The sequence below is a fragment of the Nonomuraea sp. NPDC052265 genome, from assembly GCF_044547985.1.
Lineage (GTDB): Bacteria > Actinomycetota > Actinomycetes > Streptosporangiales > Streptosporangiaceae > Nonomuraea.
The window spans coordinates 395122-451579 of record NZ_JBIUBJ010000002.1 but is presented as its reverse complement, the minus strand read 5'-3'; the positions used below and the strand labels follow the sequence as shown (position 1 = coordinate 451579).

Below are 56458 nucleotides of genomic sequence, written 5' to 3'. Positions count from 1 at the left end.
TGCCGTCGGCCAGCGTGACCGGGACCGGCTTGTGCGGCCGGCCGCCGTCGGCGCGGGCGTTGGAGGCGGGCGCGTCGGAGGCCGGGAAGGACTCCTCGCCCTCCTCGTCGATGCTGTCGGCCACGTAGTTCTGGACGTCGCGGCGCCAGGCGTCCTTGGCCGCCGACAGCTCGATGCGGTCCTGGGGGCGCTTCGGGCCGGCGATGGACGGGACGACCGTGCTGAGGTCGAGCTCGATGTACTCGGAGAAGACCGGCTCGGGGCCCTGCGGGTCGAGCCAGAGGCCCTGGGCCTTGGCGTACGCCTCGACCAGCGCGATCTGCTCCTCGGAGCGGCCGGTCAGGCGCAGGTAGTCGACGGTCTGGCCGTCGATCGGGAAGATGGCGCAGGTGGAGCCGAACTCGGGGCTCATGTTGCCGATCGTGGCCCGGTCGGCCAGCGGCACGGAGGAGACGCCCTCGCCGTAGAACTCGACGAACTTGCCGACCACGCCGTGCTTGCGCAGGATCTCGGTGATCGTCAGGACCAGGTCGGTGGCGGTGGCGCCGGCGGGCAGCTTGCCGCTGAGCTTGAAGCCGACCACGCGCGGGATCAGCATGGAGATCGGCTGGCCGAGCATCGCGGCCTCGGCCTCGATGCCGCCGACGCCCCAGCCGAGAACGCCGATGCCGTTCTCCATCGTGGTGTGGGAGTCGGTGCCGACGCAGGTGTCGGGGTAGGCCTTGCCGTCGCGGATCATGACCACGCGGGCCAGGTGCTCGATGTTGACCTGGTGGACGATGCCGGTGCCGGGCGGCACGACCTTGAACTCGTCGAAGGCCGTCTGGCCCCAGCGCAGGAACTGGTAGCGCTCGCGGTTGCGCTCGTACTCGCGCTCGACGTTGCGCTGGAAGGCGTCGGGGCGGCCGAAGTAGTCGACGATGACGGAGTGGTCGATGACCATCTCGGCGGGCGCGAGCGGGTTGATCCTGGAGGCGTCGCCGCCCAGGTCGCGCACGGCCTCGCGCATGGTGGCCAGGTCGACCACGCAGGGCACGCCGGTGAAGTCCTGCATGATGACGCGGGCCGGGGTGAACTGGATCTCCACGCTGGGCGTCGCGTTCGGGTCCCAGCCGCCGAGCGCCCGGATGTGGTCGGCGGTGATGTTGGCGCCGTCCTCGGTGCGGAGGAGGTTCTCCAGCAAGATCTTCAGGCTGTACGGGAGGCGTGCGGCGCCCTCGACGGCGTCAAGCCGGAAAATCTCGTACGCCGCGTCTCCGACGCGTAGCGTGTCACGGCTGCCGAAGCTGTTCGCGGACACGGTGATTCGCCTCCTCCATCAGACAATTGCTCACTTGAATCCTGCCGCACCCACGGAACGACACGTACGTTAGGTGAACCTAACCTGCGGGGCTCGCGGCGGATGTCTCGACGTCAAGATATTACTACGGTATCTCGACATCAAGTTAAAGCGGGGCCAGCCGCCAGAAGAGCAGGCCGATGATGGCGACGGAGAGGATCGGCGCGAGGATCTTCTGCTCGAACTTCTTGCCGGTCTTGATGCCGATCTTCCACGGCAGCACGAACTTGGCGCCGAGCGGCCAGAGCACCGGGCATCCCCGTTCGGTCATGCAGTCGCCCACCACGTGGATCAGGCAGCCGACGCCCACGGCCAGCCCGAGCCAGGCGTACCCGACCTGCAGCGACAGGAAGACGGCGTAGAGCCCGGCCGTCAGGCCGATGTTGACCATCACCGACCCGGCCTTGTTCCCCGGGATGCCGATGCCGATGGCCCGCAGGGCCAGCCCGACGAGCAGCACCACCACGATGTCGCGGGCGATCGGATAGGTGTTCGCCAGCCAGTGGACGCCGAACCCGAGCGCCGCGGCGAAGGCCAGCGAGTGCGTCATGCCCCGGTGTCCGCCGCTGATCCACGACACGAACTTGCTGAGCATCCAGGTGACCGGCCCGAACGTCTGGGCGATGGTCGCGCTGGGATGGTCGAGGTCGGGCAGCATGGCCGCGCCCGCGCAGACCAGGGCGCCGGCGATCAGCTCGGCCGGGCCGAGGGCGCCGGCCATGATGCCGGTCTCGATGAACCGGGAGCTCTCGTTCAGCAGTGGCAGTGCGGCCAGCGGCGGCGCCAGCGCCAGCCAGGCGATCGCCCCGGTCATCGCGTGCGTGTGCCCCATCATGATCGGGACTGTATTGCAAAGAGCCGCTTTACGCGGCGAGCCCCGCCGCCAGGTTGTCCTGACGGTGGAACGGTCCGGCCCAAACCTCCTGGAAACGCAGACGAGGTCGTCTCCGCGGCGACAGCACCCCCCAGCCCTGCCGACGCGGAACGACCTCGTCTGCTCTGTTCAACGGCGGGCATCCCAATACTGTTCCCCGATTCCGCAACTTTTTCGTGATCTGTCTCACTCTCGGCCGTGCCTTGTCAACGACACAGTAGCGATATATCTTTGACGCATCGAGAACAGATCGCGATACAAGGAGAAAGAACATGAGTTACGCACATGCGGCGGGCGAGCAGTGGTTCGGCCCGCGGGAGAACCTGCGCGCGGCGCGCGAGAAGCTGAGGGCCATGGCCGACGCCTTCGAGCAGATGGGCGGCCATCACCACCATCGCCGGGGCGGCGGCGGTCACGACGAGCACAGGCAGCGGGGCCGGCGCGGCGGTCCCGGCGGACCGTTCCCGTTCGACTTCGGGCGCGGCGGCCCCTTCGGTCCGGGCGGGCCCTGGGGCGGGCACCACGGGTGGGGGGGCGGCCGGGGCCGTAAGGCCAAGCGGGGCGACGTCCGCGCCGCGATCCTGGCCCTGCTGTCGGAGGAGCCGCGCAACGGCTACCAGATCATCCAGGAGATCGCCGAGCGCAGCGAGGGCGGCTGGAAGCCCAGCCCCGGCGCCGTCTACCCGGCGTTGCAGCAGCTCACCGACGAGGGCCTGGTGATCTCGGAGGAGAACGAGGGCCGCAAGACCTTCCGGCTCACCGACGAGGGCCGCGCCTACATCGACGCGCACCCCGACGAGGTCCGCGCCCCCTGGGACGAGATGCGTCCGGACATCGACGACAACACCGCTGATCTCTGGCACATCGCCCGACAGTCGGCATTCGCCATGATGCAGGTTCTTCAGACCGGAAACGACGCACAAATCCGCGAAGCGCGTAAGACTCTGGTTGAGACCCGGCGCAAGCTCTACCAGATCCTGGCCGACGGCGAACCGGGCGAGGAGTAACCAGGTGACCGGCTCCGCAGCGACAGGCCGGTTCGGGGAGAGCGAGGAACCAGACATGGACCACAACGATCTCCGCATCGGCGACGCCGAGCGCGAGCAGACGATGGCGGCCCTGCGCGAGCACTTCGCCCAGGGCCGCCTGACCCACGAGGAGCTCGACGAGCGGCTCGACCGGGCGCTGGCCTCCAAGACGGTCCGCGACCTGTCCCAGGTGACGGCCGACCTGCCCGGTTCGTCCCCCGCCTACGCCCCACCCCAGCAGGTCCCCCAGTTCGACCGGGACGCCTGGCGAGAGGCGATGAGGGCACACCGCCACCAGATGCAGGCCATGCGCCACTCGCAGGCCGGCCGCCCCTGGCACGACCATTCCCGCCGTAACCGGCACGGCCACCGCGGTCCCGGGCCGTTCCTTCCCTTCCTGATCGTCTTCGGGGTGCTGGGGATGGTGTTCGGAATCGGCTTCTTCAAGATCCTGCTGGCGGTCTTCCTGGTGGCCACCGTGGCCAACCTGGTGCACCGCCGCTTTCACTACCGCGGGTGACCTTCACGCCCCTTTGTGATGTTGGGTCTTGACCCGGGTCAAGTGACATTTCATGATCTGGTCGGGTCTCACCGAGCGAAGGGGCGTCGTATGGCAGAGCCGGGTTCCGTGGTGGCCGTCACGAATCCGTTCGCCGCCGTGGGCGGCGCCGACGCACTCGTCCTGGACGCGCCCGGCTACCTGGCGGCCTTCGACCGCGACCACGAGGGCTGCGACGTCCCGTTGTGGAAGCTGGAACGCGCCCAGTGTTTCTACGAGCCGGACGTGGCGAGCTGGCGGGCCATGATGGACGGCGACTGGACCGGCTCCCTCGCCCTGGCCGAACAGATGGCGCCGCTGGTGGCCGGATACTTCCGCCACCGGATGCCGGTCCGGCGGGTGCGCGTGGTGGAGTTCCCGGTCAGCCCGTACCTGCAGTGGGAGATGCACCTGCTGGACATGCGGGCCAGGGCGGGCTCCCCCTGCCGGGTGGTGCCGGCGGCGCGCGTGGCCGCCCTCGAACCGCTGCCCGAGCTGGTGATCTTCTCTCCCGAGCTGATGTACGAGGTCCTCTACGACGAGTACGGCGGCGGACGCGGCGGACGGCGCATCACCGATCCCGGCGTGATCGGCCCCTGCCTGCGGGCGGTCCAGGAGCTGTTCGCCGAGGGCGAGGACGTCCGCGACTTCCACCGGCGGGAGATCGTGCCGCTGCCGCCGCCGTCGATCACCGACGAGACGCGGGCCGCGGTGCCCCCGTACGCCCACCGGACCGAGGAGTTCCGGGTCTGAGCGCGGCGGCGGATGGAACGGGCCACGACGCGTCTCTGGACACTTTGGTTTACTCGGACCTCAGGGAAATTTCGTAAATATCGTGACACGGGGGTTGCGGCCCTACCAGAATGCGGTGCGATCCAGCGTCCATCGCAACTGGAGGAAGCCCCCAATGCGCAGACCCCTAGGGGTACTCGCCGGCCTGGTGAGCCTGGCGGCACTCGGTACGCCGATGAGCACGGCCGAAGCCGCCACGGCCGGCAGCGAGGCCGCCGGCCGCTGCCGGGTCACCGTGGCCACGCCTCGCGTCACCGACACCGCACAGATCGTCTCCTCCGCCGCCCGCCAGGGCTGCCGCACGGACGCGCTGCTGCGCGTCCGGCTCAAGCGCGCCGTCCCGGGCCCCGACCCCGTCGTCAAGAGCGGCTCCACCAGGTCGGACAGCCTCGCGCTCACCCTCCCCTGCGCGCCCGGCGTCTACTACGCGGTCGCCACCGACCACCGGGGCCGCGGCGCGACGTCCAGGGCGGTCAAGCTGTCCTGCGCCCCGGCCGGCACGCCGAGCCCGACCCCGACGGCCCCGGGCACCCCGAAGCCCACTCCGACGACTTCCGCCACCCCGGCGCCGAAGCCGTCCGGCCCCGCCGGCGCGGTGGGCACCGCCGAGGAGAACGAGGTCCTGCGCCTGGTCAACGCCGAGCGCGCCAAGGGCGACTGCAAGCCGCTCAAGCACGACGCGCAACTGCGCGCCGCGGCGTTCGGCCACTCCTCCGACATGGCCGCCAAGGACTACTTCGACCACACCTCGAAGGACGGCCGCAGCTTCATGGACCGCATCAGGGCGGCCGGCTTCACCGGCGGGACCGCCTTCGCCGAGAACATCGCCTACGGCCAGAGCACCCCGGCCTCCGTGATGAACTCCTGGATGAACAGCTCGGGCCACCGGGCCAACATCATGAACTGCCGGTACACGGTGATCGGCGTGGGCGCCGCCAAGAACGCCCAGGGCCGCATCTACTGGACGCAGGACTTCGCGGCCAAGTAGTCCCCACGGGTGCCCCGCCCGGCCGCGCGGGGCACCCGCTGCATCAGACCCGGGTCAGCAGGACGTCGCCGTCGCCGGCCTTCCTGACCCCACGTGCCATCTGCCGGGCGTGGTCATGAAGGCCGTCCGGAGCGGGACGTTGGCGGGCCGGCGCGCCGGATGCCGGTCGGCCGTGTCCTCCACGTGCTGGGTGGGGACGGGCCTATCCGGAGTGCGGCCGGTCCAGCGAGGCCCGCAGGCGGGCCATCTCCCCGGCGATCGTGGCCACGGTCCAGTGGGCGTTGAGTCCGCTCGGGTTCGGCAGCACCCACACGCGGGCCTCGCCGACCCGCTCGGGCTGGGGGCCGATGACCGCCTTGGGCCGTGCGAAGGCCGTCCGGTACGCCGAGACGCCCAGGACGGCCAGCACCTCCGGCCCCAGCTCCGCCACTCTTTCCGCCAGTTCCCGGCCGCCCGCCACCAGCTCGTCCCTGGTCAGCTCCGACGCCTTGGCGCTGGCCCGGGGGACGATGTTCGTGATGCCCAGCCCGTACGAGGGGAGCAGGTGCTGCTCGGCGGGGGCCAGCAGGCGCGGCGTGAAGCCGGACAGGTGCAGCGCGGGCCAGAACCTGTTGCCCGGCCGGGCGAAGTGGTGGCCGGTGGCCTCGGACATGAGGCCGGGGTTGATGCCGCAGAGGAGCACGTTCAGGCGGGGACCGAGCACGTCGACAAGCACGTGCCGGAGGTTAGCCCACTCCGCGGCGTGGTCAGCCCATTTCTTCGAGCTTGCGGCCCTTGGTCTCCTTGACCCATTTGGTGACGAAGAGGAAGGACAGCAGGGCGAACAGGGCGTACATGGTGTAGGTGAGCGGCAGGTTCCACTGCGACAGCGCCGGGAACGAGACCGTGATCAGCCAGTTGGCGATCCACTGCGCGGCGGCGGCGATGCCGAGGGCGGCGGCGCGGATGCGGTTGGGGAACATCTCGCCGAGCAGCACCCAGACCACCACGCCCCACGACAGGGCGAAGAACAGCACGAACACGTTGGCCGCGACGAGCGCGATCGGCCCCTGCGGGGTCGGCAGCGAGACGACGCCGCCCACCTCGCGGGAGGCGCTGAACGCCCAGGCCGCGGTGCCCAGCGCGACCGTCATGCCGGCCGAGCCGATCAGCAGCAGCGGCCTGCGCCCGATGCGGTCGACCAGCGCGATGGCGATGAACGTGCCGATGATGTTGATGATCGAGCTGGAGAAGCTGATCAGCAGCGAGTCGCTCTGGTTGATGCCCACCGACTGCCACAACACGGACGAGTAGTAGAAGATCACGTTGATGCCGACGAGCTGCTGGAACGCCGACAGGATGATGCCGATCCAGACGATCGGCAGCAACCCGAGCGCGCTCCCGCGCAGGTCCTTCAGCCCCGGCACCCGCTCGGTCCGCAGCACGTGCTGGATCTCGGAGATCCGGGCGTCGAGGTCCACGTCGTCGCCCTCGACCTCGGCCAGCACCTCGCGGGCCTTCCTCGACCGCCCCGACATGATCAGGTAGCGGGGCGACTCGGGGATGGTGGAGGCGAACAGCAGGTACAGCAGGGCCGGGACGGCGCAGGCGCCCAGCATCCACTGCCACGCCTGCAGCCCCCACAGGTGGTTGTTGACGTCGCCGCCGGCGAGCTCGGCGATCAGGTAGTTGACGAGCTGCGAGACCGCGATGCCGAGCACGATGGCGAGCTGCTGGAACGAGCCCAGCCGCCCCCGGTAGGCGGGCGGCGCGACCTCGGCGATGTAGGCCGGCCCGAGCACCGAGGCCATGCCGATCGCGAAGCCCGCGATGACGCGCCACAACGCCAGGTCCCAGATCGCGAACGGCAACATCTGCCCGATCGAGCTGACGGTGAACAGCCCCGCGGCCACCTGCATCGACCGGGTACGCCCCCACCGGTCGGCCAGCCCGCCCCCGATCCAGGCCCCGAGTGCGGACCCGAGCAGCGCGATGGCCACGACGAAGCCGATCTGGACCGCGCCCACCTGGAAGTGCCGCTGGATGCCGGTGACCGCGCCGTTGATGACCGAGCTGTCGTATCCGAACAGGAACCCGCCGATGGCCGCCGCCGCGGTGATGAAGACGACGTGGCCCAGATGCTCCTGATGGGTGTACCGAGTTGCCATACAGGTCCCCTCCCCGTGATCGGGGACCTACCCGGAGATCACCTGTGTAGCGCGGCGCTTACCCAACCTTGGAACAAACCGGCCATCAGGAGCGGGTCAGCCAGAAGACGGCGATCACGACGGCCGCCGCCACCAGCGCCAGGACGTACCGCAGCAGCGCGCGGCCGAGCCTGCGCCGGACGTAGCCCGGACGGTGGCGGTCGGCGGTCATCTCGTCTCCTTCACAGGGCCGGGTCCTTCACAGGGCCGGGGTCACAGGGCCGGGGTCACAGGCGCGGGTCCACCGGCTCGGACTCCAGGGCGAGCACCGCGAAGACCGGCTCGTGCACCCGCCAGCCCGCCTCGCCGTCCGCCAGGCGCGACAGCGCCTCCAGGCCGAGGGCGTACTCGCGCAGCGCCAGGGAGCGCTTCTTGCCGAGGAAGCGCCGGCGCAGCACGTCGAGGGACTCGGTGTAGTCGGGCCCGTAGATGATCCGCAGGTACTCCCGGCCGCGCACCTTCACGCCGGGCTGCACCCGGCCGGGCACGTACGCGGCGGGCTTGACGACCATGCCCTCTCCCCCGGCGGCGGTCAGCGACTCCCACCACGCGGTGGCCTCGGCCCTGGACTCCGGCGAATCGAGCGTGACGGTCACGTTCCTGGTCGGGGCGATCAGCGGCGAGTCGAGCAGCGCCAGCGTGGACAGGTGCCAGGCGTGCGGCTCCAGCGCCGTGGCCCGCCCCTCGCAGGCCAGGATCTGGAACGGCGCCAGCCTGATCCCGTCGAGCCCGTCGACCGGCCAGCAGTACCGTGCATAAGCGTCGCGGAACAGGGCAGCGTTGACGGAGCGGCGTCGGGTGCGGGTCAGCAACCCGCCCACATCCAGCCCGCGTCCGGCCGCCGCTTCCAGAGCCGTGACCGCCTCGGGCAGCGCGGCCCGCGCGGCGGCGCCGACGGAGGCGTACTGCGACCTGATCAGCTCGCCCGCCTTGGCCGACCAGGGCAGCAGCTCGCAGTCGAGCACCACCCAGTCGGAGCGCAGTTCCTCCCACAGCGGCTCGCAGGCCGCGCGCAGCGCATCGACCAGCGGCGTCATGTCCCGGAAGAACGGCCGCCCGGTACGCGTGCAGACGACTCCGGCGCTGCCGTCGGCCACGCCGAACCGGGCCGCGGCGACCTCGGGCGTCCTGGCCAGCACGGCGACGGCCCGCGAGCCCATGTGCTTCTCCTCGCACACGACCTCGCTCACCCCCGCCGCGGCGAACTCCTCGAACGCCTCGTGCGGGTGCTCCAGGTAGCCGTCGAGCCTGGACGTCTCCGGCGGCGCCATGGTCGGCGGCAGGTAGACCAGCCAGCTCGGGTCGACGGCGAACCGGCTCATGACCTCCAGCGCGGCGGCCGCGTTCTCCTCCAGCACCTTGACCCGGCCGCCGAAGCGGGTCTCGACGTGCCGGGTGCCGATCACGTCGCCGACGTCGAGCATGCCGGGCTCGCGGGCGGTCCCGGCGAGCGGCTTGACCGGCTCGTACCAGACCTGCTCGGCCGGGACCTGGACGATCTCCCGCTCGGGGTAGCGCAGCGCGGTCAGGTGGCCGCCGAAGACGCAGCCGGTGTCCAGGCAGATCGTGTTGTTGACCCACTCGGGGGTGACCGTGGGCGTGTGGCCGTAGACGACCATGGCCCGGCCGCGGTACTCCTCGGCCCACGGGTAGCGGACCGGGAGGCCGTACTCGTCGGTCTCGCCGGTGGTGTCGCCGTACAGGGCGAAGGCGCGTACGCGCTTGGAGGCGCGGCCGTGGTAGGACTCCTTCAGCCCGGCGTGCGCGACGACGAGCCGGCCGCCGTCCAGGCGGTAGTGGCTGAGCAGGCCGTCCATGAACGTCCTGGCCCGCTCGGCGAAGTCGGGCGGTTCGGCGGCGAGCTGGTCCAGCGACTCGCGCAGGCCGTGGGCGACCGTCACCTTGCGGCCGTTCAGCGCGCGCACGAGCTTCTGCTCGTGGTTGCCGGCCACGCAGATCGCGGTGCCCGCCTCGACCATGTCCATGACCAGGCGCAGCACGCCCGGCGTGTCGGGCCCGCGGTCGACCAGGTCGCCGACGAACACGGCGGTGCGGCCCTCGGGGTGCGCGAGGCCCTGCCAGCCCAGCTTCCGCAGCAGCGTCTCCAGCTCCGAGCGGCAGCCGTGCACGTCGCCGATGACGTCGAACGGGCCGGTCAGCTCGGTCCGGTCCGACCACGCCTTCTCGTATGTGATCTCGGCGTTGTCGATCTCCTCCAGGCCGCGCAGCACGTGCACCCGCCGGAAGCCGTCGGCGGAGATCTTGGACAGCGAGCGGCGCAGCTCCTTGCGCTGGCGGATCACGACGCCGGGGCCGAAGTCGCGGTCGGGGCGCGCGGCGTTGCGCTCGATCGCGACGTCCTCGGGCGTGTCCAGCACGACGGCGTCGGCCAGCACGTCGTGCTTCCTGGCCAGCTCGATGAGGCTCTTGCGGGCCGGGTACTGGACGTTGGTGGCGTCCACGACGGTGAACAGCCCCCTGGACAGGCGGACGCCGACGATGTGGTGCAGCAGGTCGAACGCCGCGGGCGTGGCGGCCTGGTCGTTCTCGTCGTCGGACACCAGGCCGCGGCAGAAGTCGGAGGAGATGACCTGCGTGGGCTTGAAGTGGCGGCGCGCGAAGGTGGACTTGCCGCTGCCGGAGACGCCGACGAGCACCACGAGGGACAGCTCAGGAACGCTGATCACGGGTGAAGACTCCCATCTGGGTGGGCGGGCCGACCTCGGGGTCGTCCTCGCCGACGGGTTCGACGGCGACGTGGTAGCCGTACTGGGCGGCCACCCGGGCGGCCCAGGCGGCGAACTCGGCCCGGGTCCACTCGAAGCGGTGGTCGGGGTGGCGCAGGCCGGTCAGGAACGCGTAACGCACGTTGTGCTCGATGTTGGGGGTGGTGACGAGCACGTGCCCCGGCCGGGCGCGGCCGAACACGACACGTTCGAGCGCGGCCAGGCGCGGCGGGTCGACGTGCTCGACGACCTCCATGAGCACGGCGGCGTCGTAGCCGGCCAGCCGCTTGTCGGCGTAGGTGAGCGCGCCCTGGAACAGCGTGAGCCGGGCCCGCCTGCTGTCGGGCATGCGGTCCAGGCGCAGCTTGCGGGCGGCGATGGTGAGCGCCATGGAGGAGACGTCCATGCCGGCGACGCGCGCGAACCTGGGCCTGGCCAGCAGCGCGGCGACCAGCTCGCCCTGCCCGCAGCCCAGGTCGATCACGCTCGTCGCGCCGAGCTCTTCGAGCCTGCGCAGCACGGCCTCGCGCCGCAGCGTGTTGAGCGGCCGCGCCTTCCGCGCCGCGCCCTCTCCCTCAGGCCCGCCTTCCGGGACGTCGCCCTGGGCGGCGGCTTCCGTGGCGCCTTCGGCGGCTTCGGCGGCGGCTTCGGTGGCGGCTTCGGTGGCGGCTTCGGCGACGGCTTCGGTGGCGGCTTCGGCGACGGCGGCCTCGTCGGCCGCGGTCTCCCCGGCGGGGGCCTCCTCGGCGAGCGCCGGCTCCAGCTCCTCCTCGGTCTCGTCGCCCAGCTCGGCCAGCCTGGCCAGCGCGGTGCGGGCCAGCGTCCAGCGCCGCCCGAAGTAGCGCCGGGTGATCAGGCCGCGCTCCGGATGCGCGCCGAGCCAGCCCGCCCCCGCCTTGACGAGCTTGTCGATCTCGTCGGACGCGATCCAGTAGTGCTTGCCGTCGTCGAGCACGGGCAGCAGCACGTAGAGGTGGTTGAGCGCGTCGGCCAGGAGCACGGTGCCGCGCAGGGTGAGCCGCACGTACCGGGACTCGCCCCACTCGGGGAAACCCTCGTCGAGCGGCAGCGGCTGCGCCTCCACCGTCCATCCCAGCGGCTCGAACAGCCGCCGGGCCAGCTCGGGGCCGCCCCGGCAGGGCAGGGCGGGCACCCGGATCTCCAGCGGCAGCGCGGTGCCCGGCAGCTCGGGGCGGGCCTTGCAGCGGCCCGCCCGCGCGGTGCGGAAGACGTCGGCGAGCGCGACGGCCAGCAGCGACGAGGCCGCGTACGGGCGGTCGTTGACGTACTGCGACAGGCTGAAGTCGGGCGAGTTCCGGCCCCGCGACCGCACCAGCGCGATCGGGTCGACCTCCAGCAGGAGGGCCGCCGTGCAGCGCTGCTCGCCCGCTTCGGGATAGAACACCGTGGCCGTGCCGAACGACTGGCCGAACTCCTGCACGCGCTCAGGATGTTTGTGCAGGAGAAAGCCCAGGTCGGTGGCCGGTTCGGCGGTGGTCGTGATCGTCAACAGCACGTGCCAAGTGTGCCGTAGCCGGACGAAGCACCGCCAACGGAATTACACGTGCGGCAGCACCTCGGCGGCGATGAGCTCCAGGTGTTCGAGGTCGGCCAGATCGAGGACCTGGAGGTAGACCCGCTCGGCCCCGAGCTTGGCGAACGCGCCGAGCTTGGCCACGACCTCGTCGGGGGTGCCGCACAGGCCGCCCTCGCGCAGCAGGCCGGGGTCCTGGCCGATGGCGGCGGCGCGCCGCTCGATCTCGGCCTGGTCGGCGCCGACGACGACGGTCTGCGCCGCCGACAGGATCAGGCCGCGGCCCGCCGCGGCGGCCGCCTCCCGCACCCGCGCGAACGCCTGCCCGGTGTCGGCCAGGGTACGGAACGGCACGTTGTACTCGTCGGCGTACGCGGCGGCCAGCCGGGGCGTGCGCTTGGCGCCGAAGCCGCCGATGATCAGCGGCGGCCGGGGCCGCTGGACCGGCTTGGGCAGCGCCGGCGAGTCGACCAGCCGGTAGTAGCGGCCCTCGAAGGAGTAGGAGTCCTTCGCCGTCCACAGGCCGGTGACGATCTCCAGTTGCTCCTCGAAGCGGCCGAACCGCTCGCCGAGCGGCGGGAACGGGATGCCGTACGCGGAGTGCTCACCGTCGAACCAGCCGGTGCCGAAGCCCAGCTCGACCCGGCCGCCGCTCATCTGGTCGACCTGGGCCACGCTGATCGCCAGCGGGCCGGGCAGCCGGAACGTGGCCGGCGTCACCAGCGTGCCGAGCCTGATCGTGGACGTCTCCCTGGCCAGGGCGCCGAGCGTCACCCAGGCGTCGGTCGAGCCGGCGCCGGGGTCTCCGGGGCCGATGCGCTGGTAGTGGTCGGACCGGAAGAAGGCGTCGAACCCCAGGCGTTCCGCGGCCTGGGCGACGGCGAGCAGGTCGTCATAGGTGGCGCCCTGCTGGGGCTCGGTGAAGATCCGCAGCTTCATGAGGCTCATTATCCGCCCACATCGGACGGCGACCGGAAAAGCCCCCCGCCGTCCGGCGCAGGCTTGCTACCTTCACCATCAACCGCTGAAAGTAGCCGATCAATCACGATGGGTGGCATATGTCGCGGAAGGCAAGAGAGTCCGGCACGCTCCCCCGCCCGCTGGCGGTGCTGGCCGCGCTCGCGCTGGCCGGCGCCACGGGCCTGGCGATCCGGATGCTGCCCGCGGGCGCCGGCCCCGCGCCGCCGTCCGCCGCCGCCCCCGCCCACTTCGCGCCGCCGAGGCCGCCGGTGGCCGCGCAGGAGCCGCGGCGCTCGTTCGTGGGGTTCGTCGACACCGCCCGCGAGCCGGGGTTCGACCTGGCCGCCGAGTCGCGCGGCACAGGCGTCCTGCGGTACGCGCTCGGCCATCTCGTCGCGGGCGGCGACGGTTGTCTGGTCCGGTGGGCCGGGCCGCCGCGGCCCGGCGGCGACCCGGTGGCCGCCGGGCTCGGGCGGCTGAGGGCGGCGGGCGGCGACGCCTTCCCGGTGTTCGGCGGGCCCGACGGGCACGACCCGGCCGTCACGTGCACCAGGCCGGGCGGCCTGGCCACCGCCTACCGCAGGGCGGTCGGCGCGTTCGGGGCCGCCGCGGCGGGCTTCGAGATCCGCGACGCCGCCGACACGGACGCCGTGCTGCGCAGGGCTCGGGCGCTGCGCGCCGTGCAGGGCGAACGGCCGCTGCGGGTGTGCTTCACCCTGCGCCTGAAGCCGGACGGGCTCGGCGCGGCCGACCTGGCGATGCTGCGCGCGACCCGGCGGGAGGGCGCCCGGGTGGACACGATCGAGCTGCTGGCCGAGATGGAGCCGCGCGACGGGCCGGAGGGGCGGCTGCGCAGGCTGGGATCGGCGGTGCGGGCGGCGGCCGGGCAGCTCGCGCGGGCCTACGCGCTGCCGGACGAGGAGCAGGTGTGGGAGCGGCTGGCCCTGACCCCGGTGCTCGCCGGGTCCGGCGATCTGGACGAGCCGGAGGCCCGCAAGTTGTCGGACTACGCCGTCCGGCACGGGCTGGCCTGGTTGTCGCTGCGCGGCACATCTCCCAAGGCGGACGTTTCCCGCATTCTCTGGCGTACCCACTCCTGACATAGGATTTTGCACAAATCCAGGGGGTGAGGGAAACGATGGCGAGCCGGCCGGAGAACGCGCGCAAGATCCTCATCTACTGGATGGACGCCATGGTCACCCTCCTCGGCCTGGTGTTCGTGAGCCTCGTCCTCATCTACACCACGCGCGGCCTGATGAGCGTCCCGCGGGCGCTGCTCGCGATCGCCTTCCTGGCGGGCCAGTTCACGCTGTTCCCCTCCATCCTGCGGGCCGCCTTCGACGACCGGCCGCGGCCCACGGCGAAGCTGCTGCTGTCCGGGGCGTGCGCGGCCGGCTCGGTGCTGCTGCTGCCGCACGACGAGATGGCGAGCACGGCCACCTGGCTGGAGACCGGCGTCCTGTGGGTGTCGGTGGTCGCGTTCTACCTGCCACTGTGGGCCACGGCCTGCCTGGGCGCCGCCGTGGCCTTCCTGGTCAGCGCGTACGTCGTGCTGATCACCGGCCGGTCCTGGGCCGGCACGCTGATCCCCGAGGCGGCCAGTTGCGCGCTCATGGTCGCGGCCATGCTGCTGTGGCGCTGGCTCTGGTGGACGATCAGGGACGCCAACGACGGCCAGGAGGCCAAGGCGCGCCTGGCCATCGCCGAGGAGCGTCTGCGCTTCGCCCGCGACCTGCACGACCTGCTCGGCCGCAGCCTGTCGGTGATCACGCTGAAGAGCGAGCTGGCGGCCAAGTTGTCGGCCAAGGACCAGGCCAGGGCCCTCGCCGAGATGGACGAGGTGCGCCGGCTGGCCCGCAGCTCGCTGGCCGAGGTGCAACTGGCCGTGGACGGCTACCACACGCTCGACCTGGACACCGAGCTGGCCGGCGTACGGGCCGCGCTGGAGGCGGCCGGCGCCCGCTGCCTGATCGAGACCAGGGTCGGCGACCTGTCCCCCGCCGGGCGCGCGCTGTTGGCGTGGGTCGTGCGCGAGGGCGGCACGAACGTGCTCAAGCACAGCTCGGCCACCACCTGCGCGATCACGATCGAGGGCGGCGTGCTGGAGATGCGCAACGACGGCGTCAAAGACCTCTCCGCGGCCCCGGGCAGCGGCCTGCACGGCCTGTCGGAGCGCCTGACCACGGCGGGCGGCTCGCTCTCGGCCGCCCCGACGCCCACCGGCGAGTTCCTGCTGCGCGCGGCGGTGCCCGCGTGAGGCGGCCGACCCGGCTGGACAAGGTCCGCTGGCTGATCGTCTACTCCACCGACATCATCCTGCTGGTGTCCGCGACCGGCTTCTACAACCTGTACGTCCTCGGGCAGAGCGTCGATCTGCCCTGGCAGGTGTTCGTGGCCGCCGGCGTGCTGCTGCTGGTCTTCATGGCGCTGGCCACGCGGCCGTTCCGGATCGCCGTGCGCGGCGGCCCCCGTCCGACGGCGCTGCTGGCCGTCGCCGGGGTGCTCGCGCTGGTCCTCGCGGCCGGCACGATCCTGTACACCGTGCCGGTGTGGCTGGCGATGCTCGCCCCCTTCGTCCGTCGGCGGACGATCGTGTCGTTGTCGGTCGGCTGGATCGCCGTCCTCGTCCTCGTCCTCGCGCTGACCATGGGCCTGCCCGTGGAGATGTTGGCGGCGGTCGTGGTCCTGACCGTGTTCAGCGGGCTCGGCGTGGGCGGCGTGCTGGCGAACCTGTGGTTGTGGCGGGTGGCCAAGGAGGCGCACGAAGGGCAGGAGGCCAGGTCCAGGCTGGCGGTCTCGGAGGAGCGGCTGCGCTTCGCCCGCGACCTCAACGACCTGCTCGGGCAGAGCCTGGCCGACGTCTCGGCCAGGACCGCCCGCGCCGCGGAGTCGCTGCCCGGCGACCCGGCCGCCGCCGAACGGGCCATGTTCGAGGTGCGCGACCTGGCCAGGCGGTCGCTGCGCGAGGTGCGGGCCGTGGTGCAGAACTACCGGGCGCTCGACCTGGACGAGGTGCTGTCCAGCGTCCGGGCGGTGCTGGAGGCCGCCGAGGTCCGCTGCACGGTACGGGCCGACACCACGGCGCTGGCCCCGGAGGCGCGTACCCTGCTCGCCACCGTCGTCCGCGAGGGCGCCACCAACGTGCTCAAGCACAGCAAGGCCGAACGCTGCACGATCACGATCGAGAACGGGGTTCTGGAGATGTCCAACGACGGGGTGAGCTGCCCGGTGGGCGAGCACGCGGCCAACGGGCTGGCGGGCCTGGCCCAGCGGGTCGGCGCGGCGGGCGGCGTGCTGCGGGCCGAGCCGACGGCCGACGGCGGCTACCTGCTGCGCGCGGCGGTGCCGGCATGACCACCCGCGTGCTGCTCGCCGACGACGAGCACCTGATCCGCGGCGCGATCGCCGCCCTGCTCGACCTGGAGGACGGCATCGAGGTCGTGGCGCAGGTGGGCCGGGGCGACGAGGTCGTGGACGCGGTCGCCGAGCACCGCCCCGACGTGGCCGTGCTGGACATCGAGATGCCCGGCATGGACGGCCTGAGCGCCGCCGAGCGGATCAGCGCGCAGTGCAAGATCGTCATCCTGACCAGCCTGGGCCGCCCCGGCTACCTGCGCAGGGCGATGGCCGCCGGCGTGAGCGGCTTCCTGGGCAAGGACGCCTCCGCCGAGGAACTGGCGATGGCGATCCGCAAGGTGATGGCCGGCGGCCGCTACCTGGACGCCGAGCTGGCCGCCGCCGCGATGGCGGCCGGCGACAGCCCGCTGACCGAGCGGGAGCGCGACGCGCTGCGCCTGGCGGGCGACGGGGCGACGATCTCCAGGATCGCCGCCGAGCTCCATCTCACCGAGGGCACCGTGCGCAACTACCTGTCCAGCGCCATGACCAAGCTCAACGCCCAGAACCGGCTGGAGGCGATCCGCACCGCCCAGCGCATGGGCTGGCTCTGAGCTCAGCGCCAGTGGGTGACCCGGCGCAGCGCGTACTCCACCGGGCCGTAGCGATGGGTGCGCAGCCAGCGCCCGCTGGCCCACACGAGCACGGTGTAGATCGCCAGGGCGACGCCCATCACCGCGATCGGCGACAGCCTGCCCGCGAGCGCGAGGCCGTACCCGGTGAAGACCAGGGCGATGAGCAGGGACTGGCCGACGTAGTTGGAGGCGGCCACCCGTCCCGGCGCGGCCAGGACGCGGCCCGCCGCCGGGAACCGGCCGATCACCCGGAGCAGGGTGGCGACGTACGCGGCGGCCAGCAGGATCGAGGTGAGCGTGTTGACCGCGTTGCCGACCAGCTCGACCGCGCCGTTCTGACCCGACGTCCAGGCGTACAGGAGGCCGCCGGGCAGGCCGACGCCGAAGCCCGCCCACTGGACGCGGGGCAGCAGGTGGGACCAGCGCCCGAGGTCCTCCAGCAACCTGGACTTGCCGGCCGCGAGCCCGAACAGGAACATGGCCAGCGCGGTCGGCCCCTGGAAGAGCCAGATCAGGCCCACCAGCGGCGGGTACAGCTCGGTCTGCATCGTCAGGAAGTCCAGCGGGCCGCCGGTCGCCAGGCCCAGCACGCGGGCCGCCTCGGCCGGATCGGCCGGTACGGGCTGCCCCGAGGCCGGGTCGAGGGTCGACAGCCAGGCGAGCGCCAGCCAGAACAGGGTCAGCGCGCCGATGATCGAGGAGCCGGCGATGACGGCCGTCCCGGGCCTGAGTCCGCGCAGGGCCAGCAGGACCACGCCGAGGGCGGCGTACAGGGTGAGGATGTCGCCGATCCACAGCAGCAGGCCGTGGGCCACGCCGATGACGAACAGGGCCAGGCACCGGCGCAGCGTCCTGGCCCGTACGCTCGCCCCGGCCCGCTCGGCCGCCCGCATCTGCAGCGTGAAGGAGTACCCGAACAGGAACGAGAAGATGATGTAGAACTTCGTCAGCACGAAGGCGGTGACGGCCAGGGCCACGGGCCCGTCGGGGATGGGCATGGCGCCCGACAGCGCGTACCCGGGGTCGGCCAGGAAGCCGATGTTCGCGACCAGGATGCCCGCCAGCGCGAACCCGCGTACGGCGTCGATCTCCCGCACGCGCCCGGCGAGGGTGGTTTGCGTCATGCCCCGACGCTAGGGACGCCGCCCCGCGCGGCGCGTCCGTCCTTGGTCTCGGCGGACGCGACCAAAGACTCAGGGGGGCGGACCGGCCATGACGGCGGCGGCCACGGCGGCGTCGGCCGTGGGATAGACCGGCAGGTGCGCGTCGACCCCGGTGATCTCCAGCAGCCGGGCCGGAGCGCCCTGCGGGGCGGCGAGGTAGACCCGCGCGTCGTGCCCGAGCGCCTCCTGGTGGCAGGCGAGCAGGGCGTGCAGCCCCGCGCTGTCCATGAACGTCATCGCGCTCAGGTCGAACACCACGTGGTCGGCCGGGCGCGCCCTGGCCTGCCGGACGTGTTCCCGTAATCGGGTGTGGTTGGTGGCGTCGACCTCACCGCGCACCTCGATCACGATCACGCCGGGCAGGTGCCGATGACTCACCGTGAGCGGTGTCATCGGCGGCCCGTCCGATCCTGAGCGACCCGTGCCTCCGGAGGCGACCATGGATGCACGATAGACAGCTTCACCCGCCCGGGGTTCCGGCAAACCGTCACGATGAGGTCACGCCTTGGCCGGTCGGCGGCCGTCAACGCCGCGGGGCGACCAGCAGCGCCACGCACTCGACGTGGTGGGTCATCGGGAAGGCGTCGAAGGCGCGCAGGTCGGTCAGCTCGTAGCCCAGCTCGCCCAGCCACTTGAGGTCTCTTGCCAGCGTCGCGGGATCGCAGGAGACGTAGACGATGCGCAGCGCCTCCAGCCCCGCGACGCGCTCCACCACCTCGCGCCCGAGGCCCGACCGCGGCGGGTCGACCACCACGAGGTCGGCGCGCTCGATCTGGAACCGGTCGAGCGCCTCCTCGACCCGGCCGCGCTCGACCCTGGCCTGCGGCAGGTCACGCAGGTTGGCACGGGCGTCGCGGACGGCCGCCGCGTCGGACTCCAGCCCGAACACCGCGCCCTCCGGCCCGACCGCCTCGGCCAGCCCGGCGGCGAACAGGCCGACCCCGCAGTAGAGGTCGAGCGCCCACTCCCCCGGCTCGGGCGCGGCGTAGGCCAGCACCGCGTCGAGCAGCGTCTCGGCCGCCCCCGGGTGGACCTGCCAGAAGCCGCTGCCGGCCACCCGGAACTCGCGGTCGCCCACGTGCTCGTGGAGCACGCCGGAGCCGCGGCGCGGCACCGTGCGGCCCTTGCCCTGGTCGAGCAGGATCGAGGCGGACGCGTCGAGGTCGGGCACGCTCACGCTGCGCCGCGGGCGCGGCGAGACCACCACGGCACGGTCGCCGCCGGCGGAGGCGATGACCTCGATGCCCGCCGCGCCCGGCCAGTCGTGGTCCTCGGCCGCGACCGCCTCGACCTCGGGGTGGGCGATCAGGCAGGCGTCGACGACCTCGATGTCGTGCGAGCGGTGCCGGCGGAAGCCCAGCTCGCCGGAGGGCGTGGCGGCGAACTGCACGCGGGTGCGCCAGCCGAGCCCGTCCTTGGCGCCGGGCACCTCCTCCACGACGACCTCGCGCTCGATGCCCGCCAGCCGGCGCAGCTGCTCGGCCACGACCTGGGCCTTGAGCCGGCGCTGCGCCTCGAGCGTGGCGTGCTGCCAGTCGCAGCCGCCGCAGCGGCCGGGGCCGGCGTACTGGCAGGGCGGGACGACGCGGTCGGGCGAGGGCTCCAGGATCTCCACGGCGTCGGCGCGCAGGAAGCGGCTCGTCTCCTCGGTCACGTCGGCGATCACCCGCTCGCCGGGCAACGCGTGCCGGACGAAGACCACCCGCCCTTCATGGCGCGCCACACACCAGCCGCCATGCGCGACCGGACCGACCGTCAGCTCCAGAGATGCCTGTTCCACACCCCCACCCTATGGTGAGCCGCCACGGGCGGCGTCCTCGTGCCCCGCCTCGCGACCCGGACGACCACTTTTCGGACTTGAGTCACTACTGTGGGTGATGATGGACAGAGGTCGGGTGGTGCGCCGGCGGCTCGGATTCGGGGGCACGCTGCTGGCCGTGCTGTTCGCCTGCGCCTCGCTGACGCCGTCGCTGCTGCCGCGGACGTGGCTGTTCCAGGGCGTGATGGGCGCGGTCACCGGCATCCTCGGCTACGGGGTGGGGGCCACCGCGGGCGCGCTGGGGCGGGCGGTGATCCCGTACCGGCTGCCCGAGCGGGGGCGGCGGGCCGCCTGGCAGATCATGATCGGTGGTTGTGCCGGGCTGACGGTCGTGGCGTTGTGGTACAGCATCGACTGGCAGCGCGACGTGCGGGCGCTCATGGGCATGGACACCCGGATCACGTGGTTCCCGCCGGTGATCCTGGCGGTGGCGGTCACGCTCTTCGCCCTGTTCCTGCTGCTGTCCCGCCTCGTACGCCTGGCCGGCCGCAAGCTGATCGACTGGCTCGACCGGTACGTCCCCGCCTACGTGGGCCACGTCGTCGGCGTGCTGATCGTCGCCTCCGTGGTCGCGGTGTTCGCCGACGACGTGCTGTTCTCGGGCTTCCTCAACACGATGAGCGACGTCTCCTCGGTCGCCAACGAGGGCACCCATCCGGGCGTGCGCAAGCCCGGCTCGGCCAAGGTGTCCGGCGGGCCCGGATCGCTGGTGACCTGGGACTCCCTGGGCCGCGAGGGCCGCCGCTTCACCGGCACCGCCTCCACGGCCGCCGAACTGGCCGCCTTCTCCGGCCGTCCGGCGGCCGAGCCCATCCGCGTGTACGTCGGGCTCGACGCCACCACCTCGCCCCAGGAGCAGGCCGCGGTGGCCGTACGGGAGCTGGAGCGGACGGGCGGCTTCGGCCGTCCGGTGCTCGCGGTGCTCGGCACCACCGGCACCGGCTGGGTGGACCAGCACATCGCCGACTCGCTGGAGTTCATGTACAACGGCGACACCGCCATGGTCGCGCTCCAGTACTCCTACCTGCCGAGCTGGGTGTCGTTCCTGGCCGACAGGCACAAGGCGGCGGCCGCGGGACGGGCCCTGTTCGAGGCGGTGCGCGCCAGGTGGGACCGGCTCCCGCCCGCCCACCGGCCCCGGCTGCTGGTCGCCGGCGAGAGCCTGGGCTCCTACGAGCTGGAGAACTCCTTCCGCGACCTGACCGACCTGGTCACGCGGACCGACGGCGCGCTGTTCGTCGGCCCGCCGAACGCCAACCCCATCTGGCACCACCTGACCACCCTCCGCGACCCCGGCACCCCCGTCTGGCGGCCCGTCTACCAGGACGGCAGGACGGCCCGCTTCGCCCAGCACCCGGCCGACCTGGCACGCCCCAAGGGCCCGTGGCCGCTTCCCCGCGTGGTCTACCTGCAGAACGCCACCGACCCCGTCGTGTGGTGGTCGCCCACGCTCATCTACCACCGGCCCGCCTGGCTGGAGGGCGAGCGGGGGCCCGGGGTGAACCCGCAGATGAACTGGTTCCCGCTGGTGACGTTCTGGCAGGTGCTGGTGGACATGACGGCGGCGATGTCCGTGCCGCCCGGCCACGGCCACCGCTACGGCGCCAACATCGTGGACGGGTGGGCCGCCGTCGCCGCGCCGCGGGGCTGGACGGCGTCCGACACGTGGCGGCTGCGGACGCTGGTCAGCGCGCCTTGATCTGCCCCTCGTCCTTGACGGTCTGGTGCCAGGGACGGCGCACCGCGCCCGGCGCGTACGGCTCGGGCCGGCCCTTGAGCCGGTCGGAGGAGTGCAGCTGCCAGGGCACGCTGGTCACCATGACGCCCGGCTTGAACAGCAGCCTGGCCTTCAGCCGCAACGCGCTCTGGTTGTGCAGCAGGTGCTCCCACCAGTGGCCGACGACGTACTCGGGGATGAAGACGGTGACCACGTCGCGCGGTGAGCGGCGGCGCAGGGTCTTGACGTAGTCGAGGATGGGCTGGGTGATCTCGCGGTAGGGCGAGTCGAGCATCTTGAGCGGCACCGGGATGCCGCGCCGCTCCCACTCCTCCTGGAGCTGGCGCGCCTCCTCGCCCTCGACGCCCACGGTGATCGCCTCCAGCGAGGAGGGACGGGTGGCGCGGGCGTAGGCGAGCGCGCGCATGGTCGGCTTGTGGATCTTGGAGACGAGCACGATCGCGTGGTTGCGGGCCGGCAGCATGGCGGGCTCGTAGTCGTCGGTGATCTCCAGCTCGGCCGCGACCTTGTCGTAGTGGCGGCGGATGCCCTTCATCATGAGGAACAGCACCGGCATCGCGATGACCACGATCCACGCCCCGACCAGGAACTTGGTCAGCAGCACGACGATCAGCACCAGGCCGGTCATGATGGCGCCGAAGAAGTTGATCACGCGGGAGCGGTGCATCTGGTGGCGGACCTGGCGGTCGGTCTCGGTCCTCAGATGACGGGTCCAGTGGATGACCATGCCGATCTGGCTGAGCGTGAAGGAGACGAACACGCCGACGATGTAGAGGTTGAGCAGGCGGCTGACGTCGGCCTGGAAGCCCCACAGCAGCAGGCACGCGCCGAGCGCCAGGATGATGATGCCGTTGGAGAAGGCCAGCCGGTCGCCGCGGGTGTGCAGCTGGCGCGGCAGGTAACGGTCCTGGGCGAGGATCGAGCCGAGCACGGGGAAGCCGTTGAAGGCGGTGTTCGCGGCCAGGAACAGGATGAGCGCGGTCACCGCGGAGATCACCACGAACGGCAGCGAGCCGCCGCCGAACACCGCGTCGGCCACCTGGGAGATGATCGGCTGCTGGTAGTAGCCCTCGCCGACCGGGGTGCCGTCGGGCCTGAGCAGGTCGTGGGCGACGACGCTCGGCTCGGCCACCCGCACGCCGGAGGCCAGACCGAGCGCGATGATGCCGCCGAACATGGTGATGGCGATCAGGCCCATCATGAGCAGCGTCGTGGCGGCGTTCTTGCTCTTGGGCTTGCGGAAGGCGGGCACGCCGTTGCTGATGGCCTCGACGCCGGTCAGCGCGGCGCAGCCGGAGGAGAAGGCGCGCAGGATCAGGAAGGCCGCGGCGAAGGAGGCCAGGTTGGCCTGCTCGGGCCGGATGGTGAACCCGGCGCTGGGCGCCCGCAGCTCGTCGCCGAACACCAGCAGCCGGATGCCGCCCCAGGCGACCAGGCCGATCACCGCGAACATGAACGCGTACGTGGGGATGGCGAAGGCGGCGCCGGACTCGCGGATGCCGCGCAGGTTGACCACGGTGAGCAGGATCACGATGATGATGGCGATCGCGGGCCGGTGGTCGGCCACGAACGGGATCGTCGCGCCGACGTAGTCGACGCCGTTGGCCACCGACACCGCCACGGTCAGCACGTAGTCGACCATGAGGGCGCTGGCGACGGTGAGCCCGGCGTTCTTGCCGAGGTTGGTGGTGGCGACCTCGTAGTCGCCGCCGCCGCTGGGGTAGGCGTGCACGTTCTGCCGGTACGACGCCACGACGGTGAGCATCACCACCACGACGGCGACGGCGATCCAGGGACTGTAGGAATAGAACGAGACGCCCGCCAGCGACAGGATGACCAAAATCTCCTGCGGGGCGTAGGCCACAGAGGACAGCGCGTCACTGGCGAAGACGGGCAGGGCGATGCGTTTGGGCAGGAGTTGCTCGTGGAGCTGCCCGCTTCGCAGGGCGCGCCCCACGAGCACGCGTTTGACAAGATCCGTTACCTTCGCCACGTAACGAGATGCTAGCCGCATGCCGATGCCCTAAACGCGGCGCTCCCCCATCGGGCCATACTGGTGTCGAGCAACCGGCCGACCGCGAAGTGCGGGGGAGTATGCATATAGTGATCATGGGATGCGGCAGGGTCGGTTCGACCCTCGCCCACATCCTCGAGGACAGCGGCCATTCCGTCGCCATCATCGACCGTGACCCGCAGGCGTTCCGCCGCCTGCGCGCGGGGTTCCGGGGGCGGCGGGTGACCGGCGTCGGCTTCGATCGCGACGTGCTCACCGAGGCCGGAATCGAGTCGGCGACCGCCTACGTCGCCGTCTCCAGCGGCGACAACTCCAACATCATCTCCGCGCGCGTGGCCCGCGAGACGTTCGGCGTCGACAACGTGGTGGCCCGCATCTACGACCCTCGGCGGGCCGAGGTCTACCAGCGGCTGGGCATCCCCACGGTGGCCACCGTGCGCTGGACGGCCGATCAGATCCTGCGCCGTATCCTCCCCGAGGGCGCCGAGCCGCTGTGGCGTGACCCCACGGGCACGGTCGTCCTCTCCGAGGTCACCGCCAACCCGGCCTGGATCGCCACCCGCGTCGTCGACCTGGAGAGCCGGGCCCGCGCCCGCGTGGCCTTCATCAACCGCATGGGCGAGGCCCTGACCATCACGGACGAGACGGTGGTGCAGGAGGGCGACCTGCTCCACGTCATCGCGGCGGAGAACGACATGGACCGGATCAACAAGGTGCTCGCCGCTGCGCCGGAAGAGGACGACTGATGCGCATCGCCATCGCCGGCGCGGGCGCCGTGGGCCGTTCCATCGCCGCCGAGCTGCTGGAGAACGGCCACGAGGTCCTGCTCATCGACGTCGACCCGCGGGCGATCAAGATCGACAGCGTGCCGCGCGCCGAATGGCTGCTCGCCGACGCGTGCGAGATCGCCTCGCTCGACGAGGCCGGGCTCGGCAACTGCCACGTCGTGGTGGCCTCCTCCGGCGACGACAAGGTCAACCTCGTGGTCTCGCTGCTGGCCAAGACCGAGTACGGCGTGCCGCGCGTGGTGGCCCGCATCAACCACCCCAACAACGAGTGGCTGTTCAACGAGTCGTGGGGCGTCGACGTCGCCGTCTCGACGCCGCGGCTGCTGAGCGCTCTGGTGGAGGAGGCGGTCAGCGTCGGCGACCTGGTGCGGCTGATGACGTTCCGTCAGGGCCAGGCCAACCTGGTCGAGCTGACCCTGGCCGAGGACGCGCCGGTGGTGGGCCAGCGTGCCGGGTCGGTGCCGTGGCCGGTCGACTCCGCGCTGGTGGCGATCCTGCGCGAGGGCCGGGTGCTGGTGCCGACCGCCGACGACCCCCTGGAGGCCGGCGACGAGCTGCTGTTCGTGGCCAGCCAGGAGGTCGAGGAGGAGCTCGCCCACCTGCTCTCGCAGCGCTGAGCCCGGTCGTGGACGCCGGCCGCGCCCGTTCGCTGTTCGCGGGCGCCCGCGTCGCCCGCCTGGCGACGGCCGACGCGGGTGGGGTGCCGCGTCTGGTGCCCGTCACCTTCGCCGTCCTCGGTGACGTCGTGGTCTCCGCCGTCGACCACAAGCCGAAGAGCACGTACGACCTGCGGCGGCTGCGCGACATCCGGGCGAACCCGCGGGTCAGCCTGCTCGCCGACCACTACGAGGACGACTGGACCAGGCTGTGGTGGGCGCGCGCCGACGGCACGGCGACCGTGCACGAGGGCGGCCACGCGGACGGTCACGAGGGCGGACACGAGGCCGCGCTGCGGGCGCTGGCCGGCAAGTACGAGCAGTACCGCAGCCGGCCGCCCGAGGGGCCCTTGATCGTGGTCGCGGTCAGTCGGTGGTCGGGGTGGGCGTACTCGGGATGAGCAGGTCGCGGTGGGCGGCCTGCAGGCCCTCGGGCAGGTCGTCCGGGGTGACCCAGCGGGCTTCGAGGATCTCCAGCGGGTCGATCCTGAGCGTGCCGCCGACGAGGACGGCCTCGTAGGCCACCTCGGCCCGCAGCCCGAAGCCGCTGCGTACGCGCAACAACCGGCCCGTGCGCACGCTCAGGCCGGTCTCCTCCAGCACCTCGCGCTCCACCGTGCCCTCGAAGGTCTCGCCCCTCTTGGCGAACCCCGTGGGGAAGCCCCATTGCCGCCCTTCCTGCCACAGGCGGTGGCGCAGCACGAGCACGCGGCCGTCGGCGTCGCGTACGAGGCCGGTGACGCCGATCATGAAGGTGGCATGGGTGAGCCACAACACCCGCCAGCGCACGCGCCCGCCCAGCGCCTTCCACACCCGCGCCACCACCCGCCCCAGCACATTCCCCCTCATCCCTCCCAGACTCCCACGCCCACAGATCCCCCGATCCCCCGAACCCCCGAACCTCCGGACCCCTGCGCCACCGAGCTCCGAGCCCCCGAGCCCCCGGCGACCGCACAGCCCCTCGGCTGCACCGCCCGAACTCCTGCTCCACCTTCCTCATCCCCGGGCCACCAGGTGCGCACCGGCCCCAGGAGCCCGCCCCGGTAGCGCCCGCCGCTTCCCTTGCGCCCGGCTCTGAACAGAATCATCCGCCCACCCGGACGCCGGTCATCGTTCCGGGCCGCGAACACCCGCGTCAGCAGCACGCTCGCCCGCGCGTTGACCGCCCACGGCAGGTCGAGCTCGGCGGCGGTCACGTCGGCCAGCGCCTGGCGGGAGCTGCGCGCATGGTTGGCCACCACCACGTCCACGTGCCCGAACCGGCTCACCGCCTGCTCCATCACGCGCTCAGGGGCCTCGGGGTCGGCGAAGTCCGCCTCCATGTGCGTCAGGTCGTCACCCGTGCCGCCCAGCGCGTCGAGTACACCGTCGATGCCCGCCGGGTCGCTCCCCCAAGCCTGGTCGGCGTCGTACGGGGGCCACGACTGCACCGCCACCCTCGCACCGGACGCCGGCAGCTCACGCGCCACCGCGAACCCGATGCCCGCCCGGCGGCTCACCCCGGTCACCACCGCCACCCGCCCGCCAGGGGCCCTCGTCCATGGCTCATCCGAGCATCATGGCGGGTCAAGGGGTTAGAGGCGATGGATCCCGCTCAGGTCGACGTCGAGGTCGAAGGGGACGGTCAGCTTGAGCCTGTCGTGGTGGATGCCGGTGAGCGCGTAGGCGCGGGTGGCGGGGTCGCGCTCGTAGACGTATACGACGGGCTCGCCACCGTCGTCCTCGACCCGCCAGAAGTGCGGGATCCCGGCGGCGGCATACAGAGCCGGCTTACGCTCCCGGTCCCGGCTTCGGGACTCGGGTGACACCACTTCGACAGCCAGGACCACGTCCTGCGCCTTGTAGAAGGTCTCGCGACCGCTGCCGAGGGCCTCTGCCTTCAGCACGACGAGGTCAGGCTCGGGGCGTTGATCGTGCCCCAGGACCACGCTCATCTCGCGGCGAACCCGGAGCTCTTCGGGAGCGGCTCCGCGCAGGTCAGCGGCGAGGAGGTCGACCATCACGGCGTGGAAGGACGCTTGGGGGCTCACGAAGACCAAGCTTCCGTCAATCAACTCTGTGTGCGCAGGAAGATTCGGAATGTCATCGAGGTCTTCTGCGACAAAGCCTCCCGGCGGCGGGAAGACCCAGTCAGGCAGCGAGGAAGTGGTCATCTCGAGGCTCACCGCTTCGGCTGTCATGCGTCTACGCTACCAATGTAATGCGCTCACGCCAGGTGAACAGGCGCACACGTTTCGGTGGCCGGGAGGCCCCGACGGGTCAGGCCGGGGCGACCGGGGGCTTGATGGGGGTGCGGCCGCGGCCGAGGAGCCAGAGCATCGCGGCCAGGGCCGCCACCTGGAGGGGCCACCCCATCACGATCTTGGCGAAGCCCAGCGCGGCCACCGCCTCGTCACCGCCGCCGAACAGGTAGACCGGGCCCTGCACCGCCACCCGCACCACGCATGGCAGCATGAGCAGCCACGTCAGTCGCGTGCAGAGACGGACGATGCCCGCGTCTTTGTGCCAGCCCACCGGATCGTTGGTGACCGAGCCGATGAGGAAGCCCACGACCGGCCATCGGGTGACGATGGACAGCAGCATGGCCACCGAGTAGGCGGCGTTCCACAGGATGCCGGGCAGGAAGTAGTCTTTCGCGTCGCCGGAGCGGCTGGCGAAGAACGCGCCGATCGCGATGCCGATCAGGCTGTTGATCACGAACTGCGGCGTGGACCGCTGGATCACCCTGGCCAGCAGGAGCACCACCGACAGCGAGATGCTGATGATGAGCGACGTCTTCAGGTCTTCGGTGAAGATCCACGCCAACGTGAAGGCGATCGTCGGCACCGCGGCCTCGATGATGCCGCGGACGCCGCCGAAGGCCTTGGCGAGCTGGGCTCGCACCGCCGCCTCGACGGTCTCGTGCGCGACCTCTTCCGCCTCAGCACTCACCTGATCAACTCCCCGGGCGCAGTTCGTATCGCGGATTGAACATCACTTTGCGCCCGTCCTGCATGCTGACCAGACCCTCGGCCTTGACCGTGCGGCCCGGCTCGATGCCGGCGATCTTGCGGCGGCCGAGCCACACCAGGTCGATCACGTCGGACCCGTCGTACAGCTCGGCCTCCAGGGCGGGAGCACCGCCCCTCGGACGCAATGTCACCGTACGTAGCGTACCCGCTACACAGAACCTGCGGCGCCCGCCACACGACACGATGGGCGTCGCGCCGACCTCGTCGGCGTCTTCCCGCAGTTCCTGGGCCTCGATCTCGGACTGGGTCGTGGCCAGCCGACTGAAGAAGCCGCGCAATCCCCCGCGTTTCGGAGGCTCTGCCGTACTCATGATGGTTCAGCCTATGTGATGGTAAGCCGTCAGCGAATAGCCGATGGGGGGTCTTGGGAATGTCGCCGGACGGGGCGGGGCAAGTGCCCGCAAATGTAACGCTCAGCGGGTCTCGCTGATTTCCGGGCCGCGCTTGAAGGGGCTGAACGCCGGGCGTTCGTCCTGCTCCACGGCCTGACGCTCGTGCGGGCGGCTCAGCGTGATGGGCTCCTCGCGGGCCATCGGCTCGTCGCCGCGCACGACCACGACGTCCTTGACGAAGTCGATGAACGCCCCGGAGACACGTTCGTCGAGGGCGCCCGGGCCGGTGATGGCCGCCAGGAGGAACCAGCGCGGGCCGTCGACGCCGATGTAGCGGGCCGCCCTGCTGCCGCCTTCCATGGCGACCTCGCCCGCCAGCTCGACGCCGAACGGCCCCTCCCGCTCCTCCAGGGTCTTGGCCTGAGCGACGATCTTGGCCCTGACCTCGTCCCACAGGCCGGCCGAGCGTGGCGCGGCCAGGGCCTGGAGCTGCAGCGAGCTGTCCTCGTACAGGACGACGACACCGACGTGCTGGTCGCCGAGCGAGGCCAGGCGCACGTCGAAGTCGGGGTTGTGCGGCAGCCGCAGGCCGCCGAGGTCGATCCTGTCGGTGTCGGGGTGGGGCTCGTCGGCGTCCCACGGGCCGGACTCGCGGCCGGGGGCCGCGGACTCCTGCTCGGCCACCGATTCCGACTGCTCACGACGACGACGTCGGAACACGTTCCTCACTCTCCCTGTTCACGGGGCCGTGGCCCCGGGCTTTTGCGGGCCCGCCGCTTCAGCGGCCCGTCGATCCGAATCCGTTGGCGCCGCGCACGGAGCCGGGCAGGCGTTCGACCTCGTAGAAGGCCGCGCGCTCGACCCGCTGGACCACGAGCTGGGCCACCCGGTCGCCCCGCTGGAGGCGGAACGGCTCCTTGGCGTCGGTGTTGATCAGCGTCACCTTGATCTCGCCCCGGTAGCCGGCGTCGACCGTGCCGGGGGCGTTGACGAGCGTGACGCCGTGGCGGGCCGCCAGGCCGGAGCGCGGGTGCACGAACGCGGCGTAGCCGTCGGGCAGCGCGATCGCGACGCCGGTGCCGACCACGGCCCGCTCGCCCGGCAGCAGCTCGACGTCCTCGGCCGCGTAGAGGTCGGCGCCGGCGTCGCCCGGGTGGGCGTAGGCCGGCACCGGCAGCCCGGTGTCGAGCCGCTGGATGAGGACCTCCACGTCGCTCACGGGTTCACCTCGAAGTCCTGGTGTTCGGCGGCGATGGCCGCGAGGTCGCCGTGCTCGGCGAAGTGTTCCATGCTCACCTCGACGAACAGCGCTGCCGCGCGGACGGCGACCGGTCCGTCGGGGGCGCCGACGCGCCCCTCAGCCTCAAGGTACGCCTTCCTGCCCGTGATCCCGTTGCACCAGGCGCGCAGGTGGAGTGTCGTGCCCACGGGAACGGGGAGAACGTAGTCGGTCTCCAGCCGTGCCGTCACGTAAGGCTTGTGGAACAGGTAGACGGACATTCCGATGACCTCGTCCATCGCGGCGGCCAGCACGCCACCGTGGGCGAGCATCGGCGCGCCCTGGTGGGCCTCCCCCACGGTGAACTCGGCCTCGACCGTGACGCCGTCGGGCGTGGCCGCCTTCAGGTGCAGTCCGGTCGGGTGGCCGTGGCCGCAGCCGAAGCAGCGGCTGTAGTGGGAACCGAGGGAGCTGCCCGGCGCCGGGGCGCCGGGATGGGCCGCGGGCGCCGAGGCGTCCGGCGGCGGGGTGGTGAGGGAGGAACGCGTCACGGGTGACGAGGTTACTCGCTGCGGCCCCGGGACTCGCCCTCGACACCGGATCGGAACCTCCCGATCCGCTCCACGTCACCGCCCTCCGACGGCCCGTCACCCACGGACGGCGACTCCTCACCGGGACGCCCCCCTCCGGACGGCGACTCTCCGGCCGGAGGCACGCCCCCGGGCGGCGGTTCCCCTCCCGGGGGCCCGTGGTCGGGCGGCGGTGGCAGGGCGGGCGGTTTGTGGCGCAGCTCCGGCAGCGCCCGGTAGATCACCGCCGCGACCGGCACGGCCACGGCCGCTCCCGCGATGCCCGCCAGGATGCCGCCGACGGAAAGCACCAGGATGATCGCCAGCGGGTGGAAGTTGAGCGCCCGGCCCACGATCAGCGGCTGGAGCACGTGGTTCTCCAGCTGTTGCTCGACGATGAGGATGCCCAGGAAGATCAGCGCGTAGACCAGGCCCTTGGCGCCGAGGGTGACGAGGGTGGCGACGGTGCCGGCGAAGAAGATGCCGACGATCGGGATGAAGCTGGCGAAGAAGATCAGCACGGCCAGCGGCGCCCACAGCGGCACCCCCATGCCGGCCAGTACGATGCCCATGATCAGGCCGTGCACGGCGGCCACGGCCACGGTGCCCTGGACGTAGTGGGAGAGCGTGGTCCAGGCCACCCGGCCCGCCCGGTCGACCCGCGGCGACATCGAGCCGAAGGCGCGCAGGAACCACGACCAGATGCGGTCGCCGTCCTTGAGCAGGAAGAACGTCACGAACAGCAGCAGCACGATGGACGCGAGCACCTCGACCGCGACGGCGCTGGCCGACAGCACCGTGCCGGTGATGGCGGTGCGCTGGGCGTTGACCATCGTGGCGATCTCGTCGACGTACCCGGTGATCTGGGCCTGCTTCAGGTGCAGCGGGCCGGTGATCAGCCACTCCTGGACCGAGCGCGCGGTGGCCTGCACCTGCGTGACGAGGTTGGGGAACTCTTCGCCGGCCCGCGCCCCGACCAGCCAGCCGGTGCCGGCCAGGACGGTCAGCGCGACCAGCATGGTCAGCCAGGTGGCGTAGATGGGCCGCAGGCCCGCTCGCCGCAGGCTCTTGGTCAGCGGGAACAGCAGCGCGGTCAGCAGCAGCGCGATCGCCACGGGCAGCGCCACGAAGGTGAGCCGGGCGATCGCCTGGACGAAGAAGAAGACGACCACGCCGACGAGGATCAGGCACCCGCACCATGCGGCCATCTTGGCCAGCACGGGCGGGACGAGTGTGGTGGGGCGGTCGATCTGCACGTGTTCAAGACTGGCACGTCCGCGCCGGGGATGCGCACCGATAAAACGCCCAGGTGCCGACAGCGCCCGCCCGGACGCCGAGACACCGCCCCCCCACCACCCGACCGCGCCCGCCCGGACGGCGAGGAACCGGGGTCCTCGTCGCCCGTGGCGGACGGCCCGCGCCTCAGCCCAGGTGCACCTCGACCGTCAGCTCGTCACCGCCGGTCAGGACGAACTCCTCGACGTTGCCCGCCGCGCACAGGTCGTCCTGAGCCTGCCGGACGAGGGCGGCCTCCGGACCCGAGACGGTCAGCCTGGACACCTCGGCCCGCATCGACAACTTGGCCTCCGACTTGGCCTTGCGCATCCGTCGCAGCACCTCCGAGGCCACCGTCAGCACCGCCGGGTCGCCCGTGCCGCGCTCGGGGGCCGGCCAGGCGGCGCGGTGCACCGAACCCTCGCGCCACCACGACCAGACCTCCTCGGTCACGAACGGCAGCACCGGCGCGAACAGCCGCAGCAGCACGTCGAGCGCCTGCCGCAGCGCCGCGTGCGCCGAGGCGGCGGCCGGCCCGGACTCGTAGGCCCGTGCCTTGACCAGTTCCAGGTAGTCGTCGCAGAAGGACCAGAAGAAGCGCTCGACGGCCTCCAGCGCGCGGGTGTGGTCGTAGGACTCGAACGCCTGCGTGGCCTCGCGCGCCATGTCGGACAGGGCGGCCAGCATCGACAGGTCGATCGGCTCGGTGACCTCGCCCTCGCTGCCGGCCAGGCCGAGCACGAACTTCGAGGCGTTGAGGATCTTGATCGCCAGCCGCCGGCCGATCTTGAGCTGGCCCACGTCGAACGTGGTGTCCACGCCGTAGCGGCCGTTCGCGGCCCAGTAGCGGACCGCGTCGGAGCCGTGCTGCTCCAGCAGGTCGAGCGGGGTGACCACGTTGCCCTTGGACTTGGACATCTTCTTGCGGTCGGGGTCGAGGATCCAGCCGGAGATCGCCACGTCGCTCCACGGCAGCGCGTCGAACTCCAGGTGGGAGCGGACCACCGTCGAGAACAACCAGGTACGGATGATCTCGTGCGCCTGCGGTCGCAGGTCGTAGGGGGACACGCGCCGGTAGAGGTCGTCGTCGGTCGCCCAGCGGCCGGCGATCTGCGGCGTCAGGGACGAGGTCGCCCAGGTGTCCATGACGTCGGGGTCGGCCATGAAGCCGCCGGGCACGCCGCGCTGCTCCTCGCCGTAGCCGGGCGGCACGTCGGAGGACGGGTCGACCGGCAGCGACTCCTCGGCCGGCAGGATCGGCGCGTCGTGGACCGGATTCCCGGCCTCGTCCAGCGGATACCACACCGGGAACGGCACGCCGAAGAAGCGCTGGCGTGAGATCAGCCAGTCGCTGGTCAGGCCCTCGACCCAGTTGTCGTAGCGCACCCGCATGTGCGGCGGGTGCCAGGCCAGCTCGCTGCCGCGCTCCAGCAGCCGGGCGCGCAGCGCCTGCTCGCGCCCGCCGTTGCGGATGTACCACTGGCGGGTGGTGACGATCTCCAGCGGCTTGTCGCCGCGCTCGTAGAACTTCACCGCACGCTGCACCGGACGCGGGTCGCCGTCGAGGTCGCCGGACTCGCGCAGCAGCTCCACGATGCGCTCGCGGGCGCTGTGGACGGTCTTGCCGGCCAGCTCCTTGTACGGCTCGGGCTCCACGCCGTCGGGCGGCTCGGGCAGCAGCCGGCCGTCCCAGCCGATGACCGGCCGGGTGGGCAGGTGCAGCTCGCGCCACCAGGTGACGTCGGTGATGTCGCCGAACGTGCAGATCATCGCGATGCCGGACCCCTTGTCGGGCTCGGCCAGGTGGTGGGCCAGGATCGGCACCTCGACGCCGAACAGCGGCGTGAGCACGGACGTGCCGAACAGCGGCTTGTAGCGCTCGTCGTCGGGGTGGGCGACCAGCGCGACGCAGGCCGGGATCAGCTCGGGCCTGGTCGTCTCGATCCAGACGGGCCCGCGCTCGCCGTAGAAGGAGACGCGGTGGAAGGCGCCGGGCCACTCGCGGTCCTCCAGCTCGGCCTGGGCCACCGCGGTGCGGTAGGTGACGTCCCACAGCGTGGGCGCCTCGGCGAGGTAGGCCTCGCCGCGCCCGAGGTTGCGCAGGAACGCCCGCTGGGACACCGCGCGCGACTCGTCGCTGATCGTGGTGTAGAGCAGGTCCCAGTCGACCGACAGGCCGACCCGCCGCCAGACCTCCTCGAACGCCTTCTCGTCGATGGCCGTGAGCTGGTGACACAGCTCCACGAAGTTCCGCCGGGAAATTGAGATCTCACGTTTGCCCGGCTTGTTCGGTGGAACGAAGTCGGGATCGTACGGCAGCGACGGATCGCAGCGCACCCCGTAGACGTTCTGCACCCGCCGTTCGGTGGGCAGGCCGTTGTCGTCCCAGCCGATGGGGTAGAACACCGACTTGCCGATCATCCGCTGGTAGCGGGCCATGATGTCGGTGTGGGTGAAGGAGAAGACATGACCGACGTGGAGGGAGCCGGACACGGTCGGCGGCGGCGTGTCGATGGAGTAGACCTGCTCGCGCGGCTTGGACCGGTCGAAACGGTAGGTGCCCTCCTCCTGCCAGCGAGCTACCCATACCTGCTCCAAGCCGTCGAGGGTCGGCTTTTCCGGCATGGATGCATGGCGTAGTCGCTGTTGAGTCATGCCTCCTTATGGTACGGCTTCGGGGGCCCGGCAAGCGTTAGAGACTAGTGTTCGTTACATAGGGGAAGGGAGTTGGCATGGCGGAGGACAAGCCCGACATCGCCTGGCGTGTCATCGGTGGTCTGGTGGGCATGGCGACCGCTTGGGGGATGAGGAAGCTCCTCGGGTTCGTCTGGGTCAAGGCGACCGGCAAGGAGCCGCCCCTCGACGACGACTCGCCCGAGGTCGGCATGGGTGAGGCGATCGGTTACGCGATCCTCACCGGCGTCGGGATGTCCGTGGCGCAGATCGTGGTCAACCGGACCGCCAAGAAGCGCTACGACGCGTGGAAGTCTGTGAAGCAGGTGTCTCAAGGGCACTGAGGAACTCGCTCGCCCAGCGGTCCACGTCGTAGGTGGCCACCCGGCGGCGCATGGTGCGCATCCGCCGGGCCAGCTCGTGCGGCGTGGCCCGCATGGCGGCGATCATCTGCCGCTTGACGTCCTCGATGTCGTACGGGTTGACCAGGTACGCCTGCCGCAGCTCGTCGGCCGCCCCGGTGAACTCGCTGAGCACCAGGGCGCCCTGGAGGTCGTGGTGGCAGGAGATGTACTCCTTGGCCACCAGGTTCATCCCGTCGCGCAGGGGCGTGACGACCATGACGTCGGCCGCCAGGTAGAGCGCGGCCAGCTCGTCCTGGCCGTAGGACTGGTGGAAGTACTGGATCGGCTGCACCCCGATCTGGGCGTGCTCGCCGTTGATCCGGCCCACCTGCAGCTCGATGTCGTCGCGCAGCTTGCGGTACTCGTCCACGCGCTCGCGGCTCGGGGTGGCGATCTGCACGAAGACCGCCTCGTTCGGGCGCAGGCTGCCGTCCTTGAGCAGCTCGCCGAACGCCTCCAGGCGCTGGCCGATGCCCTTGGTGTAGTCGAGCCGGTCCACGCCGAGCAGCACGTGCTCCGGATCGCCCAGCTCGCCCCTGATCTCCTTGGCCCGCGCCACCACGTGCGGCTCGCGTACCAGCGAGTCGAGCTGCCCGAAGTCCACCGAGATCGGGAACGCCTGCGTGGTCACCACCCGGTCGTCGAGGAAGATCTCGTTCCCCTTGTACGGCAGCCCGAGCAGCCGCCGGCACAGCCTGCGGAAGTTCGAGGCGCCGCCGGGGAGCTGGAAGCCGACGAGGTCCGCGCCGAGCAGCCCCTCGACCAGCTCCTTGCGCCAGGGCAGCCGCCAGAACAGCTCCACCGGCGGGAACGGGATGTGCAGGAAGAAGCCGATCCGCAGGTCGGGCCGGAGCCGGCGGAGCATCGCGGGCACGAGCTGGAGCTGGTAGTCCTGCACCCAGACGACGGCTCCCTCCTCTGCGGCCTCGGCGGCGGCCACGGCGAAGCGCTCGTTGACCGAGCGGTAGGTCTCCCACATCTCCCGCTCGAACACCGGCGGCGCCACCACGTCGTGGTAGAGCGGCCAGAGCGTGGCGTTGGAGAAACCCTCGTAGTAGAGCTCGACCTCGCGGGCCGACAACGGGATCGGGATGAGGCTCATGCCGTCCTGCTCGAACGGTTCGAGCTTCTCGTCCTGCGCGCCGTGCCAACCCGCCCAGGCGCCGTGGCGACGCTTCATCACGGGTGCTATGGCCGTCACGAGCCCCCCCGGGCTCCTGCGCCACGAGGCCGTTCCGTCTGGCTCGATCGTGCGATCGACCGGCAAGCGGTTCGCGACGATCAGAAACGAGCTACGGCCGGTCACGCAGTCCTCCTAGGGCTCAGGTCGAGGAGAGCCGCAGGCGCGGCTCACGGCGGCCGCGACCTCGTCCGGCCCCCCGCGGGGAATGATCGCGGCGATGTGGGCATCTGGCCTGATCACCCATGCTTCGTCCGGCCGCGCACCCAGTCTTTCGGCGAGCGAGCCGGTCGCATCCATCTCCGTGAGCTCGCGGACGGCGAGCGGTGCCATAATGACCTTGCCCAGGACCTGCACAAACAAACTCGAATCGCACATATCACCCAATAGAACAAGAAAACCATCCCGGCAGAACTCGCGCAGTCTGCCCCTCGGCAGCGGCACGTCCGGCAGGATCACTCCGGGGGCGGGCTCGCACAGCGCACCCCTCGGCGGACGGCCCCCGAACGGCCGCCCCGGCTCGGGCGTGGTGAGCGGCGAGTCCACGTACCAGAAGGGCTCGGCGAAGCGCCCGGAGTCGACCTCGGCGACCAGGCCGCCCTCCAGCACCTCCCGCCGCCTGGCCCGGTCCCGGGCCGTCCGGGGCGCGAGGAAGCGCATGGTGGCGGCGGTGACCTCAAGGTTCTCCCGCGCCGCCGCGTGCCGCTCGACGTGGTACGACTCCAGCAGCTCGGGCCCGGCCCAGCCGTTGAGCGCGAAGGCCAGCTTCCAGGCCGCGTTCTCGGCGTCGGGCACGCCGGAGTTGAGCCCCCGGGCCCCGAAGGGCGCCACCAGATGGGCACAGTCGCCCGCCAGCAGCACCCGCCCGACCCGCATCCGCGACGCGACCCGCGAGTGGAACCGGTACGTGCTGTGCCAGATCACCTCATATGGCCGATCCCCAATGATTAGCCGGATTTTCTGCGAAATATCGTCCTTTGTTGGGATGAAGTCCGGCGCGATCTGCCAGTCGATCCGGTACGTCCCGTTCGGGCAGGGATGGATGAGGACCTGCCGGCCCGGGTTCCACACCGGGTCGAAGTAGAAGCGCCGCTCGTTCTCCCAGCCGGGCAGATCGGCCCTGATGTCGCAGATCAGGAACTGGTCGTCGAACGCCTCGCCGTCGAAGGAGACGCCGAGCGACCGGCGTACCTGCTGGGCCCGCGCACCCGCGCAGACCAGCACATAGGAGGCGCGCAGCAGCCGCTGCCCGCACTGGACCTCGACCCCGGCCGGGTCCTGGACCAGCCCGGTGACCTCGTGGTTCCAGCGCACCTCGATCAGCGGCTGGTCGGCGACGACCTCGTCGAGCAGCTGCTCGGTGCGGGCCTGGGAGATGTTCACGCACGGCGGCAGCGGGCCCTGGCCGTCGAAGGACCAGGAGAACAGCTCGCGGTCGCGGTAGTAGGTGCGGGCCGTGGTCCAGGCCAGCCCCTCCTCCGCCACCCGGCCCGCGCCCGCCGCGGCCCAGATGTCGAGCACGTCGCGCTGCTGGCAGATCGACTTGGAGCCGCCGCCGTCGCGGGCCTGCCGCCGGTCGAGCACCAGCACGCGGATGCCCCAGCGGGCCAGCAGCAACGCGGCGGTCTGACCGACCGGGCCCGCGCCGACCACGATGACCTGCGGCACGGACTCCCCGGGCCTCATGACTGGAGCTCGTCCCACACTTCGCGGTCGCGTTCGGCGGTCCAGATGCGCGGGCGTTCGACGCCGTGGAGCTCGTCCCAGAGGCGGGAGACGTTGAAGGGCAGGCAGTGCTCGAAGATGGGCCAGCCGCCGTAGCGGGGCCGGAGTGCCCGGTGGGTGCGCTCGAACGCCTCCTTCAGCCCGCTCGCCGCGCCGACCTCGCGCAGCATCACGGTGAGGAAGTCGCGGCTCTGGGCGATGGCCGCCTCGACCGCGGCCTTGCCGTGGGCCACCGCTCCCCTGCCGCCGACCAGCGTCTCGGCCCCGAACGAGGCGACGCGGTCGAGCGTGCCGGTCGCCCATTCGCGGTGGAAGGCGTCGCCGGTGTAGAGCGCGGCCCGCGACTCGACCAGGTCGCCGGCGAACAGGATCCGCCGTTCGGGCAGCCAGGCCACCAGGTCGCCCTCGGTGTGGCCGCGCCCGCAGTGGGCCAGCACCAGGTCGCCCCTGCCGCCGCCGAGGTCGATGGTGAAGGTGTCACTGAACGTGGCGGTGGGCCAGGTCAGGCCGGGGATCGAGGCGGGGTCCTTGAACAGGCGGGGCATCCGGGCGTACTCGCTGGCCCAGTCCTGCTCGCCGCGCTCGGCGATCAGCTCGCGGGTCTTGTCGTGGGCCACGATGACGTCCGCGCCGAACGCCGAGGCGCCCAGCACCCGGACCGCGTGGTAGTGCGACAGCACGAGGTATCTGACCGGTTTGCCGGTGTGCTCGCGCAGCCTGGCCAGCCAGCCGGCCGCGGCCGTGGGCGTGGCCAGCGCCTCGAAGCAGACCAGGAAGTCCTCGCCCTCGATCGCGCCCACGTTCGGGTCGCCCTCGGCGGTGAGCGCGTAGACGCCTTCCGCCGGAACCTCAAGGGACTGCCGCTTCTCACCGAGATCCGCCGACGAGGCGAACGGCTTGATCATCGTCTCTCCTCACGCGCTGAGGCCGACCCGCTGATGAACCAGGACATACCCCACAAACGGCCCTTACCGCTCCGCCGCGCCGGCCCTCCCTTGACAGTGCTCGGCAGGACGGTGAAGTGTTTACCGAACATTCGGTCAGTAAGCAAGGGAGACCTGTGTGGAGAGCGCGCGTCGCATGATGGACGCCGACACCGCCTCCGCCGCCCTGGGCATCGAGCTGGTGGAACTGGCCGAGGGCCGCGCGGTGTGCCGGATGGCCGTGACCGGCCAGATGATCAACGGACACTCCCTCTGCCACGGCGGCTACGTCTTCCTGCTGGCCGACACCGCCTTCGCCTGCGCGTGCAACACCCGGGGCCCGGTGACCGTGGCGGCCGGGGCCGAGATCACCTTCGTCGCCCCCGCCCACGAGGGCGACGTGCTGGTGGCCGAGGCGGCCGAGCGCACCAGCTACGGCCGCAGCGGCATCTACGACATCACCGTGCGCGGTGCCGGCGGCCGGGTGGTCGCGGAGTTCCGCGGGCGCAGCAGGGAGCTGAGATGAGGCCGGTCCCCCCGCCGTCCCCCGAGGAGCTCGACCCGGTCGAGCGCGTCTCCAGGGACGAGCTCATGGCCCTGCAACTGGAGCGACTGCGCTGGACGCTGGCGCACGCCTACGACAACGTGCCGCTCTACCGGCGCAAGTTCGACGAGCACGGCGTCCGTCCTGACGACTGCCGGAGCCTCGACGACCTCGCGCACTTCCCGTTCACCACCAAGGAGGACCTGCGCGAGTCCTACCCGTTCGGCATGTTCGCCGTGCCGCGCGAGCGGGTGGCGCGCGTCCACGCCTCCTCGGGCACCACGGGCAAGCCCACGGTCGTCGGGTACACGCGGGCCGACCTCGACGTCTGGGCGCAGGTGATGGCCCGGTCGATCCGGGCGTCCGGCGGCCGTCCCGGCGACGTGGTGCACGTGGCCTACGGCTACGGGCTGTTCACCGGCGGCCTCGGCGCCCATTACGGGGCCGAGCGGCTGGGCTGCACCGTCGTGCCGGTCTCCGGCGGCATGACGGCCCGGCAGGTCCAGCTCATCACCGACTTCCGGCCCAGGGTCATCATGGTGACGCCGTCGTACCTGCTGGCGCTGCTCGACGAGTTCGCCGCGCAGGGCCTCGACCCGCGCGAGAGCTCGCTGGAGATCGGCGTCTTCGGCGCCGAGCCCTGGACCGAGCGCATGCGCGCCGAGATCGAGGAGCGCTTCGACCTGCACGCCGTCGACATCTACGGCCTGTCGGAGGTCATGGGCCCCGGCGTGGCCAACGAGTGCGTCGAGACCAAGGACGGCCTGCACGTCTGGGAGGACCACTTCTACCCCGAGACCGTCGACCCGTTCACCGGCGAACCGGCGCCGGACGGCGGCGAGCTGGTGTTCACCAGCCTCACCAAGGAGGCCATGCCGGTCATCCGCTACCGCACCCGCGACCTGACCAGGCTGCTGCCCGGCACGGCCAGGCCCGCCTTCCGCCGCATGGAGAAGGTCACCGGCCGCACCGACGACATGATCATCCTGCGCGGCGTGAACGTGTTCCCGACCCAGATCGAGGAGCTCGTGCTGCGCGTGCCCGGCCTGTCGCCGCACTTCCAGCTCCACCTGACCCGGCCGGACCGGCTCGACGTGCTCACCGTCAGGGTCGAGGCGCGGCCGGGCGCGACGGGCCGCGAGGAGGCCGGGCGCGCGCTGCGCCACGCGGTCAAGGCGGGCGTCGGCGTGAGCGTCGAGGTCGAGGTGGTGGACCCGGAGACGCTGGAACGGTCGGTGGGCAAGCTCAAGCGCGTGGTGGACACGCGGGACGCCTGAACCGTACGTACGGCCCGCCGGGCTACGGCGTCAGCTCGTCACGGGGGCCGGGCGGCGGCAACGACGGGCCCTTGAGGCGCAGGTCGTCGCGGATGGCCTTGCCGAGCCTGCCGGTCGCGCCGCGGTTGAGCGCGCCGCCGGCGACGGCTCCGGTGAGGAAGGGGCCGAAGGTGGTCAGATGGCGCCCGAGCGTACGCATGAGGCGGTTGCGGAGAGCGGCCTTGGACGCCGCGCCGAGCGCGAGCGAGACGGACGCGGGGGCGAGGGGGTCGATGCCGCGCTGTCTGGCCCAGGCGGAGGTGAAGGCGAAGGCGCGCTGGGTGCCGGTGCCCTGGACGCGGACGCCGTAGACCTCGTGCAGCTCGGCCAGGAGCTTGACCTCGATCGCGGCGACGACGATGGTCTCCGCCACGAGCTGCGCGGGTGCGGAGAGCAGGAGGGGTGGTGCGGCGAACTGGGCCGCCGCGAGTGCTCCGCCGATGGCCCCGACCGTCATGGTGGCCTTCTGGGCGGTGCGCACCAGGTCGTCGGCGAGCTCCTCGCCGGTGAGGCCGTGATAGTGCTCGGACAGCGTGCGCAGGTCGCGGATGGGGATGCGGGGCGCGATGTTGAGGAAGACGTCGGCCAGCCAGCGACCGCGGCCCGCGCCGCTCGCGCGCGCCTTCTTCGCCCCCGCGGCCAGGGACCTCGCCAGTCGGCCGAGCAGCCTGCGCCGCTCGGCCGGCTCCAGCTCGCCCGGCTCGGTGAGCCGTACGACGAGCTCGCCGACCTCCTTCTCGGGGTCGGCGGTCCCGTCGTCAGCTAGCCGGTTGTCCTTCTCGGGTTCGGCCACGCGTTGCCTCCGTCCTCTTGGTCGCGACCGCTCAGGGTAGGTGGGCTCGGTCGTACCTTCGGTCCCTCACCCTGAGCTCCTTCGCTCCAGCGGTCAGGCGGCGCACTCCCGGCAGACCTGCTGGCCGTTCTTCTCGGAGGCCAGCTGGCTGCGGTGGTGCACCAGGAAGCAGCGCGAGCAGGTGAACTCGTCGGCCTGACGGGGAATCACCCGCAGGGAGAGCTCTTCGTTCGACAGATCCGCGCCGGGCAGCTCCAGCGACTCGGCGAGGTCGGTCTCGTCGATGTCGATGCTGCCGGACGACTTGTCGGTACGCCGTGCCTGGAGTTCTTGGAGGCTGTCCTCCCCCAGGTCGTCGTCTGTCTTTCGCGGGCTGTCGTAGTCGGTAGCCATTGTGCTTACTCCATCCCCCTCATCTATATGTCTTCGCGCTCATCGCGCGTCTTCTAACGTCCGGGAGGCCCATCTTGTGCCCGTTCCGTCGGGGAGATTTCCCATCGGTACCCCGCGCGAACGGACAACGAACCTCCCAACACGTCAGGGCCTGCCGCCGACGGCAATGGTTAGCCAAATATGGCGAAACCCACAGCCTTGGCGCCATGCACCACCGTGTTCGACGGCACATCCAACCACATGTACGGCGAGAACGAGACGCCCCCACTACATCAACACGCGGACGAACACGCCGGAACGCCACCCGTCAGCGCCCCATGGCCCACTCATGGACGCTCGATCAACGTGTCGGAAGCCGAATCGTCACCACAAGTCCTCCGCCATCCCGCGGCACGGCGGTCACGTTTCCACCGTGTGCCTGCACGACCGCACGGACGATGGACAACCCCAGACCCGATCCCTTGGCCGATTCCACGCGGTCGGCGTGGAGCCTCCTGAACGGCTCGAACAGGCTGTTCACCTCGTACGCCGGGACATGCTGCCCCGTGTTGGCCACCTGAACAACCAGGCCCCCGTCCGCCATTCCCGTCCGGATCCAGACTTTTCCGCTTTCGGGAAGGTTGTACTTCACGGCGTTCTCCAGCAGGTTGCCGACCGACCGCTCCAGAAGCACCGGGTCGCCCACGGTAGGCGCGCTGACCAGTTCGGCCACAACGGTCACGCCGTGTTCGGCGGCGAAGGGCGCGAGCTGTTCCACGGCCGTCTGCGCGACTTCCTGAACGTCGAGCGGTTTGCGCACCGCGAGTTCTCGTTCGCTCCTGGCGAGCAACAGCAGTCCCTCGATGAGCTTCTCGTTACGCGCGTTGACTTCCAGCAGCGTGCGGCCGAGCGCTTTGAGGTCCTCGGACGCCTCCGGATCCGACAACGCGATCTCCAGGACCGTCCGGTTAATCGTCAACGGCGTGCGCAATTCGTGGGAGGCGTTGGCCACGAATCTGCGCTGGGTGTCGAAGGCGACGTTGAGCCGGGTGAGCATGGCGTCGAAGGTGTCGGCCAGCTCCTTCAGCTCGTCGTTGGGGCCGCGCAGGGCGATGCGCTGATGGGCCAGCGTGCTCTCCGACAGCTTGCGGGCCGCGCTGGTCATCTGGGCGACCGGCCGCAGCGCCCGGTCGGCCACGAAGTAGCCGATGATGAGCGCGAGGATGCCGACCCCGGCCAGCGCCATGAACGAGCTGCTGAACAGCGCGTCGCGGGCGCTGCTGACGGCCCGGCCCTTGGCCAGGGTCCACCGGTTCTGCATGATGGCGGCGTCGAGCGGGTCGAGGTCGTCGGTGATCAGGTCCGGCCAGGCGTTCTCGATCGACCTGCCGACGATCGAGTAGACGACGAACAGCAGCACGGCCGCGGCGGCGAACACCAGGGCGCTGTAGGTGAGCGTGAGCCGCCACCGGATGCTGACCTTGGCCGGCAGCCCCCTGACACGTTCCAGCGGGCTGCGGACGGGCGTCTCGGAGCCGGGCGGGGGCGGGCCGTCCCAGGCCGGCGGCCCGCTCGGGGGCGGCGCCTCCTGCACGCGCGTCGCCTTCCTGGCCGAATGGGGGCTGATCATCGGATGCGTCGGCCCCACCCCGCGCTCTGGCCGTTCACTCACAACTTGTACCCAACCCCGGGCACGGTCTCGATCACCTGAGGCTCGCCCAGCTTCTTCCGCAGCGTCATCATGGTCACCCTGACCACGTTCGTGAACGGGTCGATGTTCTCGTCCCATGCCTTGTCCAGCAGGTCCTCCTGGCTGACCACCGCGCCCTCGGCGCGCATCAGCTCCTCCAGGACCGCGAACTCCTTCTTGGTGAGCACGATCTCCTTGCCGTCGCGCTCGACCAGCCGCTTGCCCGGGTCGAGGCGGATCCCGGCCCGCTCCAGCACGGGCGGCAGGGCGGGCGCGGAACGCCGGCCGAGCGCGCGCACCCGGGCCACCAGCTCGATGAACACGAACGGCTTGGCCAGGTAGTCGTCGGCCCCGAGGCCGAGCCCCTCCACCTTGTCGTCCACGTCGCCGGAGGCGGTCAGCATGAGGATCCGCGAGGCCGAGCGCTGCTCGACCAGCCTGCGGCACACCTCGTCGCCGTGCACGACCGGCAGGTCGCGATCGAGCACGATCACGTCGTAGTCGATGTAGGAGGTGCGCTCAAGGGCGCCGCCGCCGTCGTAGGCGACGTCGACGGCCATGGCCTCGCGCCTCAGCCCGGTCGCGATCGCGTCGGCGAGCACCCGCTCGTCCTCTACAACCAGCACTCGCACGCCTGGTACACCTCTTTCCGGTTCCGGTGTCTCATTCTGCCTACAGGCTCGATAAGCGCACGGTAAGGCATGTCCAGGGGTGTGCCGGGCAGGGGCCGCACACATTCATGTTTCAGAGGGCGATAACCCGGGGTATGCCGTCGGGACACCCATTGCCCGGACATCCTCTGGCAATGGGGTCCACTTCGCCCCGCACAGATCGAACCCCTGAGAGAGTAGGTGAGATGGGCGAGTTCACCACCACGATCGAACGCCGCCTCGACCAGGCTTACAAGGGCCTCACCGAGGCCCGTAGCACCGGCGACGACTACCTCGCCGACACCCTCACCGCCGAGATCGAGGACCTGCGCCGCCTGGCCGACGATCACGGCATCCCGCTGCCGCGCTAGACACGCGCGTGCGACGGCCGGGGCCCTCGGGCCCCGGCCGATCCCGTCATGTACGCCGTCCCGTCAGGAGTCGCGTTCGGGGTCCAGCGGCACGAGCAGGTCGTGCAGCTCCTCGAACAGGCCGGGCGACGCGCTCAGCACGAACTCCGGGCCGGCCGGACGTCCGCGCAGGCCGCCGAGCCGGGCTCCCGACTCGGTCGCCACCAGCCCGGCCGCGGCGAAGTCCCACGGGTTGGTGCCGCGCTCGTAGTACGCGTCCACGCGGCCGGCCGCCACCGAGCACAGGTCGATGGCGCACGAGCCGCCCCGCCGGATGTCGCGCACCCGCGGCAGCACCGCGGCCACGACCCGCCCCTGCACCTCGCGGCGCGGCGCCGCGTAGCCGAACCCGGTCGCGACCAGCGCCTGGGCCAACGGCACCCCGCTGTTGCAGCGCAGCCGCGCGCCGCCGAGCCAGGCGCCCTCGCCGAGCGCGGCGGTGAACACCTCGCCCCGCGCCGGCACGTTGACGACCCCCGCCACGACCCGCCCGGCCACCTCGACGGCGATGGACACCGCCCAGTCGGGCAGGCCGTACAGGAAGTTGACGGTGCCGTCGACGGGGTCGACGATCCACCGCACGTCGGACGCGCCCGGCGCCTCGCCGCCCTCCTCGCCGAGGAACCGGTCGTCCGGGCGGACCGCCAGGACGCGTTCGCGGATCAGGTCCTCCGACGCCTTGTCCAGGATGGTGACGACGTCGGTGGGGCTGGACTTGGTCTCGACGTCCTCCGACATCGTGGGCCGCTTGGCCAGGAGCATGTCCCCGGCCTCGCGGGCGATGTCCTCGGCCAGCCGCAGGAAGTCGGTCATCAGGCCACCGAGTCCGGGCGCTTCCACTCCTCGCCGAGCACGTGCTGGTTGAGGAAGGCGAGCACGGTCTCGTACCAGGCGATGATGTTGCCCGGCTTGAGGATCCAGTGGTTCTCGTCGGGGAAGTACAGGAACTTCGACTCGACGTCGGAGCGCTGCAGGTCCCACCACAGGCGCAGTGACTCGCCGATCGGCACCCGGTAGTCCTTGTCGCCGTGGATGACGAGCATCGGGGTGGTGATCTTGCCGAGCCCCAGGTGCGGGGAGAGCTGCTCGTAGCGCTCCGAGCCCGGCTCGCCGAACTCGCGCTGCCAGTACAGGGAGGAGTCGGTGGTGCCGGCGAACTGGTCGAGGTTCCACAGCGCGGCGTGGGTGACGATGGCCTGGTAGCGGTCGGTGTGCCCGGCCAGCCAGTTGGCCATGTAGCCGCCGAACGAGCCGCCCATCGCCGCCACGCGCTCGTCGTCGATGTCGTCCCTGGCCAGGGCGACGTCCACGATGGCGTCGAGGTCGGCCTGGGTGCGGGGGCCCCAGGCGCCCCAGCCGCGGTCGATCATCTCCTGGCCGTAGCCGGTGGACAGGCACGGGTCGGGCATGAGGACGGCGTACCCGCGCTGGGCCATGATCCACGACTGCCAGCGCCACTGCCAGTCGTTCCAGGACGCGACCGGGCCGCCGTGGATCCACAGCAGGAACGGCGCGGGGTTGTCGGCCGAGGCGCCCTCGGGCAGCACGAGCCAGCCGCGCACGGTCGCGCCGTCGTCGGCGGTGGCCGAGATCTCGGTCAGCGTGCCCGGCACCTCGGGGCGCGGGGCCGGCGAGGGCAGGTCGGCGATCTCGCCGGTGGCCACGTCGATCCTGGCGGGGGCGGGGGCCAGGGCGATGTTGCTGCGCAGGGCGTAGACGTACGTGCCGTCCGCGCTCGCGTTGACCCCGAGGTAGGCGGCGTCGTCGGCGGTGAGCCTGGTGTGCTCGCCCGCCAGCGGGACGCGGAAGACCGGGCGGCGGCCCTGGTGGTCGGCGACGAGGTAGAGGGCCGAGGAATCGGGGGCCCAGGCGACGTCCATCGGGAACAGGTCGGGAGCGTGGGCCCGGCCCTGGCCGGTGGCCAGGTCGGCGATCCACAGCTCCACGCGGACGGAGACGTCCTTGCTCGTGATGCGCTCGCGCGCGCAGGCCACCCGCGTGCCGTCGGGCGAGACGGCGATCGGGCCGCCGAAGTCGTGGGCCTCGTCGGTGAGCAGGGTGCGCCGCTCGCCGGTGGCCACGTCGATGGCGACCAGGTCCGTACGGTTGTCGCCGCCGGGCAGGTACCTGCGCCAGGAGGCGATCACGGTGGAGCCGTCGGGGGTGAGCTCGAACGTGGTGTCGCGCAGGGCCTCACCCGCGTCGGGGGTCAGCTCGCGCACGTCCTCCAGGCGGTCGGCGCCGAGCCGGCCGGCGAACAGCCGGGTGCGGGCCGGGCCGAGGTCGTGGTCCCAGTAGCGGACGGGGTAGCCCTCGTGCAGGATCGCGCTGATCCCGGCGTCCTTGCGGGCCTTGCGCCGCTCCTCCTCGGTCGACTCCTCGCCGTCGAGCACGTCGGAGGCGAACACCACCACGTCGCCCGCCGTGCGGGCGGCGCCGATGCCGCCGGGGCGGGTGGCGATCTGGCGGGCCTCGCCGCCGGCGCGCGGCAGCAGCCACAGCGCGGGCACCTCGTCGGTCGCGTCCTTGACGGTGGTGTCGGGGCGCGCGGAGGTGAACAGCACGTCGCCCGCGTCGGTGAAGACGGCGGACGTCTCGCCCTTGGCGGAACGGGTCAGGCGGTACGGCTCACCGTCGACGGGGATCGCCCAGAGCGCGGTGCCGTACGACTTGCCGTCGGGGTTGAGCGCCTGAACGGTAGAGATCAGGCGGGAGCCGTCAGGCGAGAGCTTCAGGGAGAGGACCCGGGGGATGGCCACATAGTCACGTATGTCATCGAATGCGCTCACTCGATCGAACCTACCTGGTCACCGCCACTCCGCGGGAGGCGGCGCGCTCGGCGCTCCCTCGGGCGCGGACCACCGGGCCTCCTGACTAGGCTTGACACGTGGCTGATTACGACGCTCTGCTCCTCCTGTCGTTCGGCGGCCCCGAAGGGCCCGACGACGTGCTGCCGTTCCTGGAGAACGTCGTGCGCGGGCGCGGCGTCCCGCGCGAGCGGCTGCTCGCGGTGGCCGAGCACTACCAGGGCTTCGGCGGCGTCAGCCCGATCAACCAGCAGAACCGCGAGCTGGTCGAGGCGCTGCGCCCGGTCCTGGGCGTGCCGGTCTACTGGGGCAACCGCAACTGGCATCCCTTCGGCGAGGACACCGTGCGGCAGATGGCGGCCGACGGCGTGCGCAGGGCCGCCGTCTTCGCCACCTCCGCATTCGCCGGCTATTCGAGCTGCCGCCAGTACTACGAGGACATCGCCAGGATCTCCGTCGAGGGCGGCCCCGAGCTGATCAAGATGCGGCACTTCGGCGACCATCCGGGGTTCGTCGCGGCGATGGCCGACCACACGCGCGCGGCGCTGGAGCGGCTCGGCCGCGACGACGCCAGGTTGGTGTTCACCGCCCACAGCATCCCGGTGTCGATGGCCGGGACCGCGGGCCCTTCGGGCGGCCTGTACGAGTCCCAGATCCGCGGGAGCGCCGAGCTGGTCAGCCGGGCGCTGGGCCGCGACGAGCCATGGGACCTGGTGTGGCAGTCGCGCAGCGGCCCCCCGCAGGTGCCGTGGCTGGAGCCCGACGTGTGCGACTTCCTGCGCAAGACGGACGCCGGCTCGGTCGTGCTGGTGCCGATCGGTTTCGTCTCCGACCACATGGAGGTCGTCTACGACCTCGACACCGAGGCCCGGCAGGTGGCCGCCGAGCTGGGCCTGCCGCTGGAGCGCGCGGCGACGGCCGGCACCCATCCGGCGTTCGTGCGCATGGTCAGGGAGCTGATGGACGAGCCCGAGCCCGTCCCGTGCCCGCTCACCTGCTGCCCGCGTCCGGTCCGTCCCGGCGGGCGGCCTCAGGCGTAGGTGCGGGCGTACGCCTCGGCGATGCCCATGACCTTGTTCACGTAGTCCCACGAGTGGTTGTAGAACCAGATCGCCTTGCGCAGTTTCTCGCCGCCCTTGCCCGCGCCGTTGGCGCACAGGTAGTTGGCGGCGCCGGGCACCGCGTCGTACGGGCTCCAGATGTCGGCCTTGCCGTCGCCGTCGCCGTCCACGCCGTAGTGCTTCCAGGTGGCGGGCATGAACTGCATCGGCCCCAGGGCGCCGGCGCTGGAGGGCCCGTTGTTGCGGCCGTGGCTGCTCTCGACCTGGCCGATGGCCGCCAGCACCGTCCATGACAGGCCGGGGCAGCGGGTGGCCGCGGCCTGGTAGAGCTCCAGATAGCTGCCCGGCCGTCCGACGTTGACCGGCTGCTGCTGCTGTTGTTGTTGTTGCCGCTGCCGCTGCTTGGCGCGGCCGGCCGCGTCGAGCACGACGACCTGCGCGCCCTTGCCCAGCAGCTTGCGCACCCCGGCCTCGCCGATCGTGCCCGGCTTGCCGTGCAGCAGCACCGCGACGCCCTTCGCGAAGCCGAGCGACCTGCCCACCTCGGCGCTGACCAGGCCGTCCACGCCGGAGAGCCCGAGCATGGCCGAGGCCGCCACCCGGAGCCTCGGGCCGCCGTCCACCTGGTACATCGCGCCGAGGATCATGCCGTACTTGCGCATGGTGGCGGCCTCGGCGACCAGCTCACCCCTGGCCAGCGCGCTCCAGACGGCGGGCTGGTCGGCGACGGGCTGGGGCGTCCAGGAGCGGAAGTCGGCGGGGTCGACGGCCAGCAGGTTCAGCGACGTGCCGGAGACCTTGACCGCGCCCGCGTCCACGACGGCCGCCTTCTGCACGTGCTTGAGCGCGCCGAGCGCGAGTCTCGTCCGGCTGGAGACCGTGGCGGGTGCGATCGCCAGCACGCGCGGCGGCGTCACGGTGACACCCGGCCCGCCCTGGCCGAAATCCTTGACCGGTGCCGTCGTGGGTACGAGCTGGTCGAGGCGGGGAGCGGCCTCCGGAACCGCGCGGGTGATCGGCCTGCGCACCGGCTCCTGGGCGGATCTGACCAGGTCATCGCCCGTGAGCACGACGACTCCCCCGGCCACGGCGGTGACCACGAGCACGCCGAGGACCGTGAGCAGGACCGCACGGAGAGAGGGAAGACCGGACATCAGGCACACGTTAACCCACTCACCGGAAATATCACTTGCCATCCGGACAGAGGGTGCGCGATCGTGGGGGCGCGAAGTAAGGGGGAAACAGCGTGGTCGGGCCTTACCGGGGTTTGTTCAAAGGGCCCGGCGTCAAAGGATTCGTGCTTGCCGGGCTCGTCGGCCGGATGCCGATGTCCATGCTCGGCATCGGGGTCGTGCTGCTGATCTCCACCGTCACCGGGTCCTTCGCCACCGCCGGAGCGGTCGGCGCCACCACGAACGTGGCCTTCGCGATCGCCGCGCCGCTGTCGGGGCGGCTGGTGGACAGGTTCGGACAGAACCGGGTGATCGCCCCCTTCTCGGTGGTCAACGCGCTGGCGATGGCCGCGCTGATGCTCAGCGCCGCGCTCCGCCTGCCCGAGTGGACCCTGTACGTCTCCGGCCTGCTGATCGGCGCGTCCTCCCTGTCCATCGGGTCGATGGTGCGGGCCCGCTGGTCCACGATCCACGGCGGCACGGGGACGCTGCACACCGCCTTCGCCTTCGAGTCCGTGGCCGACGAGGTGGTCTTCGTCACCGGTCCCGCGCTCGTCACGGTGCTGGCCACCGCGATCAACCCGTACGCGGGACTGTTGGTGGCGCTGGTGTGCATGCTCGGCGGCTGCCTGGCCCTGGCGGCGCAGCGGCGTACGCAGCCGCCCGTGCAGCCGGTCAGGACGGCCGGCGGCACGCCCATCCTGATCCCCGGCATCGCCCTGCTGTCGTGCGTCTACCTCGGGCTCGGCGCGGTGTTCGGCTCGGTGGACCTGATCATGGTCGCCTTCGCCGAGGAGCACGGTGTCAAGGGCGCCTCGGGATTCCTGCTGGCGGCGTTCGCGGGCGGGTCGATGGTGTCGGGGCTGTGGTTCGGCTCGCGGGAGTGGCGGATCTCGCTGCGCGCCCGGTTCATCCGCGCGCTGGGCGTGTTCGTGGTGGGCCTGCTGCCGATCCTGCTCGTGGACGACCCCTGGGTCATGGCCGCCGTGGCGTTCGTGGCCGGTCTGGCCATCTCGCCGACGCTCATCACCGGGTTCTCGCTCACCGAGCGGCTGGTCCCGCCGTCCCTGCTCACCGAGGGCATGGCGTGGATCTCCACCTCGATCGGGTTCGGCGTGGCGATCGGCGCGTGGGCGGGCGGGCGTCTCACCGACATCTTCGGCGCGTCCAGCGCGTTCGGCTTCGCGGTGGGCGCGGCGCTCCTGGCGGCGCTCGTGGGTGTCGGAGGTTCGGGTTTGCTGAGACTTCCGGAAGCGCCTTCACCCGTGGAGAGTTGATCCGCTACGGTCGGGAGTTATCCCTCGCAACACCCATCACACCGGAAGCTTTGCTATGTCCCGACAAATCACTTCACTTCTAGCTATCGCGGCAGTCTGCGTCACTCTGGCTCCCGCGCCCGCGTTCGCCCAGACGCCGAAGAAGGCCGAGGTCGATTGCGAGCAGGTCAAGTGCATCGCGCTGACCTTCGACGACGGACCCGGCCAGTACGCGGGAACGCTGCTGGACACCTTCAAGAAGTACGGCGCCAAGGCGACGTTCTTCCTGGAGGGCCAGTACGTCAACAGCCGCCCGGCCTTCGTCAAGCGCATGGTCGCCGAGGGCCACGAGGTGGGCAACCACAGCTACAAGCACCCCGACTTCACCAAGATCGACGCCGGGGAGATCAGGAACGAGATCAAGAAGACCCAGGACGCGGTCAAGAAGGCGTCGGGCGTCGAGCCCAAGCTGCTGCGCCCGCCGTACGGGCTGGCCGACATCCAGGTGTCCGACGTCGCGACCGAGTTCGGCATGCCGATGATCCTCTGGACGGCCGGCTCGCACGACTGGGACACCAAGAACGTCGAGGCCATCAAGAAGAAGACCCTTGAGGTGGCCGAGCGCGACGGCATCATCCTCATGCACGACTGGGTCAAGCAGACCGTGGACGGCATGCCGGCCATCATCAAGTCCCTGCAGGCCAAGGGGTACCACCTGGTGACGGTCTCCGACGTCATCAAGCAGCAGAACCTGCAACCCGGTCAGATTTTCCCGGTTCCCGAAGGCTGGGAGAAGTGAGTATCGTTCACGTTTAATCGGAACGACGCTCGGAGGGGCGCCTCATGGTCTTCACTAACTGGGCCGGGAACCAGACGGGCGCCCCTGCCGAGGTGCGCACACCCGCGAACGTGGCGGACGTCGTCCAGGCCGTGCGGGACGCGTCGGCCGCCGGGCGCCGCCTGCGCATGGTCGGCACGGGCCACTCCTTCACCGGGGTGGCCCTCACCGACGGGATCATGCTCCGTCCCGAGGGCCTGAGCGGCATCAGGTCCGCCGCCGAGGACCGCGTCACCGTCCAGGCCGGCACGCCGCTCAAGGTGCTGAACGAGCTGCTCGACCGGCGCGGCCTGGCCCTGGCCAACATGGGCGACATCACCGAGCAGACCGTCGCCGGCGCGATCCAGACCGGCACCCACGGCACCGGCCGCGACAGCGGCGGCCTGGCCGACCAGGTCGCCGAGCTGGAGCTGGTGCTCGCCGACGGCTCGGTCGTCACGGCCGTGCCCGGCGAGGACCTGTTCGACGCGGCCAGGGTCGGCCTCGGGGCGCTCGGCGTGCTGACGGCCGTGACGTTCCGGGTGGAGCCGGCGTTCCTGCTGCGCAACCGGCGGCGCAGGATGACGCTCACCGACATCCTCGCCTCGCTCGACTCGATGACCTCGGCCAACGAGCACCTCGACTTCTTCTGGCTGCCGCACACCGACGCCTGCCTGGTCAAGACCAACAACAGGGACGCGGGCCCGGCCAGGCCGCCGAGCGCGTTCAAGCACTGGCTGGACAACGTTTTCCTGGAGAACACCGTCTTCGGCGCCGCCTGCGCCGTCGGCGGGCGGCGTCCGGCGCTGATCCCGCGGATCAACGCGATCAGCGCGGCGGCGTTGGGCGACTCGGAGGCGGTGGACACCTCGTACAAGGTGTTCACGGCCCGCCGCGACGTGCGTTTCCTGGAGATGGAGTACGCCGTGCCGCGCGAGCACCTGGCCCAGGCGCTGCGCGAGACCCGCGACCTGGTCGACAGGATGGACTGGAAGATCACCTTCCCCGTCGAGGTGCGCGTCACGCCGCCCAGCGACGCCTGGCTGTCCACCGCGTACGGCCGCGACTCGGCCTACGTCGCCTGCCACATCTACCGCCCCACGCCCAACCCCGCCTACTTCGAGGGCGTGGAGGAGATCATGAACCGGCTGGAGGGCCGGCCGCACTGGGGCAAGCTGCACACCAGGGACGCCGCGTACCTGCGCAAGGTCTACCCGCGCTTCGACGACTTCGTCGCGCTGCGCGACCGGCTGGACCCGCGCCGGGTGTTCACCAACGACTACCTCGACGTCGTGCTGGGCTAGCGCCCCTCCTGCTGGAGTGGCGGCTCGTCCTGGGGCTGCGTGGCCGGGGGCGCGCTGGACTGCTGCTCGCCCGGGTCGGGACGCTCCTGCTCCTCCTCAGTGGGCTGCGGCGTCTCGGGGACGGGCTCGCCCGTGTCCGTGGGCGTGGGCGTGGGCGTCGGCGTGAGGCTCGGCTCCGGCTCCCCGGTCTCGGAGGGCGGCGGCGTGGTCGGCGTGTCCGTCGGCGTCGGGGTCGGGGTCGGGGTCGGCGACTCCGCCGGCCCGGTCGGCACCACCTCGCGGTCCTGGCGGTCGCGCCCCTGGTCCTGGACGGGGGCGCGCTGATGCTCCTTCACCGGCGTCTGCCTGCCGGTGACCCGCTCGTGCAACGTCTGGTGGTCGAGGGCCTGGAAGGCGAGGATGCCGCCCATGCTGACCGCGAACACCAGCGCGGCCGCCACCGCGATCTTCAGCCACGGCAGCCCCCTGCGCCCGTCGGGCTCGACGACCGGCATGACCAGCGTGTCCCGCCCGCCTCCGCCGCCCGCCTGAACGGCGAACACAGCGGTCTCATCGCCGTCCCTGGCGGTGGGTCGCACGGCCGTCCCCTCACCCGCCGCCGTCTCCTCGCCCGCGGCCGGGGTGGCGTACGCGGCCGCGGCGAGCAGGCCCTTGCCTTCTTCCTGCTCCTCGTGCCACGCGGACAGCGTGTGCTGCTTGACCCGGTCACCGGTGCGCTTGAGATAGTGCGTGTAGACGGCGCTGGCCACCGTGCTCGCGATGCTGACGACGGCGGCGCCGATCACGGTGCCCGCCACCCCGAGGTAGGACGCGGCCACCGCGGCGGTGACGGCGGCGAGGGCGCTCCCGAGGATCTGTGGCACGCTCAGCTCGAACTTCCGCTGCTCGGCGGTCATCCCCCGGATCAGTCCCCTCTGGTCATACGTTCGGTAAAGAGCTTCCTCGTGAATAGACGCGAGCGCGTGTCCCGTTGTTCCTGTGACCTGCGCGACAGGCATCCTCGTAACTCGTGCCCCGACGATTCGGCCTACCCTCCGTCTACCTCGCCGCGGCCGTGGCGACGGCCGCGACGACCGCTGTCCCTCTCGCCATGACGCCCGCCTCCGGACTCGCCCTGCGCCCCTCGGCCTCCGAGCCCACCCGGCCCTACATCGTCACCGCCCGCAGCCGCGTGGACGCCCGGGACCTCGTCGCGGAGGTGAGATGGCGGGTACGGCGCTACTACACCGAGGCCCTGCCCGGATTCGCCACCTTCCTGACCGCCGGCGAGCTGGTCGAGCTCAGATCGGACCCTCGCGTCCTGGCGGTCGAGCCCGACCGCGAGATCCACGCCATGCCAGGCGACGCGCCCGCCCCCGCCGACACGTCCGACACGTCCGACACGTCCGCCGGCGCGGGCACGACCGTTTACGTCGTGGACAGCGGCGTCGACGTCACCCGGCCCGAGTTCGGCGACCGGGCCTGGCGCGCCTTCGACGCCACCGGCGGCACCGGGCGCGACTGCGGCGGGCACGGCACGCGCGTGGCCAGGGCCGTCGCCGCGCAGGCGCCGGAGGCCAGGATCGCGTCGGTACGGGTGCTCGGCTGCGCGGGGTCGGGCTCGCTGGCCGACGTGCTGGCCGGGCTCGACTGGATCCGGCGGCACGCGCGCGGCCCGTCCGTCGTCACGCTCGCCGCCGACGGGGCCGACTCGCCCGCGCTCGACGCCGCCGTACGGTCGCTGGTGCGCTCGGGCGTGTTCGTCGTGGGCGCGGCCGACTCGGGCTGGTGCCAGGTTGCCTCCGGCGGGCCGACGTTCTCGGCGGGCGCCCCGTACCTCGCCGCCGCGGCGGCGCGTCTTCTCGAACGCAGTCCCGACGCCGGCCCGTCCCTTGTCGCGAGTTCGCTGAAGTGCACAACAGCACGCGCCGCGATTCGCCAGAATCCGTCGAGGAGCCCTAACCTCCTCATGCACAGCGGCGGGCATTAGAGGAAATGGAATCCACGAATGTGACCGGCGTCACATCGCCCCCGGGGCTTCCCAGGAAGGCGATGTTCGGACATGCCGGGTACGGTGCTGGCAGGCAACCGGCACACGCGAGAGACTCAAGGGTCCGGGGGAAGAATGGCGACGCTGACGAAGGGACTCGCATGCAGGAGCTCCGACTCGTCGCGGTGAGTGAGGACGGCACCTATCTCGTGCTGGCTACTGCCGGGCGGGGTACGCGCTTCACCCTTCCCGTGGACGACCGGCTCCGTGCTGCCGTCCGCGGCAACTTCTCCCGTCTCGGCCAGTACGAGATCGAAGTGGAGAGCCCGTTGCGCCCCAAGGAGATCCAGGCACGCATCCGCGCCGGAGAGACAGCGGAAGAAATCGCCGCGACCGCCGGGATCCCGGTCGAACGAGTCCGCTGGTTCGAGGGCCCGGTGCTGCAGGAGCGGGAGTACGTCGCCCAGCAGGCGCAACGCGTCGCCGTCCGCATGCCCGGGGAGACCGCGCCCGGTCCCACCCTCGGCGAGCTGGTGGCCGAGCGGCTGACCAGGCGCGGCGTGCCCACCGACGAGATCGACTGGGATTCGGCCAAGCGCGACGACGGCCTGTGGCGGGTCAAGCTCGGCTACGTCTGGAACGGTCACACGCGCCACGCCGAATGGCTCTTCGACCCGCGCAAGCGCCACGTCTCCCCGCACGACGACGAGGCCATGCGCCTGTCGTCCGCCGACTTCGATCCCGAGCCCGCCGTGGTGGAGGACACCACGGTCACGCCGTTCGCGCCGCGGGTGGCCAAGCTGCAGCCGGTGCCGCCGCTCGCCTCCGACCCGCTGCCCTTCCCGTCGGTCGTACGCCGCGAGCCGGAGGAGCCGGCCGTCGGCTACACCCCGCCGCCCAGGTCCGCCGACACCGGCGGACACGGCCGCGGCCCGGACCTGTCAGGGCGTGACGTGCCCGGACGCGACGTGCCGTTCGACCGGCCGTCCCCGTCCCGGGAGACCGCGTCGGACACCTCTTCGTCCCTGCCCGACACCCGCGCCCCCTTCCGGGGCGAGGGCTTCCACCCCGACCCGTCTCACGCCGACGGCTTCCGCACCCCCTCCCGAGGGGACGCGCACCGCCCCGACCCCTCCCACACCGACGCACTCCGCGGCGACGACACCCGCGACCAAGGGTTCCGCGGCGAGGACAGCCGCGCCGAGGGCCGCCGTGGGGAGACCGCAGGGCGCGAGACCGGCTTCGGCCGCTCCACCGACGCCTCCTCCCGCCGCGCCGGGACGTCACCGTGGCTGCCCGACTTCGGCGCCGGCCGCTCCGGCGAGCGCGACGACTCCATCTACGCGCCCGCCACACCGGCCTCCCGCCCGCTCACCTCCCACCCGGCGCCCACCGAGCCCGCCGCACCCACTCAGCCGCCCGCGACACCCGAGCTCCGCACGCAGTCACCTGCCACCCCGGAGCCCGGTACGCAGTCGTCCGCCACTCCGGAGCCCGGTACGCAGTCGTCCGCCGCTCCGGAGTCTGGGACGCAGCAGCCCGCGACACCGCAGCCTCTCGGTCAGCAGGCGGCGTCCGCGCCGGCGCCCGCCCCCGAGGTCCCGGCGACGTCGTCGGCTGTTGACGCCCCGGCGACGTCGGGCGCTCCTGACGTTGTCGCGACGTCGGCCGATGATGACGGCGCGGCGGCGCGGGCGGCGGAGCAGGCGTCCTCGTCGACGGCGGTCGGCGAGCCCACCGCCCGGTCCGAAGCTCCGGTCTCGGACCCGGCCCGGCCTGCCACCTCCACCTCTACGCCCACTCAGCCGGAGCCCGCCGCCACCTCGGCAGCCCAGCCAGAGCCCCCGGCCGCCTCCACCGTCCAGCCGGAGG

General features: G+C 71.6%; 55 protein-coding genes (2 of these 55 running past the window's edge). 22 read left to right on the top strand and 33 right to left on the bottom strand.

Annotation, left to right across the window (positions count from 1 at the left end; genetic code table 11):
- Both acnA and ACIHAD_RS07190 read right to left on the bottom strand, forming a co-directional pair.
- Positions 1–1300: the 5' end (the start) of an aconitate hydratase AcnA gene (gene acnA / locus ACIHAD_RS07195; protein ID WP_397353452.1), read on the bottom strand. 1430 nt of this gene lie to the left of the window's left edge; 1300 of the gene's 2730 nt are visible here — the first part of the coding sequence; its start codon is at positions 1298–1300; its stop codon lies beyond the left edge, outside the window.
- 145 nt (positions 1301–1445) lie between these two features.
- Positions 1446–2174 carry a metal-dependent hydrolase gene (locus ACIHAD_RS07190; protein ID WP_397353451.1) on the bottom strand — a complete coding sequence of 243 codons (729 nt, stop codon included), beginning with the start codon at positions 2172–2174 and terminating at the stop codon, positions 1446–1448.
- A gap of 311 nt (positions 2175–2485) precedes the next feature.
- Between ACIHAD_RS07190 and ACIHAD_RS07185 the strand changes: the two genes are divergently transcribed.
- From ACIHAD_RS07185 to ACIHAD_RS07170, 4 genes are all read left to right on the top strand, one after another.
- Positions 2486–3220 (top strand): PadR family transcriptional regulator, encoded by a 735-nt coding sequence (locus ACIHAD_RS07185; protein WP_397353450.1) that lies wholly within the window; start codon positions 2486–2488, stop codon positions 3218–3220.
- 55 nt (positions 3221–3275) lie between these two features.
- Positions 3276–3761: a DUF1707 domain-containing protein gene (locus ACIHAD_RS07180; RefSeq protein WP_397353449.1), complete on the top strand. Its 486-nt coding sequence runs from the start codon at positions 3276–3278 to the stop codon at positions 3759–3761.
- A gap of 90 nt (positions 3762–3851) precedes the next feature.
- Positions 3852–4532, top strand: coding sequence for a DUF6879 family protein (locus ACIHAD_RS07175; RefSeq protein WP_397353448.1), 681 nt, complete (start codon positions 3852–3854; stop codon positions 4530–4532).
- Positions 4533–4686: 154 nt separating this feature from the next.
- The gene (locus ACIHAD_RS07170; RefSeq protein ID WP_397353447.1) at positions 4687–5559 is read left to right on the top strand and encodes a CAP domain-containing protein; all 873 of its coding nucleotides are present in this window, start codon (positions 4687–4689) and stop codon (positions 5557–5559) included.
- 202 nt (positions 5560–5761) lie between these two features.
- Here ACIHAD_RS07170 and mug read toward each other — a convergent pair whose 3' ends face one another.
- The 6 genes from mug to ACIHAD_RS07140 form a co-directional block, all read right to left on the bottom strand.
- On the bottom strand, positions 5762–6274 hold the full coding sequence (gene mug, locus ACIHAD_RS07165) for a G/U mismatch-specific DNA glycosylase (protein WP_397353446.1): 513 nt from the start codon (positions 6272–6274) through the stop codon (positions 5762–5764).
- Between the two features lie 31 nt (positions 6275–6305).
- Positions 6306–7706: a sugar porter family MFS transporter gene (locus ACIHAD_RS07160; RefSeq protein WP_397353445.1), complete on the bottom strand. Its 1401-nt coding sequence runs from the start codon at positions 7704–7706 to the stop codon at positions 6306–6308.
- Positions 7707–7791: 85 nt separating this feature from the next.
- A complete protein-coding gene (locus ACIHAD_RS07155; protein ID WP_397353444.1) occupies positions 7792–7917 on the bottom strand; it encodes a hypothetical protein in 126 nt (41 codons plus the stop codon).
- Between the two features lie 55 nt (positions 7918–7972).
- On the bottom strand, positions 7973–10432 hold the full coding sequence (locus tag ACIHAD_RS07150) for a polynucleotide kinase-phosphatase (protein WP_397353443.1): 2460 nt from the start codon (positions 10430–10432) through the stop codon (positions 7973–7975).
- Entirely contained in the window at positions 10416–11987 is a 1572-nt protein-coding gene (locus ACIHAD_RS07145) for a 3' terminal RNA ribose 2'-O-methyltransferase Hen1 (RefSeq protein ID WP_397353442.1), read from the bottom strand. The genes ACIHAD_RS07150 and ACIHAD_RS07145 overlap by 17 nt, the downstream gene beginning before the upstream one ends.
- A 42-nt stretch (positions 11988–12029) precedes the next feature.
- Entirely contained in the window at positions 12030–12944 is a 915-nt protein-coding gene (locus ACIHAD_RS07140; RefSeq protein ID WP_397353441.1) for an LLM class F420-dependent oxidoreductase, read from the bottom strand.
- Between the two features lie 119 nt (positions 12945–13063).
- Between ACIHAD_RS07140 and ACIHAD_RS07135 the strand changes: the two genes are divergently transcribed.
- Genes ACIHAD_RS07135 through ACIHAD_RS07120 form a run of 4 tightly spaced genes read left to right on the top strand, consistent with a single transcriptional unit; the run spans position 13064 to position 16915 of the window.
- Positions 13064–14065: a hypothetical protein gene (locus ACIHAD_RS07135; protein ID WP_397353440.1), complete on the top strand. Its 1002-nt coding sequence runs from the start codon at positions 13064–13066 to the stop codon at positions 14063–14065.
- A 26-nt stretch (positions 14066–14091) separates the two neighbouring features.
- Positions 14092–15222: a sensor histidine kinase gene (locus ACIHAD_RS07130; RefSeq protein ID WP_397353439.1), complete on the top strand. Its 1131-nt coding sequence runs from the start codon at positions 14092–14094 to the stop codon at positions 15220–15222.
- Positions 15219–16319, top strand: coding sequence for a sensor histidine kinase (locus ACIHAD_RS07125; RefSeq protein WP_397353438.1), 1101 nt, complete (start codon positions 15219–15221; stop codon positions 16317–16319). The genes ACIHAD_RS07130 and ACIHAD_RS07125 overlap by 4 nt, the downstream gene beginning before the upstream one ends.
- Positions 16316–16915, top strand: a complete 600-nt coding sequence (locus tag ACIHAD_RS07120) for a response regulator transcription factor (RefSeq protein WP_397353437.1) — start codon at positions 16316–16318, stop codon at positions 16913–16915. Before ACIHAD_RS07125 ends, ACIHAD_RS07120 begins: the two co-directional genes overlap by 4 nt.
- A gap of 2 nt (positions 16916–16917) precedes the next feature.
- Here ACIHAD_RS07120 and ACIHAD_RS07115 read toward each other — a convergent pair whose 3' ends face one another.
- The 3 genes from ACIHAD_RS07115 to ACIHAD_RS07105 form a co-directional block, all read right to left on the bottom strand.
- Positions 16918–18060, bottom strand: coding sequence for a DUF418 domain-containing protein (locus ACIHAD_RS07115; protein ID WP_397353436.1), 1143 nt, complete (start codon positions 18058–18060; stop codon positions 16918–16920).
- Positions 18061–18129: 69 nt separating this feature from the next.
- Complete coding sequence (locus tag ACIHAD_RS07110; RefSeq protein WP_397353435.1) at positions 18130–18492, bottom strand: STAS domain-containing protein; 363 nt, start codon at positions 18490–18492, stop codon at positions 18130–18132.
- 130 nt (positions 18493–18622) lie between these two features.
- Complete coding sequence (locus ACIHAD_RS07105) at positions 18623–19879, bottom strand: class I SAM-dependent RNA methyltransferase (protein ID WP_397353434.1); 1257 nt, start codon at positions 19877–19879, stop codon at positions 18623–18625.
- A 97-nt stretch (positions 19880–19976) separates the two neighbouring features.
- Here ACIHAD_RS07105 and ACIHAD_RS07100 point away from each other — a divergent pair, with 97 nt between their 5' ends.
- The gene (locus ACIHAD_RS07100; RefSeq protein WP_397353433.1) at positions 19977–21617 is read left to right on the top strand and encodes an alpha/beta hydrolase; all 1641 of its coding nucleotides are present in this window, start codon (positions 19977–19979) and stop codon (positions 21615–21617) included.
- Here ACIHAD_RS07100 and ACIHAD_RS07095 read toward each other — a convergent pair.
- A complete protein-coding gene (locus tag ACIHAD_RS07095) occupies positions 21604–23649 on the bottom strand; it encodes an APC family permease (RefSeq protein ID WP_397353432.1) in 2046 nt (681 codons plus the stop codon). The genes ACIHAD_RS07100 and ACIHAD_RS07095 overlap by 14 nt on opposite strands.
- A gap of 101 nt (positions 23650–23750) precedes the next feature.
- On the opposite strand from ACIHAD_RS07095, the gene ACIHAD_RS07090 reads away from it, so the two are divergent.
- Genes ACIHAD_RS07090 through ACIHAD_RS07080 form a run of 3 tightly spaced genes read left to right on the top strand, consistent with a single transcriptional unit; the run spans position 23751 to position 25515 of the window.
- Positions 23751–24416 carry a potassium channel family protein gene (locus ACIHAD_RS07090; RefSeq protein ID WP_397353431.1) on the top strand — a complete coding sequence of 222 codons (666 nt, stop codon included), beginning with the start codon at positions 23751–23753 and terminating at the stop codon, positions 24414–24416.
- A complete protein-coding gene (locus ACIHAD_RS07085; protein ID WP_397176458.1) occupies positions 24416–25075 on the top strand; it encodes a potassium channel family protein in 660 nt (219 codons plus the stop codon). Before ACIHAD_RS07090 ends, ACIHAD_RS07085 begins: the two co-directional genes overlap by 1 nt.
- Positions 25076–25083: 8 nt before the next feature.
- Positions 25084–25515, top strand: coding sequence for a TIGR03668 family PPOX class F420-dependent oxidoreductase (locus tag ACIHAD_RS07080; RefSeq protein WP_397353430.1), 432 nt, complete (start codon positions 25084–25086; stop codon positions 25513–25515).
- Here the strand turns inward: ACIHAD_RS07080 and ACIHAD_RS07075 are convergent.
- The 10 genes from ACIHAD_RS07075 to valS all read right to left on the bottom strand — a co-directional run bounded on the left by ACIHAD_RS07075 (position 25481) and on the right by valS (position 34145).
- Positions 25481–25963 (bottom strand): NUDIX domain-containing protein, encoded by a 483-nt coding sequence (locus ACIHAD_RS07075; protein ID WP_397353429.1) that lies wholly within the window; start codon positions 25961–25963, stop codon positions 25481–25483. The genes ACIHAD_RS07080 and ACIHAD_RS07075 overlap by 35 nt on opposite strands.
- Positions 25960–26622 (bottom strand): SDR family oxidoreductase, encoded by a 663-nt coding sequence (locus tag ACIHAD_RS07070; RefSeq protein ID WP_397353428.1) that lies wholly within the window; start codon positions 26620–26622, stop codon positions 25960–25962. The genes ACIHAD_RS07075 and ACIHAD_RS07070 overlap by 4 nt, the downstream gene beginning before the upstream one ends.
- A gap of 66 nt (positions 26623–26688) precedes the next feature.
- Entirely contained in the window at positions 26689–27267 is a 579-nt protein-coding gene (locus ACIHAD_RS07065; protein WP_397353868.1) for a Uma2 family endonuclease, read from the bottom strand.
- A gap of 106 nt (positions 27268–27373) precedes the next feature.
- Positions 27374–28045 carry a DUF3159 domain-containing protein gene (locus ACIHAD_RS07060; RefSeq protein ID WP_397353427.1) on the bottom strand — a complete coding sequence of 224 codons (672 nt, stop codon included), beginning with the start codon at positions 28043–28045 and terminating at the stop codon, positions 27374–27376.
- 4 nt (positions 28046–28049) lie between these two features.
- Positions 28050–28436: an OB-fold nucleic acid binding domain-containing protein gene (locus tag ACIHAD_RS07055; RefSeq protein ID WP_103955393.1), complete on the bottom strand. Its 387-nt coding sequence runs from the start codon at positions 28434–28436 to the stop codon at positions 28050–28052.
- A 102-nt stretch (positions 28437–28538) separates the two neighbouring features.
- A complete protein-coding gene (locus ACIHAD_RS07050; RefSeq protein WP_397353426.1) occupies positions 28539–29177 on the bottom strand; it encodes a DUF3710 domain-containing protein in 639 nt (212 codons plus the stop codon).
- A 58-nt stretch (positions 29178–29235) separates the two neighbouring features.
- Positions 29236–29676 carry a dUTP diphosphatase gene (dut, locus tag ACIHAD_RS07045; RefSeq protein WP_397353425.1) on the bottom strand — a complete coding sequence of 147 codons (441 nt, stop codon included), beginning with the start codon at positions 29674–29676 and terminating at the stop codon, positions 29236–29238.
- Positions 29673–30227 carry a PaaI family thioesterase gene (locus ACIHAD_RS07040; protein ID WP_397353424.1) on the bottom strand — a complete coding sequence of 185 codons (555 nt, stop codon included), beginning with the start codon at positions 30225–30227 and terminating at the stop codon, positions 29673–29675. Before ACIHAD_RS07040 ends, dut begins: the two co-directional genes overlap by 4 nt.
- Before the next feature lie 11 nt (positions 30228–30238).
- A complete protein-coding gene (locus tag ACIHAD_RS07035; protein ID WP_397353423.1) occupies positions 30239–31501 on the bottom strand; it encodes an AI-2E family transporter in 1263 nt (420 codons plus the stop codon).
- Between the two features lie 166 nt (positions 31502–31667).
- Complete coding sequence (gene valS, locus ACIHAD_RS07030) at positions 31668–34145, bottom strand: valine--tRNA ligase (protein ID WP_397353422.1); 2478 nt, start codon at positions 34143–34145, stop codon at positions 31668–31670.
- A gap of 107 nt (positions 34146–34252) precedes the next feature.
- On the opposite strand from valS, the gene ACIHAD_RS07025 reads away from it, so the two are divergent.
- A complete protein-coding gene (locus tag ACIHAD_RS07025) occupies positions 34253–34537 on the top strand; it encodes a DUF4235 domain-containing protein (RefSeq protein ID WP_397353421.1) in 285 nt (94 codons plus the stop codon).
- Here ACIHAD_RS07025 and ACIHAD_RS07020 read toward each other — a convergent pair.
- From ACIHAD_RS07020 to ACIHAD_RS07010, 3 genes are read right to left on the bottom strand one after another with little or no spacing between them, the layout of a single operon-like run.
- Positions 34470–35903 (bottom strand): trehalose-6-phosphate synthase, encoded by a 1434-nt coding sequence (locus tag ACIHAD_RS07020; RefSeq protein ID WP_397353419.1) that lies wholly within the window; start codon positions 35901–35903, stop codon positions 34470–34472. The genes ACIHAD_RS07025 and ACIHAD_RS07020 overlap by 68 nt on opposite strands.
- Before the next feature lie 9 nt (positions 35904–35912).
- A complete protein-coding gene (locus ACIHAD_RS07015) occupies positions 35913–37463 on the bottom strand; it encodes an FAD-dependent monooxygenase (RefSeq protein ID WP_397353418.1) in 1551 nt (516 codons plus the stop codon).
- The gene (locus ACIHAD_RS07010; RefSeq protein WP_397353416.1) at positions 37460–38407 is read right to left on the bottom strand and encodes an MBL fold metallo-hydrolase; all 948 of its coding nucleotides are present in this window, start codon (positions 38405–38407) and stop codon (positions 37460–37462) included. The genes ACIHAD_RS07015 and ACIHAD_RS07010 overlap by 4 nt, the downstream gene beginning before the upstream one ends.
- A 175-nt stretch (positions 38408–38582) precedes the next feature.
- On the opposite strand from ACIHAD_RS07010, the gene paaI reads away from it, so the two are divergent.
- On the top strand, positions 38583–38951 hold the full coding sequence (gene paaI / locus ACIHAD_RS07005; RefSeq protein WP_364090313.1) for a hydroxyphenylacetyl-CoA thioesterase PaaI: 369 nt from the start codon (positions 38583–38585) through the stop codon (positions 38949–38951).
- Positions 38948–40246 carry a phenylacetate--CoA ligase PaaK gene (gene paaK / locus ACIHAD_RS07000; RefSeq protein WP_397353415.1) on the top strand — a complete coding sequence of 433 codons (1299 nt, stop codon included), beginning with the start codon at positions 38948–38950 and terminating at the stop codon, positions 40244–40246. Before paaI ends, paaK begins: the two co-directional genes overlap by 4 nt.
- 22 nt (positions 40247–40268) lie before the next feature.
- Here the strand turns inward: paaK and ACIHAD_RS06995 are convergent, their stop codons facing one another.
- The 4 genes from ACIHAD_RS06995 to ACIHAD_RS06980 all read right to left on the bottom strand — a co-directional run bounded on the left by ACIHAD_RS06995 (position 40269) and on the right by ACIHAD_RS06980 (position 43772).
- Entirely contained in the window at positions 40269–41078 is an 810-nt protein-coding gene (locus tag ACIHAD_RS06995) for a hypothetical protein (protein WP_397353414.1), read from the bottom strand.
- 93 nt (positions 41079–41171) lie between these two features.
- The gene (locus ACIHAD_RS06990) at positions 41172–41471 is read right to left on the bottom strand and encodes a DUF4193 domain-containing protein (RefSeq protein WP_020542847.1); all 300 of its coding nucleotides are present in this window, start codon (positions 41469–41471) and stop codon (positions 41172–41174) included.
- A gap of 340 nt (positions 41472–41811) precedes the next feature.
- Positions 41812–43122 carry a sensor histidine kinase gene (locus ACIHAD_RS06985; protein WP_397353413.1) on the bottom strand — a complete coding sequence of 437 codons (1311 nt, stop codon included), beginning with the start codon at positions 43120–43122 and terminating at the stop codon, positions 41812–41814.
- Positions 43119–43772, bottom strand: coding sequence for a response regulator transcription factor (locus tag ACIHAD_RS06980; RefSeq protein WP_349451511.1), 654 nt, complete (start codon positions 43770–43772; stop codon positions 43119–43121). Before ACIHAD_RS06980 ends, ACIHAD_RS06985 begins: the two co-directional genes overlap by 4 nt.
- A gap of 224 nt (positions 43773–43996) precedes the next feature.
- On the opposite strand from ACIHAD_RS06980, the gene ACIHAD_RS06975 reads away from it, so the two are divergent.
- A complete protein-coding gene (locus ACIHAD_RS06975) occupies positions 43997–44161 on the top strand; it encodes a hypothetical protein (protein ID WP_397353412.1) in 165 nt (54 codons plus the stop codon).
- Positions 44162–44224: 63 nt separating this feature from the next.
- On the opposite strand, the gene ACIHAD_RS06970 is transcribed toward ACIHAD_RS06975, so the two are convergent.
- Positions 44225–45013: an inositol monophosphatase family protein gene (locus tag ACIHAD_RS06970; protein ID WP_397353411.1), complete on the bottom strand. Its 789-nt coding sequence runs from the start codon at positions 45011–45013 to the stop codon at positions 44225–44227.
- Positions 45013–46989, bottom strand: a complete 1977-nt coding sequence (locus ACIHAD_RS06965) for a prolyl oligopeptidase family serine peptidase (RefSeq protein WP_397353410.1) — start codon at positions 46987–46989, stop codon at positions 45013–45015. The genes ACIHAD_RS06970 and ACIHAD_RS06965 overlap by 1 nt, the downstream gene beginning before the upstream one ends.
- 98 nt (positions 46990–47087) lie before the next feature.
- Here ACIHAD_RS06965 and ACIHAD_RS06960 point away from each other — a divergent pair, with 98 nt between their 5' ends.
- Positions 47088–48047: a ferrochelatase gene (locus tag ACIHAD_RS06960; RefSeq protein WP_397353409.1), complete on the top strand. Its 960-nt coding sequence runs from the start codon at positions 47088–47090 to the stop codon at positions 48045–48047.
- On the opposite strand, the gene ACIHAD_RS06955 is transcribed toward ACIHAD_RS06960, so the two are convergent.
- On the bottom strand, positions 48038–49222 hold the full coding sequence (locus ACIHAD_RS06955) for a lytic murein transglycosylase (protein ID WP_397353408.1): 1185 nt from the start codon (positions 49220–49222) through the stop codon (positions 48038–48040). The two genes, ACIHAD_RS06960 and ACIHAD_RS06955, sit on opposite strands and share 10 nt — an antisense overlap.
- Before the next feature lie 143 nt (positions 49223–49365).
- Here ACIHAD_RS06955 and ACIHAD_RS06950 point away from each other — a divergent pair, with 143 nt between their 5' ends.
- Genes ACIHAD_RS06950 through ACIHAD_RS06940 form a run of 3 tightly spaced genes read left to right on the top strand, consistent with a single transcriptional unit; the run spans position 49366 to position 52617 of the window.
- A complete protein-coding gene (locus ACIHAD_RS06950; RefSeq protein WP_397353407.1) occupies positions 49366–50517 on the top strand; it encodes an MFS transporter in 1152 nt (383 codons plus the stop codon).
- Between the two features lie 55 nt (positions 50518–50572).
- The gene (locus tag ACIHAD_RS06945; protein WP_397353406.1) at positions 50573–51295 is read left to right on the top strand and encodes a polysaccharide deacetylase family protein; all 723 of its coding nucleotides are present in this window, start codon (positions 50573–50575) and stop codon (positions 51293–51295) included.
- Positions 51296–51339: 44 nt separating this feature from the next.
- Positions 51340–52617, top strand: a complete 1278-nt coding sequence (locus ACIHAD_RS06940) for a D-arabinono-1,4-lactone oxidase (protein ID WP_397353405.1) — start codon at positions 51340–51342, stop codon at positions 52615–52617.
- Here ACIHAD_RS06940 and ACIHAD_RS06935 read toward each other — a convergent pair.
- The gene (locus tag ACIHAD_RS06935; RefSeq protein ID WP_397353404.1) at positions 52614–53513 is read right to left on the bottom strand and encodes a hypothetical protein; all 900 of its coding nucleotides are present in this window, start codon (positions 53511–53513) and stop codon (positions 52614–52616) included. The two genes, ACIHAD_RS06940 and ACIHAD_RS06935, sit on opposite strands and share 4 nt — an antisense overlap.
- A 113-nt stretch (positions 53514–53626) precedes the next feature.
- Between ACIHAD_RS06935 and ACIHAD_RS06930 the strand changes: the two genes are divergently transcribed.
- Both ACIHAD_RS06930 and sepH read left to right on the top strand, forming a co-directional pair.
- Positions 53627–54586, top strand: a complete 960-nt coding sequence (locus tag ACIHAD_RS06930) for a S8 family serine peptidase (RefSeq protein ID WP_397353403.1) — start codon at positions 53627–53629, stop codon at positions 54584–54586.
- A gap of 161 nt (positions 54587–54747) precedes the next feature.
- Positions 54748–56458, top strand: partial view of a septation protein SepH gene (sepH, locus tag ACIHAD_RS06925; RefSeq protein ID WP_397353402.1) — the 5' portion only. 1007 nt of this gene lie beyond the right edge of the window; the window shows 1711 of its 2718 coding nt (coding positions 1–1711); the start codon lies at positions 54748–54750; the stop codon falls past the right edge of the window.

Excerpts from the sequence above, each read along its gene's own strand:
- ACIHAD_RS07190 (WP_397353451.1), bottom strand. The coding sequence starts at position 2,174 with ATGATGGGGCACACGCACGCGATGACCGGGGCGATCGCCTGGCTGGCG.
- ACIHAD_RS07185 (WP_397353450.1), top strand. The coding sequence starts at position 2,486 with ATGAGTTACGCACATGCGGCGGGCGAGCAGTGGTTCGGCCCGCGGGAG.
- ACIHAD_RS07180 (WP_397353449.1), top strand. The coding sequence starts at position 3,276 with ATGGACCACAACGATCTCCGCATCGGCGACGCCGAGCGCGAGCAGACG.
- ACIHAD_RS07175 (WP_397353448.1), top strand. The coding sequence starts at position 3,852 with ATGGCAGAGCCGGGTTCCGTGGTGGCCGTCACGAATCCGTTCGCCGCC.
- ACIHAD_RS07170 (WP_397353447.1), top strand. The coding sequence starts at position 4,687 with ATGCGCAGACCCCTAGGGGTACTCGCCGGCCTGGTGAGCCTGGCGGCA.
- ACIHAD_RS07160 (WP_397353445.1), bottom strand. The coding sequence starts at position 7,706 with ATGGCAACTCGGTACACCCATCAGGAGCATCTGGGCCACGTCGTCTTC.
- ACIHAD_RS07155 (WP_397353444.1), bottom strand. The coding sequence starts at position 7,917 with ATGACCGCCGACCGCCACCGTCCGGGCTACGTCCGGCGCAGGCTCGGC.
- ACIHAD_RS07140 (WP_397353441.1), bottom strand. The coding sequence starts at position 12,944 with ATGAAGCTGCGGATCTTCACCGAGCCCCAGCAGGGCGCCACCTATGAC.
- ACIHAD_RS07135 (WP_397353440.1), top strand. The coding sequence starts at position 13,064 with ATGTCGCGGAAGGCAAGAGAGTCCGGCACGCTCCCCCGCCCGCTGGCG.
- ACIHAD_RS07120 (WP_397353437.1), top strand. The coding sequence starts at position 16,316 with ATGACCACCCGCGTGCTGCTCGCCGACGACGAGCACCTGATCCGCGGC.
- ACIHAD_RS07115 (WP_397353436.1), bottom strand. The coding sequence starts at position 18,060 with ATGACGCAAACCACCCTCGCCGGGCGCGTGCGGGAGATCGACGCCGTA.
- ACIHAD_RS07110 (WP_397353435.1), bottom strand. The coding sequence starts at position 18,492 with ATGACACCGCTCACGGTGAGTCATCGGCACCTGCCCGGCGTGATCGTG.
- ACIHAD_RS07100 (WP_397353433.1), top strand. The coding sequence starts at position 19,977 with ATGATGGACAGAGGTCGGGTGGTGCGCCGGCGGCTCGGATTCGGGGGC.
- ACIHAD_RS07090 (WP_397353431.1), top strand. The coding sequence starts at position 23,751 with ATGCATATAGTGATCATGGGATGCGGCAGGGTCGGTTCGACCCTCGCC.
- ACIHAD_RS07085 (WP_397176458.1), top strand. The coding sequence starts at position 24,416 with ATGCGCATCGCCATCGCCGGCGCGGGCGCCGTGGGCCGTTCCATCGCC.
- ACIHAD_RS07075 (WP_397353429.1), bottom strand. The coding sequence starts at position 25,963 with ATGAGGGGGAATGTGCTGGGGCGGGTGGTGGCGCGGGTGTGGAAGGCG.
- ACIHAD_RS07065 (WP_397353868.1), bottom strand. The coding sequence starts at position 27,267 with ATGACCACTTCCTCGCTGCCTGACTGGGTCTTCCCGCCGCCGGGAGGC.
- ACIHAD_RS07055 (WP_103955393.1), bottom strand. The coding sequence starts at position 28,436 with ATGAGTACGGCAGAGCCTCCGAAACGCGGGGGATTGCGCGGCTTCTTC.
- valS (WP_397353422.1), bottom strand. The coding sequence starts at position 34,145 with ATGCCGGAAAAGCCGACCCTCGACGGCTTGGAGCAGGTATGGGTAGCT.
- ACIHAD_RS07025 (WP_397353421.1), top strand. The coding sequence starts at position 34,253 with ATGGCGGAGGACAAGCCCGACATCGCCTGGCGTGTCATCGGTGGTCTG.
- ACIHAD_RS07015 (WP_397353418.1), bottom strand. The coding sequence starts at position 37,463 with ATGAGGCCCGGGGAGTCCGTGCCGCAGGTCATCGTGGTCGGCGCGGGC.
- ACIHAD_RS07010 (WP_397353416.1), bottom strand. The coding sequence starts at position 38,407 with ATGATCAAGCCGTTCGCCTCGTCGGCGGATCTCGGTGAGAAGCGGCAG.
- paaI (WP_364090313.1), top strand. The coding sequence starts at position 38,583 with ATGATGGACGCCGACACCGCCTCCGCCGCCCTGGGCATCGAGCTGGTG.
- paaK (WP_397353415.1), top strand. The coding sequence starts at position 38,948 with ATGAGGCCGGTCCCCCCGCCGTCCCCCGAGGAGCTCGACCCGGTCGAG.
- ACIHAD_RS06990 (WP_020542847.1), bottom strand. The coding sequence starts at position 41,471 with ATGGCTACCGACTACGACAGCCCGCGAAAGACAGACGACGACCTGGGG.
- ACIHAD_RS06975 (WP_397353412.1), top strand. The coding sequence starts at position 43,997 with ATGGGCGAGTTCACCACCACGATCGAACGCCGCCTCGACCAGGCTTAC.
- ACIHAD_RS06970 (WP_397353411.1), bottom strand. The coding sequence starts at position 45,013 with ATGACCGACTTCCTGCGGCTGGCCGAGGACATCGCCCGCGAGGCCGGG.
- ACIHAD_RS06955 (WP_397353408.1), bottom strand. The coding sequence starts at position 49,222 with ATGTCCGGTCTTCCCTCTCTCCGTGCGGTCCTGCTCACGGTCCTCGGC.
- ACIHAD_RS06945 (WP_397353406.1), top strand. The coding sequence starts at position 50,573 with ATGTCCCGACAAATCACTTCACTTCTAGCTATCGCGGCAGTCTGCGTC.
- ACIHAD_RS06940 (WP_397353405.1), top strand. The coding sequence starts at position 51,340 with ATGGTCTTCACTAACTGGGCCGGGAACCAGACGGGCGCCCCTGCCGAG.
- ACIHAD_RS06935 (WP_397353404.1), bottom strand. The coding sequence starts at position 53,513 with ATGACCGCCGAGCAGCGGAAGTTCGAGCTGAGCGTGCCACAGATCCTC.